The 57,671-nt window shown below is 60.7% G+C and carries 41 protein-coding genes; 23 read left to right on the top strand and 18 right to left on the bottom strand.

The window, feature by feature from the left end; genetic code table 11:
• Nucleotides 1-134: 134 nt before the first annotated feature.
• Nucleotides 135-1,136, bottom strand: a complete 1,002-nt coding sequence (locus CRO59_RS20095) for a phosphate ABC transporter substrate-binding protein PstS (RefSeq protein WP_011336616.1) — start codon at nt 1,134-1,136, stop codon at nt 135-137.
• 233 nt (nt 1,137-1,369) lie between these two features.
• Entirely contained in the window at nt 1,370-2,668 is a 1,299-nt protein-coding gene (locus tag CRO59_RS20090; protein ID WP_097089453.1) for an MFS transporter, read from the bottom strand.
• Between the two features lie 377 nt (nt 2,669-3,045).
• Between CRO59_RS20090 and CRO59_RS20085 the strand changes: the two genes are divergently transcribed.
• Both CRO59_RS20085 and CRO59_RS20080 read left to right on the top strand, forming a co-directional pair.
• A complete protein-coding gene (locus tag CRO59_RS20085) occupies nt 3,046-3,450 on the top strand; it encodes an acyl-CoA thioesterase (RefSeq protein ID WP_003229628.1) in 405 nt (134 codons plus the stop codon).
• Between the two features lie 58 nt (nt 3,451-3,508).
• Entirely contained in the window at nt 3,509-4,408 is a 900-nt protein-coding gene (locus CRO59_RS20080) for a D-hexose-6-phosphate mutarotase (RefSeq protein ID WP_097089452.1), read from the top strand.
• A gap of 151 nt (nt 4,409-4,559) precedes the next feature.
• Here the strand turns inward: CRO59_RS20080 and CRO59_RS20075 are convergent, their stop codons facing one another.
• From CRO59_RS20075 to CRO59_RS20055, 5 genes are all read right to left on the bottom strand, one after another.
• On the bottom strand, nt 4,560-5,096 hold the full coding sequence (locus tag CRO59_RS20075; protein WP_007962278.1) for a DUF3299 domain-containing protein: 537 nt from the start codon (nt 5,094-5,096) through the stop codon (nt 4,560-4,562).
• A 102-nt stretch (nt 5,097-5,198) separates the two neighbouring features.
• On the bottom strand, nt 5,199-5,444 hold the full coding sequence (locus CRO59_RS20070) for a GlsB/YeaQ/YmgE family stress response membrane protein (RefSeq protein WP_003229635.1): 246 nt from the start codon (nt 5,442-5,444) through the stop codon (nt 5,199-5,201).
• Between the two features lie 114 nt (nt 5,445-5,558).
• Entirely contained in the window at nt 5,559-6,641 is a 1,083-nt protein-coding gene (locus CRO59_RS20065; protein ID WP_097089450.1) for a 5-(carboxyamino)imidazole ribonucleotide synthase, read from the bottom strand.
• Nucleotides 6,642-6,651: 10 nt separating this feature from the next.
• A complete protein-coding gene (purE, locus tag CRO59_RS20060) occupies nt 6,652-7,143 on the bottom strand; it encodes a 5-(carboxyamino)imidazole ribonucleotide mutase (RefSeq protein WP_003229641.1) in 492 nt (163 codons plus the stop codon).
• 333 nt (nt 7,144-7,476) lie between these two features.
• Entirely contained in the window at nt 7,477-8,385 is a 909-nt protein-coding gene (locus CRO59_RS20055) for a LysR substrate-binding domain-containing protein (RefSeq protein WP_064116481.1), read from the bottom strand.
• A gap of 180 nt (nt 8,386-8,565) precedes the next feature.
• On the opposite strand from CRO59_RS20055, the gene aspA reads away from it, so the two are divergent.
• From aspA to CRO59_RS20010, 9 genes are all read left to right on the top strand, one after another.
• Nucleotides 8,566-9,990, top strand: a complete 1,425-nt coding sequence (gene aspA / locus CRO59_RS20050) for an aspartate ammonia-lyase (protein WP_027610364.1) — start codon at nt 8,566-8,568, stop codon at nt 9,988-9,990.
• 530 nt (nt 9,991-10,520) lie between these two features.
• Complete coding sequence (locus tag CRO59_RS20045; protein WP_097089448.1) at nt 10,521-11,966, top strand: sodium:alanine symporter family protein; 1,446 nt, start codon at nt 10,521-10,523, stop codon at nt 11,964-11,966.
• Between the two features lie 171 nt (nt 11,967-12,137).
• Complete coding sequence (locus CRO59_RS20040) at nt 12,138-13,142, top strand: asparaginase (protein ID WP_097089446.1); 1,005 nt, start codon at nt 12,138-12,140, stop codon at nt 13,140-13,142.
• A 134-nt stretch (nt 13,143-13,276) separates the two neighbouring features.
• Nucleotides 13,277-17,893 (top strand): hypothetical protein, encoded by a 4,617-nt coding sequence (locus tag CRO59_RS20035; RefSeq protein ID WP_097089445.1) that lies wholly within the window; start codon nt 13,277-13,279, stop codon nt 17,891-17,893.
• Nucleotides 17,894-17,996: 103 nt separating this feature from the next.
• Nucleotides 17,997-18,992 (top strand): AraC family transcriptional regulator, encoded by a 996-nt coding sequence (locus CRO59_RS20030; RefSeq protein ID WP_097089443.1) that lies wholly within the window; start codon nt 17,997-17,999, stop codon nt 18,990-18,992.
• Between the two features lie 268 nt (nt 18,993-19,260).
• Nucleotides 19,261-20,286, top strand: coding sequence for a histone deacetylase family protein (locus CRO59_RS20025; RefSeq protein ID WP_096795419.1), 1,026 nt, complete (start codon nt 19,261-19,263; stop codon nt 20,284-20,286).
• Entirely contained in the window at nt 20,283-21,383 is a 1,101-nt protein-coding gene (locus CRO59_RS20020; protein ID WP_097089442.1) for a polyamine ABC transporter substrate-binding protein, read from the top strand. Before CRO59_RS20025 ends, CRO59_RS20020 begins: the two co-directional genes overlap by 4 nt.
• 152 nt (nt 21,384-21,535) lie before the next feature.
• Nucleotides 21,536-26,110, top strand: coding sequence for a dermonecrotic toxin domain-containing protein (locus CRO59_RS20015; protein ID WP_097089440.1), 4,575 nt, complete (start codon nt 21,536-21,538; stop codon nt 26,108-26,110).
• Between the two features lie 28 nt (nt 26,111-26,138).
• The gene (locus CRO59_RS20010) at nt 26,139-30,692 is read left to right on the top strand and encodes a hypothetical protein (RefSeq protein ID WP_097089438.1); all 4,554 of its coding nucleotides are present in this window, start codon (nt 26,139-26,141) and stop codon (nt 30,690-30,692) included.
• 33 nt (nt 30,693-30,725) lie between these two features.
• Here CRO59_RS20010 and CRO59_RS20005 read toward each other — a convergent pair whose 3' ends face one another.
• Entirely contained in the window at nt 30,726-32,282 is a 1,557-nt protein-coding gene (locus CRO59_RS20005; RefSeq protein WP_097089437.1) for a PLP-dependent aminotransferase family protein, read from the bottom strand.
• Between the two features lie 92 nt (nt 32,283-32,374).
• Here CRO59_RS20005 and CRO59_RS20000 point away from each other — a divergent pair, with 92 nt between their 5' ends.
• The 3 genes from CRO59_RS20000 to CRO59_RS19990 are packed head-to-tail and all read left to right on the top strand — an operon-like array spanning nt 32,375 to nt 34,139.
• Complete coding sequence (locus CRO59_RS20000; protein WP_097089435.1) at nt 32,375-32,998, top strand: FMN-binding negative transcriptional regulator; 624 nt, start codon at nt 32,375-32,377, stop codon at nt 32,996-32,998.
• Between the two features lie 10 nt (nt 32,999-33,008).
• Complete coding sequence (locus CRO59_RS19995) at nt 33,009-33,455, top strand: GNAT family N-acetyltransferase (RefSeq protein WP_097089433.1); 447 nt, start codon at nt 33,009-33,011, stop codon at nt 33,453-33,455.
• 12 nt (nt 33,456-33,467) lie between these two features.
• Complete coding sequence (locus CRO59_RS19990; RefSeq protein ID WP_027610352.1) at nt 33,468-34,139, top strand: GNAT family N-acetyltransferase; 672 nt, start codon at nt 33,468-33,470, stop codon at nt 34,137-34,139.
• Nucleotides 34,140-34,225: 86 nt separating this feature from the next.
• Here the strand turns inward: CRO59_RS19990 and CRO59_RS19985 are convergent, their stop codons facing one another.
• Nucleotides 34,226-35,125, bottom strand: coding sequence for a homocysteine S-methyltransferase family protein (locus tag CRO59_RS19985; RefSeq protein WP_097089431.1), 900 nt, complete (start codon nt 35,123-35,125; stop codon nt 34,226-34,228).
• A gap of 111 nt (nt 35,126-35,236) precedes the next feature.
• On the opposite strand from CRO59_RS19985, the gene CRO59_RS19980 reads away from it, so the two are divergent.
• Together CRO59_RS19980 and CRO59_RS19975 are read left to right on the top strand one after the other, a co-directional pair.
• Nucleotides 35,237-36,058, top strand: coding sequence for an ABC transporter substrate-binding protein (locus CRO59_RS19980; RefSeq protein ID WP_027610350.1), 822 nt, complete (start codon nt 35,237-35,239; stop codon nt 36,056-36,058).
• Entirely contained in the window at nt 36,055-36,891 is an 837-nt protein-coding gene (locus tag CRO59_RS19975; RefSeq protein ID WP_027610349.1) for an amino acid ABC transporter permease, read from the top strand. The genes CRO59_RS19980 and CRO59_RS19975 overlap by 4 nt, the downstream gene beginning before the upstream one ends.
• A 31-nt stretch (nt 36,892-36,922) precedes the next feature.
• Here the strand turns inward: CRO59_RS19975 and CRO59_RS19970 are convergent, their stop codons facing one another.
• Both CRO59_RS19970 and CRO59_RS19965 read right to left on the bottom strand, forming a co-directional pair.
• Entirely contained in the window at nt 36,923-37,201 is a 279-nt protein-coding gene (locus CRO59_RS19970; RefSeq protein ID WP_027610348.1) for a helix-turn-helix domain-containing protein, read from the bottom strand.
• Nucleotides 37,198-38,550 (bottom strand): HipA domain-containing protein, encoded by a 1,353-nt coding sequence (locus tag CRO59_RS19965; protein WP_097089430.1) that lies wholly within the window; start codon nt 38,548-38,550, stop codon nt 37,198-37,200. The genes CRO59_RS19970 and CRO59_RS19965 overlap by 4 nt, the downstream gene beginning before the upstream one ends.
• 510 nt (nt 38,551-39,060) lie before the next feature.
• Between CRO59_RS19965 and CRO59_RS19960 the strand changes: the two genes are divergently transcribed.
• Nucleotides 39,061-41,292: an autotransporter outer membrane beta-barrel domain-containing protein gene (locus CRO59_RS19960; RefSeq protein ID WP_097089428.1), complete on the top strand. Its 2,232-nt coding sequence runs from the start codon at nt 39,061-39,063 to the stop codon at nt 41,290-41,292.
• A gap of 131 nt (nt 41,293-41,423) precedes the next feature.
• Here the strand turns inward: CRO59_RS19960 and oadA are convergent, their stop codons facing one another.
• Together oadA and CRO59_RS19950 are read right to left on the bottom strand one after the other, a co-directional pair.
• Entirely contained in the window at nt 41,424-43,232 is a 1,809-nt protein-coding gene (gene oadA, locus CRO59_RS19955) for a sodium-extruding oxaloacetate decarboxylase subunit alpha (protein WP_097089427.1), read from the bottom strand.
• Nucleotides 43,233-43,243: 11 nt separating this feature from the next.
• Nucleotides 43,244-44,659, bottom strand: coding sequence for an acetyl-CoA carboxylase biotin carboxylase subunit (locus CRO59_RS19950; RefSeq protein WP_027610345.1), 1,416 nt, complete (start codon nt 44,657-44,659; stop codon nt 43,244-43,246).
• A gap of 189 nt (nt 44,660-44,848) precedes the next feature.
• Here CRO59_RS19950 and CRO59_RS19945 point away from each other — a divergent pair, with 189 nt between their 5' ends.
• Nucleotides 44,849-45,811: a LysR family transcriptional regulator gene (locus CRO59_RS19945; protein ID WP_097089426.1), complete on the top strand. Its 963-nt coding sequence runs from the start codon at nt 44,849-44,851 to the stop codon at nt 45,809-45,811.
• Here CRO59_RS19945 and CRO59_RS29010 read toward each other — a convergent pair.
• The 3 genes from CRO59_RS29010 to CRO59_RS19925 form a co-directional block, all read right to left on the bottom strand.
• A complete protein-coding gene (locus CRO59_RS29010) occupies nt 45,753-45,965 on the bottom strand; it encodes a PA3496 family putative envelope integrity protein (RefSeq protein ID WP_095137820.1) in 213 nt (70 codons plus the stop codon). The genes CRO59_RS19945 and CRO59_RS29010 overlap by 59 nt on opposite strands.
• A 232-nt stretch (nt 45,966-46,197) precedes the next feature.
• Complete coding sequence (gene hexR / locus CRO59_RS19930; protein WP_007962240.1) at nt 46,198-47,064, bottom strand: transcriptional regulator HexR; 867 nt, start codon at nt 47,062-47,064, stop codon at nt 46,198-46,200.
• Between the two features lie 127 nt (nt 47,065-47,191).
• The gene (locus tag CRO59_RS19925) at nt 47,192-50,122 is read right to left on the bottom strand and encodes a GGDEF domain-containing phosphodiesterase (RefSeq protein ID WP_177409022.1); all 2,931 of its coding nucleotides are present in this window, start codon (nt 50,120-50,122) and stop codon (nt 47,192-47,194) included.
• A 201-nt stretch (nt 50,123-50,323) separates the two neighbouring features.
• Here CRO59_RS19925 and uvrD point away from each other — a divergent pair, with 201 nt between their 5' ends.
• The 4 genes from uvrD to CRO59_RS19905 all read left to right on the top strand — a co-directional run bounded on the left by uvrD (nt 50,324) and on the right by CRO59_RS19905 (nt 54,686).
• Nucleotides 50,324-52,507 carry a DNA helicase II gene (uvrD, locus tag CRO59_RS19920; protein WP_097089423.1) on the top strand — a complete coding sequence of 728 codons (2,184 nt, stop codon included), beginning with the start codon at nt 50,324-50,326 and terminating at the stop codon, nt 52,505-52,507.
• A gap of 141 nt (nt 52,508-52,648) precedes the next feature.
• Complete coding sequence (locus CRO59_RS19915) at nt 52,649-53,089, top strand: EamA family transporter (protein ID WP_097089421.1); 441 nt, start codon at nt 52,649-52,651, stop codon at nt 53,087-53,089.
• 176 nt (nt 53,090-53,265) lie between these two features.
• Nucleotides 53,266-54,141: a Tim44 domain-containing protein gene (locus CRO59_RS19910; RefSeq protein WP_064589882.1), complete on the top strand. Its 876-nt coding sequence runs from the start codon at nt 53,266-53,268 to the stop codon at nt 54,139-54,141.
• A gap of 137 nt (nt 54,142-54,278) precedes the next feature.
• Nucleotides 54,279-54,686 (top strand): SMI1/KNR4 family protein, encoded by a 408-nt coding sequence (locus CRO59_RS19905; RefSeq protein WP_024164487.1) that lies wholly within the window; start codon nt 54,279-54,281, stop codon nt 54,684-54,686.
• 21 nt (nt 54,687-54,707) lie between these two features.
• Here the strand turns inward: CRO59_RS19905 and CRO59_RS19900 are convergent, their stop codons facing one another.
• Nucleotides 54,708-56,471, bottom strand: coding sequence for a cation:proton antiporter (locus tag CRO59_RS19900; protein ID WP_097089419.1), 1,764 nt, complete (start codon nt 56,469-56,471; stop codon nt 54,708-54,710).
• Nucleotides 56,472-56,753: 282 nt separating this feature from the next.
• On the opposite strand from CRO59_RS19900, the gene CRO59_RS19895 reads away from it, so the two are divergent.
• On the top strand, nt 56,754-57,236 hold the full coding sequence (locus CRO59_RS19895; protein ID WP_097089417.1) for an acyl-CoA thioesterase: 483 nt from the start codon (nt 56,754-56,756) through the stop codon (nt 57,234-57,236).
• Between the two features lie 127 nt (nt 57,237-57,363).
• Here the strand turns inward: CRO59_RS19895 and CRO59_RS19890 are convergent.
• On the bottom strand, nt 57,364-57,671 hold a 308-nt coding region (locus CRO59_RS19890), incomplete at its 5' end, for a transposase (RefSeq protein ID WP_143503110.1).

Below are 57,671 nucleotides of genomic sequence, written 5' to 3'. Positions count from 1 at the left end.
AAGATTCTGTGGGAGCGGGCTTGCTCGCGAAAGCGCTTATTCAGTCAACGAAGATGCCGAATCTGAAGGCCTCTTCGCGAGCAAGCCCGCTCCCACAGTGGAGTCCGAAGGGTATTTACTACGGACTCAGTTTGTTACTTTTTTGCGACTTCAGCGCCGCCTTCCTGCAGACCCAGGTCAGCCAGTGCTTTTGCAGCAACCTTGGCCGGCAGTGGGATGTAGCCGTCTTTCACCACAACTTCCTGGCCCTGTTTGGACAGAACCAGTTTCACGAACTCGGCTTCCAGCGGGGCCAGAGGCTTGTTCGGGGCCTTGTTCACGTAAACGTAGAGGAAGCGCGACAGCGGGTACTTGCCGTTCAGGGCGTTTTCTTCGGTGTCTTCGATGAAGTCAGTGCTGCCTTTCTTCGACAGAGCAACGGTCTTCACGCTGGCAGTCTTGTAGCCGATGCCCGAGTAACCGATGCCGTTCAGCGAGGAGCTGATCGACTGCACAACCGACGCCGAGCCTGGTTGTTCGTTGACGTTAGGTTTGTAGTCGCCTTTGCACAGGGCTTCTTCCTTGAAGTAGCCGTAGGTGCCGGATACCGAGTTACGACCGAACAGTTGCACTGGCTTGTTGGCCAGGTCGCCGGTCACACCCAGGTCGCCCCAGGTTTTCACGTCGGCTTTGGCGCCGCACAGACGGGTGGACGAGAAGATCGCGTCAACCTGTTCCATGGTCAGGTGCTGGATCGGGTTGTCCTTGTGCACGAACACCGCCAGGGCGTCCACGGCCACCGGGATAGCGGTTGGCTTGTAGCCGTATTTCTGTTCGAAGGCCGCCAGTTCGGTGTCCTTCATCTTGCGGCTCATCGGGCCGAGGTTGGAGGTGCCTTCAGTCAGCGCAGGTGGCGCGGTGGCGGAGCCAGCGGCCTGAATCTGGATGTTTACGTTCGGGTATTCTTTCTTGTAGTTCTCAGCCCACAGGGTCATGAGGTTAGCCAGGGTATCGGAGCCGACGCTGGACAGGTTGCCCGACACACCAGTGGTTTTGGTGTAGCTCGGGATAGCAGGGTCAACAGCGGCAACCGCGTTGGCAGTCGCAACGCCAGCAGCGACAAAAGTCATTGCCGCCATCAAACGCTTCAGTTTCATGCCTTACTCCTAGCAGATAGGGTGTGTTAAGTCGGGGCCAAGTATCAGCAGGCCGTGTGAACACTCTATGGCTGAAATATGACAATTGGATGAAAGGCCAGCATCCGGGTTTTACTGAATGATTCGAGTCGCCCTCATTCGCGAGCAGGCTCGCTCCCACAGTTGAAATGCATTCCAAATGTGGGAGCGGGCTTGCTCGCGAAGGGGCCGGTACTACTGGAGGAAATTCGGGATCAGCGCCCCTTCTTCCAGAGCCACGCCCCCACCAGAATCCCCATCGTGCACAGCACCGCCACATAGTAGGCCGGGCCCATCGCACTCTCTTTAAGCAGCAGGCTGACCACCATCGGCGTCAGGCCACCGAAGATCGCGTACGCCACGTTGTACGAGAACGACAATCCGCTGAAGCGCACCACCGGCGGGAATGCCTTGACCATCACGTATGGCACCGCACCGATGGTGCCAACCAGCAGACCGGTCAACGCATACAGCGGGAACAGCCAGTTCGGGTGATCGGCGAGGCTGTGATAGAAGGTCCAGGAGCTGATCAGCAAGCCCAGGCAACCGAAGACAAACACCCGGCCGGCGCCGAAGCGGTCGGCCAGGGCACCGGAGATGATGCAACCGACGCTGAGGAACACGATCGCCAGGCTGTTGGATTGCAGCGCCACTGTCGCTGAGAAGTGATAGACCGTCTGCAGCACGGTCGGGGTCATCAGGATCACCACGACAATCCCGGCGGACAGCAGCCAGGTCAGTAGCATCGAGACCGCAATCGCCCCGCGATGGTCACGCAGCACCGCACGCAGCGGTACTTCTTCGGCCAGCGCCTTGCGCAGTTGCAGCTCGGCGAACACCGGAGTTTCGTGCAGCCAGCGGCGCAGATAGACCGAGAACAGGCCGAATACGCCGCCGAGCAGGAACGGAATCCGCCAGGCGTAATCCGCGACTTCCCCCGGTGTATAAATGCTGTTGATTGCCGTGGCGACCAGCGAGCCGAGCAAGATGCCGGCGGTCAAACCGCTGGTCAGCGTCCCGCAGGCGTAGCCGATGTGCTTTTGCGGCACGTGTTCGGAAACGAAGACCCACGCCCCCGGCACTTCCCCGCCAATCGCCGCGCCCTGAATCACTCGCATCAGTAACAGCAGGATCGGCGCCCACATACCGATCTGCGCGTAGGTCGGCAGCAGGCCCATGATCAGGGTCGGCACGGCCATCATGAAAATGCTCAGGGTGAACATCTTCTTGCGCCCCAGCAGGTCGCCGAAGTGCGCCATGACGATGCCGCCCAGTGGCCGCGCAAGGTAACCGGCGGCGAAAATGCCGAAGGTCTGCATCAGGCGCAGCCATTCGGGCATGTCGGCCGGGAAGAACAGCTTGCCGACCACGGTGGCGAAGAACACGAAGATGATGAAGTCATAAAACTCCAGCGCACCGCCCAGGGCCGATAGCGACAAAGTCTTGTAGTCATTGCGGGTCAGGGGGCGTGCAGGTTGCTCGGGCTGCGCGAGGCTCGAAGGCGCTGTGGTCATGGCAAGGGCTTCTCTTATAGGCGGATCTACCGCCACAACAACGCTGGCTGTGGCTTGGGCAGGTTCGGCACCATAGCAAATTGTTCGAAAAAGCACATAGAGGCGCGTATTTGCCGGTCAAAATCAGAACCCGATGGTCGTCGCGGAGTCTACCGACCGATATACTCGCAACCTTGCTCCGGTTTGTAGGGGGTTGCTGTGCGAAAACGTCGTTGGCCCGGCCTTTGAACGGGATCAGCCGGTTTCGCAGAGTTTCCCCTTTAGGCGCCTATGGAAAACGTGACGAACGCAGTATGTTCGGTGCTGAATCGTTTTTCCTGAAGACGGCTACCACCAGCAATACCAACGAAGAGTCACGGGTCAGAGGCACCCCCGGCATGATAGAGCTCGAACAAGAAGATCCGATCCCGCAAGGCGACCTGGCCTTGCAAATTACCGCACTCCCGCGCGAAACCAACGGCTTTGGCGATATTTTCGGCGGCTGGCTGGTGGCGCAGATGGATCTGGCGGGTACCGCAATGGCCAGCCGCGTGGCCGGTGGTCGCGTAGCCACTGTCGCCATCGACCGCATGGCCTTCCTGGTGCCGGTCGCGGTAGGCGCGCAATTGTCCTTTTATACCCAGACCCTGGAAATCGGCCGCAGCTCGATCCAGATGATGGTCGAAGTGTGGAGCGACGATCCGCTGTCCAGCGAGTGGCGTAAAGTGACCGAGGCGGTATTCGTCTTCGTCGCCATCGACGGCAGCGGTCGCACCCGCTCGGTGCCGCCGCGCGCGCGTTAAACATCGCCGCGGTTTTGCGGTCGATAGTCGTCCCAAGTGTCTGATCGAGAGTTGCCCCATGAACACGCCCAACGTTGAAGCGGTGAAACTGGATGAACTGAACTGCTGGCGCATCCGCCACGGTCAGGCCGAAGTGCTGGTGGCCCAGCAAGGCGCGCACATCCTCAGTTATCAAATCGACGGCCAGCCGCCGATCATCTGGCTCAACGACAAGGCTGTGTTCAAGACCGGCAAGAGCATCCGCGCCGGTGTGCCGGTGTGCTGGCCTTGGTTCGGCAAGTTCGAACGCAACCCGCAGAGCGTGCAGGCCATGTACACCGGTGAGCAACCGGCACCCGCGCACGGTCTGGTGCGGGCGATGGATTGGGAGCTGGGCGGCATCGAATCAGAGGCTGACGGCGTCAAGGTTGAATTCAGGCTGCCCTACCCCGAAGGTGGCCTGCCGGGCTGGCCGCATCAGGTCGATCTGACCCTGACCCTGCATCTGAGTGATCAGTTGCACATCAGCCTGTCCAGCCACAATCGGGGTGTCGAAACCGTCAGCATCAGCCAGGCGCTGCACACTTATTTCGCGGTCAGCGATGTGCGCAACGTGCACGTCGAGGGTGTTGAAGGGCTGAATTACATCGAGACTCTGGACAACTGGAACACCCACCGCCAGCAAGGTGACCTGCATTTCGCTGGCGAAACCGACCGCATCTACCTCGACGCTCCGCCGCAACTGAGCATTGTCGACCCGACCTGGGAACGGCACATCGTACTGACCGCCAGCGGCTCACGCACCGCCGTGATCTGGAACCCGTGGATCGACCGCGCGGCAGCACTGGCCGACATGGACAACGATGGCTGGCAGCGCATGCTGTGCATCGAGACGGCGAATGTGATGGATGATGTGGTGAATCTGGTCTCGGGTGCGAGCCATACGATGGGTGTCAGCATCGGCAGTAAACCGCTCTGACCAACACCGCAATATCAATGTGGGTGAAAGCCTTTGTGGTGAGGGGATTTATCCCCGATGGCCTGCGGAGCAGGCCCCTGCCCTTGATTCAAAGCGGGGGTCGCTTCGCAACCCATCGGGGATAAATCCCCTCGCTACAATTGTTCAGATGTTAGAGATCAGACTCCTGCACCACCCGCACTTTGTCAGCGTCCAGCGCATACGCCGCATCGGCCAGGTCATTGCTGACTTTCTCGATCTTCAGCGTGCCGGTTACCCACAGCGGCGTGTAGATATCGTCCAGCTTCAAACCTTTGGGATAACGCACCAGCACCAGTTGATTCGGTGGTGGCGGTGGCACGTGGATGCAGGCGCCAGGGTACGGCACGAGGAAGAAGAGCGTGCTGCGGCCCTTGGCGTCGGATTCCAGCGGCACCGGGTAGCCGCCGATGCGGATGTGCTTGTCGTTCATCGACGCCACGGTCTTGGTCGAATACATCACCGCCGGCAGGCCCTTGGCCTGTTTCATCCCGCCCTTCTCGGTGAAGGTGCCGGTGGCTTCCGGGGAGTTGTGGTCGATTTCGGGCATGGCCTCGAGGGCTTTCTGGTCCGACTTGGGCATCAGTTCCAGCCAGTCGGTTTCCGGCAGTTCGCCGGCGTGGGCCAGACCGCTGCCCAGCAAAAGAAGAGTCAACAGAAGACGGCGCATGGAGGTGCTCGGTAAAAGATGCTCGGATAAAGGAAGGACGTTGAATCGCCGAGCATTCTAGCCCTCCCTGCCGCGTTGGCAGAGAGGACTTGGTCGCTTGGATCAGTTCTTTTTGATCAGGCCGTAGATCACCAGCAGCACGATCGCGCCGACCAGTGCACCGATGAAGCCTGCGCCCTGACCTGCCTGATAGATACCCAGGGCCTGGCCGCCGTAAGTGGCCGCCAGCGAACCGCCGATACCGAGCAGGATGGTCATGATCCAGCCCATGCTGTCATCGCCCGGTTTGAGGAAGCGTGCCAGCAGGCCGACGATCAAGCCGATAAAGATGGTTCCGATAATTCCCATGGCATTTCCCTCTGACTCTGAATGGTAGATATGCCAAAGCCTAGTCAGACTTTGGCATCCTGCCATGAGAGAACGGCGGCTCCCGAAGGTTCCGCCGTTGCCACATGAAACTGTTTACTCGGCGATAAGCGCTTCGACCTTGACGATCTGTGCTTGCAGCGTGGCCATGTCGGCGCAGCGCAGGTTGGCGTGACCGACCTTGCGCCCGGCCTTGAAGGCTTTGCCGTAGTGGTGCAGATGGCAATCTTCGATGGCGATCACTTTCTCAACCGGCGGAACCACGCCGATGAAGTTGAGCATCGCGCTCTCGCCGACCTTGGCGGTCGAACCCAGCGGCAGGCCGGCCACGGCACGCAGGTGGTTTTCGAACTGGCTGCACTCGGCGCCTTCGGTGGTCCAGTGCCCGGAATTGTGCACACGCGGGGCGATTTCGTTGGCCTTGAGGCCACCGTCGACTTCAAAGAACTCGAACGCCATCACGCCGACATAATCCAGCTGCTTGAGCACACGGCTGGAGTAATCTTCAGCCAACGCCTGCAGCGGATGATCGGTGCTGGCCACCGACAGCTTGAGGATGCCGCCGTCGTGGGTGTTGTGCACCAACGGGTAGAACTTCGTTTCGCCATCACGGGCACGCACGGCAATCAGCGAAACTTCGCCAGTGAACGGCACGAAACCTTCCAGCAGGCAGGCAACGCTGCCCAGCTCGGCGAACGTACCGACCACGTCTTCCGGCTTGCGCAGGACTTTCTGACCCTTGCCGTCGTAACCCAGGGTGCGGGTTTTCAGCACGGCCGGCAGACCGATGGCAGCCACGGCGGCGTCCAGGTCGGCTTGCGATTGAATGTCGGCGAAGGCCGGGGTCGGGATGCCCAGCTCCTTGAACATGCTCTTCTCGAACCAGCGGTCGCGAGCGATGCGCAGGGCTTCGGCGCTCGGATAGACCGGCACGAATTGCGAGAGGAACGCCACGGTTTCGGCCGGGACGCTTTCAAACTCGAACGTCACCAGGTCGACTTCATCGGCCAGTTGGCGCAGGTGATCCTGATCGCCGTAATCGGCCCGCAGGTGTTCGCCCAGTGCTGCGGCGCAAGCGTCCGGCGCCGGGTCGAGGAAAGCGAAGTTCATGCCCAGCGGAGTACCCGCCAGCGCCAACATGCGGCCCAACTGGCCGCCACCGATTACACCGATCTTCATCTCAACAACCTCAGGCAATACGTGGGTCTGGATTGTCCAGGACGCTGTCTGTCTGCTCGGCACGGAAGGTTTTCAGTACCGCGTGGAACTGTGGATGCTTGGCACCAAGGATGCTCGCCGAGAGCAGCGCGGCGTTGATCGCGCCGGCCTTGCCGATAGCCAGGGTGGCAACCGGAATGCCCGCCGGCATCTGCACGATCGACAGCAGCGAATCGACACCCGAGAGCATCGACGACTGCACCGGAACGCCCAGTACAGGCAGGTGGGTCTTGGCCGCACACATGCCTGGCAAGTGGGCTGCGCCACCGGCACCGGCGATGATCACCTCGATGCCACGGCCCTCAGCCTCTTCGGCGTACTGGAACAGCAGATCCGGGGTGCGGTGAGCAGAAACCACCTTGACCTCGTACGGGATGCCGAGCTTTTCCAGCATATCGGCGGTGTGGCTAAGGGTGGACCAATCGGACTTGGAGCCCATGATCACGCCAACCAGTGCACTCATCGTCGCGCCTCTTCTCTCTGGGCGCCCGCAGGCGCGTCAAAAACAACAAGCCACGCAGGATTGCGTGGCTTGATTGTACGAAAAATGGCCGGACGTACCGGCCGAAGGCCGCGCAGTATACCGCAAAGAAAGCAATAAACAGCCCCCGAAACGACCATCTGTCAAATCAGCCAGAGGCCCGGTTTTATTGACTTGAAGGTCAGCGACAGAACACCGCAAATCCCCCCTGTGGGAGCGGGCTTGCTCGCGAAGGCGTCAGGTCAGATACATGAATCTCGACTGACACACCGTATTCGCGAGCAAGCCCGCTCCCACAAATGGATCTGCGATGGCTCAGGAAGCCTGTGCAGCGCCGCCTTCAAGCTTGCGCCACAGCAACCGCACGTTGGCCTTGCGCACCAGTGCGCAGCGATACAGGCGAATCTCCAGCGGCACGTGCCATTGCGGGCCGCCGCAGACCACCAGTTCGCCGCGAGCCAGCTCTGCCCGCACACTCAACTGCGGCACCCAGGCGATGCCGAGCCCCTCCAGGGCCATGCTCTTGAGGCTGTCGGCCATGGCGGTTTCATAGATGGTGGTGAAACGCAGCTGGCGCTGGCGCAATAATCCATTCACCGAACGCCCGAGAAACGCCCCGGCGCTGTACGCCAGCAGCGGCACACTGGCCTCGCCTTCCAGATCGAACAGCGGCTTGCCCTCGGCATCCGCCGCGCACACCGGCAGCATTTCGGTCTGGCCCAGGTGCAGCGACGGGAAGATTTCCGGGTCCATCTGCATCGCCGCGTCCGGGTCGTAGAACGCCAGCATCAGGTCGCAGCCGCCTTCGCGCAATGCATGCACCGCGTCGCCGACGTTGGTTGCCACCAATCGCGTGGCGATGTTCAGCCCTTCGTTGCGCAGTTGCGCAATCCAGCGCGGGAAGAAGCCCAGCGCCAAAGAGTGGGCGGCGGCGACTTGCATCACTTCGCCCTGCCCGCCTTCCAGGTGATGCAGGTGGCGCAGCACTTCGCCGAGCTGTTCGACCACGGTGCGCGCGGTCACCAGAAACAGCTGTCCCGCTGCCGTCAGCTCGATCGGCGTGCGCGAGCGGTTGACCAGCGTCAGCCCAAGCGCCGCCTCCAGGCTGCGGATCCGCCGACTGAATGCAGGCTGGGTCACGAAGCGCCGTTCGGCCGCCTGCGAGAAGCTGCGAGTGGCGGCCAGGGCACTGAAGTCCTCGAGCCATTTGCTTTCCAGATTCATCACGCCCTCCCGGACACGCACCAAAACAGGTCACACGTCTGCCGCACACGCGGCGTCACACGGGCATTATGCCGAATGTGCATAGGCCAGTGTTTAACAGCATTGGCCCAAAAAATCCCACAAGCCTAGCATTCGCAGCGTTCCGGCACAGACCGGGTCCATATCGAGATGATTTCTATCATGTCCTCCGCTGCATCTTTCCGCACAGAAAACGACCTGCTTGGCGCCCTCGAAGTACCGGCTCAAGCGTATTACGGCATCCAGACCCTGCGAGCGGTGAACAACTTCCGTCTCTCCGGCGTTCCGATTTCGCATTACCCGAAACTGGTTGTGGGTCTGGCGATGGTCAAACAGGCCGCCGCTGACGCCAACCGTGAGTTGGGTCATCTGAGCGAAGCCAAGCACGCTGCCATCAGCGAAGCCTGTGCCCGATTGATCCGCGGTGATTTCCACGAAGAGTTCGTGGTCGACATGATTCAAGGTGGCGCCGGTACGTCCACCAACATGAACGCCAACGAAGTGATCGCCAACATTGCGCTCGAAGCAATGGGTCACCAGAAAGGCGAGTACCAGTACCTGCACCCGAACGACGACGTCAACATGGCGCAGTCGACCAACGACGCCTACCCGACCGCGATCCGCCTGGGTCTGCTGCTGGGTCACGACGCGCTGCTGGCCAGCCTCGACAGCCTGATTCAGGCCTTCGCGGCCAAGGGCAAAGAATTCGATCACGTCCTGAAAATGGGCCGTACCCAGCTGCAAGACGCCGTACCGATGACTTTGGGTCAAGAATTCCGTGCTTTCGCCACCACCATGGGCGAAGACCTGGCCCGTCTGAAGACGCTGGCCCCGGAACTGCTGACCGAAGTGAACCTGGGCGGCACCGCGATCGGCACCGGCATCAACGCCGACCCGCGCTATCAAGCGCTGGCCGTACAACGCCTGGCACTGATCAGCGGTCAGCCGCTGGTGCCCGCCGCCGACCTGATCGAAGCCACCTCCGACATGGGCGCCTTCGTGCTGTTCTCCGGCATGCTCAAGCGCACCGCGGTCAAGCTTTCGAAGATCTGCAACGACCTGCGCCTGCTGTCCAGCGGCCCACGCACCGGCATCAACGAGATCAACCTGCCAGCGCGTCAGCCAGGCAGCTCGATCATGCCCGGCAAGGTCAACCCGGTGATTCCGGAAGCCGTTAACCAGGTGGCCTTCCAGGTCATCGGTAACGATCTGGCGCTGACCATGGCAGCCGAAGGCGGCCAACTGCAACTGAACGTGATGGAGCCGCTGATCGCGTTCAAGATCCTCGACTCGATCCGTCTGCTGCAACGCGCCATGGACATGCTGCGCGAGCACTGCATCGTCGGCATCACCGCCAACGAAGCCCGCTGCCGCGAACTGGTCGAGCACTCGATCGGTCTGGTCACCGCACTGAACCCGTACATCGGCTACAAAAACGCTACCCGCATCGCCCGTATCGCCCTTGAAAGCGGCCGCGGCGTGCTGGAACTGGTGCGCGAAGAAGGTCTGCTCGACGAAGCCATGCTCGCCGACATCCTGCGCCCGGAAAACATGATTGCCCCGCGTCTGGTTCCGCTCAAAGCCTGAGCCGACGCGTTATTTGTAGCACCGCTCACCAGGTCGAGGGACTAGACACCTCTCACCTTTTGAGGGCTTGGGGATTTGTCCCCAAGCCCTTTTTTTTAACTTTCTGATCCTGAGACCCGTATGTCTGGGGACTGAACAATGTGGGAGCGAGCCTGCTCGCGAAGGCGGCACATTCAACGCCAATGCGCCTGATACACCGCTTTCGCGAGCAGGCTCGCTCCCACAGAAGAGCAGTTCCCGCACAAGCCCGGCGCCGGTAACGCCGGGTGTTTCAACGCTTCGTTTCGTCGCTTGCACCACGAGCGTGCAGACGGGCGCCGCACTGATCGGTATAGTGCCGCCCCTCTTCGCGTGAGCGGTCGTCGGTAACGAGGCCATAACCCATGCGAAACCCGAACTAATAACAAACCCGCGAAATGGATCCGGGACGAAACCTTCGCCTCACCTGTCGTGCCGCGCGCAAACCGGTGTAACGCGATGTTTCGGAACATCCAGCATTTGCTTAAACAAAAAACAGCGAGGAAAAATCCATGCTCGAAGTCATCAACGACTTCCTCTCCGGGAAAGTACTGATCGTGCTCATTGTCGGGCTCGGTAGCTACTTCACGATTCGCTCGCGTTTCGTTCAATTGCGCCACTTCTTCCACATGTTCGCGGTATTCCGCGACAGCCTGAAAAGCAGCGGCGGGCAACTCAGCTCGTTCCAGGCCCTGATGCTCAGCCTTGCCGGCCGCGTCGGTGCAGGCAACATCGCCGGTGTCGGCATCGCCGTGACCCTCGGTGGTCCGGGTGCGGTGTTCTGGATGTGGGTGACCGCACTGGTCGGCATGTCCAGCAGCTTCTTCGAATGCACCCTGGCGCAGGTCTACAAGCGCGCCGATGGCGACGGTCTGTACCGTGGCGGCCCGGCCTACTACATCCAGCACGGCCTGAAGTTGAAAGGCATGGCAGTGGTGTTCTCGGTCCTGCTGCTGGTCACCTACGGCTTCGCCTTCATCGGCCTGCAGTCTTACACCGTGACCCACTCGCTGCAAAACGCCTTTGCCTTCGACCCAAGCCACACCGGGATCGTCCTGGCGGTGCTGCTGGCCATCACCTTCATCGGCGGCATCAAGCGCATCGCTGCCGTGTCCGACCTGCTGGTACCGGTCAAGACCCTGGCCTATATCGGCGTGACCCTGTACGTGATCGGCACCCAGATCGAACACGTGCCAGCCATGCTGGAAACCATCTTCAAGAGCGCCTTCGGTCTCGACCCGGCCTTCGGCGGCCTGCTCGGCAGCGCCATCGTCATGGGCGTGAAGCGTGGCGTATTCGCCAACGAAGCGGGCCTGGGCAGTGCGCCGAACGTCGCCGCCGTGGCCTCGGTGAAACACCCGGGCGCTCAGGGCGTGGTTCAGGCCTTCAGCGTATTCCTCGACACTTTCGTGATCTGCACCTGCACCGCGCTGCTGATCCTGTTGTCGGGCTTCTACACCCCGGGCTTCGAAGGTGACGGCATCGTCCTGACCCAGAACTCGCTGGCCGCCGTGGTCGGTGACTGGGGCCGCATCTTCGTCAGCGTCGCGCTGTCGCTGTTCGTCTTCACCTGCATCCTCTACAACTACTACCTGGGCGAAAACAGCCTGCAGTTCCTCAGCCGCAACCGCGCCTTGCTGATGGTTTTCCGCGGTCTGGTCCTGGCGCTGGTGGTATGGGGTTCGATGCAGGATCTGTCGACCGTGTTCGCCTTCGCCGACATCACCATGACCTGCCTGGCCTTCGTCAACCTGATGGCCCTGGCCATGCTGTTCAAGGTCGGCATGCGCGTGATGCGCGACTACGACGAACAGCGCCGTGCGGGCATCAAGCAGCCGGTGTTCGACTCCAGCAAATTTGCCGATCTGGATCTGGACCTGAAGGCCTGGCCGACCGAGGCGCCAGCCGCCGGCAAGACCGCAGTCGAGCCGCAAGGCGTGCCTGCAGCGCAACGCTGACAGGTGAATGACGGGCGCATCCCCGGCGCCCGTCAGTTATTGTGATGCAATAACTTGTAGGAGCGAGCCTGCTCGCGATAGCTGTCTTTCAGCCAACATCAATGTTGAATGATGAACCGCTATCGCGAGCAGGCTCACTCCTACAATGTCATCTCTTGTGGAGACCCTCAGATGATTGCCAATTCCTTTCCCGCCGCCCAACACGTCATGGTGCTCTACACCGGTGGCACCATCGGCATGCAGGCCAGTGCCAACGGTCTGGCCCCGGCGTCCGGTTTCGAAGCGCGGATGCGCGACTACCTGCACAGCCAGCCTGAACTCGTTGTGCCGCAGTGGCGCTTCCGGGAAATGTCGCCGCTGATCGACAGCGCCAACATGACCCCGGCCTACTGGCAGCAACTGCGCGAAGCGGTGGTCGATGCGGTGGACGTGCAAGGCTGCGACAGCGTGCTGATCCTGCATGGCACCGACACCCTGGCCTACAGCGCTGCGGCGATGAGTTTCCAGTTGCTCGGCCTGCATGCCCGGGTGTGTTTCACCGGCTCGATGCTGCCGGCCGGCGTCACCGACAGCGATGCCTGGGAAAACCTCGGTGGCGCGCTCGTTGCTCTGGGTCAGGGTCTGGCGCCGGGCGTGCACCTGTATTTCCATGGCGAGCTGCTGGCGCCGACCCGTTGCGCGAAAGTGCGCAGCTTCGGCCGGCATCCGTTCAAGCGCCTGGAGCGTCAGGGCGGCGGGGTGAAAGCGCCGTCGATTCCGGCCGCACTGAACTACAACCAGCCGAAACAACTGGCCAAGGTTGCTGTGCTGCCACTGTTCCCCGGCATCGGCGCCGAGGTGGTTGATGGCCTGCTGGCCAGCGGTATCAAAGGTCTGGTGCTGGAGTGCTACGGCAGCGGCACCGGACCGAGCGACAATCCCGAGTTCCTTGCCAGCCTCGGCCGCGCACGGGACAACGGTGTGGTGGTGGTTGCGGTCACGCAGTGCCATGAAGGCGGGGTCGAGCTGGATGTGTATGAAGCCGGCAGCCGTTTGCGCGGCGTTGGCGTGTTGTCCGGTGGCGGCATGACCCGAGAAGCGGCGTTCGGCAAGCTGCACGGCTTGCTCGGTGCGGGTCTGGACAACGCCGAAGTGCGGCGTCTGATCGAACTCGACCTGTGTGGCGAATTGCGCTGAGCCTGGTCCGGCGCCGGCGATAGTCCGACGCCCTACATATCTACCACCCACGCTGCATCGTGCCTCCCTAGCATGGAGCGATCCCGAGACTTGTCCTCGGGATCGCCTCCATCACCAGAACGCAGGGACGCACGATGAGTTCAGCAACCACAAGCTCCACCCGGCAGACGGCTGCCGGCACCAATCCCACCGAAGCCCTGATCACCCAATTGAGTGTCGGCCCCGACTTGCGCGACGTGGCCGCCGTGCTGTTGCGCGAACATTTGCGCAAGCTGTACCCCACGCTTGATCTGGAGCCGAGCATTACCATGATCGGCACGCCGCAATGGTCCATCGTCGACGAACAGATCGTTGCCGGAAATCCGACCTACCAGGCCTTGACCGAAATCCTCGCCGCCCAGGTCGTGCAGGGCACGCCGACGCTGTATATCGAAGGTGAACACTTTCTGACGCAACAACCGATCAGCGATCCGGCCGTCCACCTGCCGGTACGGATCGACGAAATCGCCAGCCTGCTCAACCTGCTGGCACCGGTCATGCTCACGGCGTTTCAGGAGCAACAGCTGGCGTACTGGAACAACGCCGACGACAGCAACGGCCCGCGTTGGCATACATTGTCGAACACCCTGCGCGAGATCTGGAACGTCAATCAGGTACAAGGCTGGAGCGAGAGTGACTGCGCAATGGCCCGCGCGCTGTATCGCACTGCCGGTCTGGCCGGCAGGAAAATCGATGACCAGAACAGCGCCTGCCTGATCGCCATTGATCTGATCGATGGCACAACCGTAAAGCATCTGAACGAAGTATCGATGGCCGTGCTGATCGGCACACAACAGGGAAAGACGGTCATCCTCGCCCATTCACTGCTCAAGGGTTATCAGAAGTTCGACTCTCTTGATGACCTGGGCAAATCCTTGCCTGCGCACGTGGGCAATCTTCAGCCGTACCAGCAGTTGAACTGGCGATTGCTGGAACCCTCGGGCAGCATCTTCGATTATCAGGCGTGTGCACTGGTCTCGATTCAGATCGATGTGATCGGCGCGCTGGATTTTTCTCCTGCCACACCTGCCCCGCTCGACAAGCCATTGTCCACGGCCACCCCCGAAGTCGACGCCACGGCGAAAAAGCCCGGCCCGCCATTGAGCTGGTTTCAGAATGCCTTGCCTGACTGGCTCATTGCTGCATCACTGCCGGATCTGAACAACTATTCCCGGCACTTGAAGGATCTGGCTGCACTGCATAACCAGAACACCGGCAAGTCCTATCTGGATGGCATCCTGCCAATCAGCGAATACGCGCTGAGCGAAATGAACGCCTTGCATGCCGAGACCCTTCGCGCGCACGCCGATGCGCAGCGTACCGATCTTGAAACAGCTCTGGAGTCGATCCAGTTGCGGGTCAAAAGTCCGGTGATCTGGGGCACCTTTACTGTTCCGGGAAAAATCGAGACTTACAATTTCAGCGTCACCGATCTGGCCTTGCAGAATCTGATTGCAGTGCCGGTAGGCAACAAGACCCTGCACTCCACCCGTGGCAAGCCATTGCCGACATGGCTGACCGTAAGCTATCTGGAAGACCTGGTAACCCGCGCGGATATCGGTACGACCTACCCGGCGCTGATCAAGCGTCAGTTGGTCGACACCACGCCAGCTTCCGCCGGGAGACAGGCACTGTTCACTCAACACTTGCGCATCCAGTTGCCGCTGCTGGCCCTGCAATCGAAAATTCGCGGCAAGGCCGGTATCGACGCACGCGGTTACCGCTATGTCGTCGCGGTGCTGGATCCCGACAGCAACCATCGCATGGTCGAGGGCCAGACCATCGTCATGCGGCCTCTGGCTTTCGTACCTCAACGCAGAACAGACGGCAGCCATGACGAAGTCGCCAACATGTTCGTGATCGGTCCTGAGGACCCGAGCGCCGGGCCGTGCCTGCTGTATCGACCGATGCTCGACCAGCCGTTGACCCAATACCCTTCCCCCAGCAACTTGCTGTACGCCATCCAGCAATCCGCCAGTCTGCGTGACTCGGTGCTCGCCTGGCTCCCGGACCGCGTGCGCAGCGACTACGCCAACTATGTGTTTCCAGGCACGTTGCCCTCCCCCTGGGCCGTCACCGAGTTTCTGGTGGATGCGGAAAAAATGAGGGTCATGAGTGGGCCGATCAGCCTCGGTAGAAAGACCGTGGAGGGCGATCTGCCAGGCGCTCTGTACAAAGCCAACGCGTCGGCGCTGGTCGAGCTGGCCGACCGCCAGTCGGTGTCAAATGCGGAAAGTCGCTGGGCCAGTTTCAAACAGGCCGGATGGACCCTGTTCAATGCCGTCTTGCCGTTCCTCGGACGCACGGTGGGTGTCGCGACGTGGATCTGGCAGGTGATGGAGCAACTGCAAGCCCTGAAGGAAGCCCGGGAGCAGGATGACTCTTCCGCGCAATGGTCAGCGTTCACCGAGGTGTTGCTCAATCTGGGGATGGCGATCACGTTGCACATCGCAGGTCGCTCCCGACCACGGCTGGCCCATGAGACAGCGGCACGCGAAACACCGAAAAACCCTGACCCCACGACCACTGAAATCACCGTGCAACAACTGGAAAAAAGTGCTCCCCATGAAACCGCTGACCTGCAGCAAACCCTGAATATCAGCGGCGCCGCGAATCGCACGCCCGCAAGTCTGGGCACCGTGCTGTCCCACTTCAAAATCCTTCGCCCGCAACGTCTGGGTAGCGCCAACACCACGCCAGGGCTCTATCGCAATCTCTACAGCTACAACAGCAAATGGTACGCCCCGGTGGGCCATGACTGGTTCGAGGTCGCGGTGGACGAAAACGGTACCGTCATGATCATCGATCCGCAGGATCCAACCCGTACCGGCCCAGCCCTGATTGGCAATCTGCGTGGCGATTGGTTCGTCGATACCCGACTGCGTCTGCGCGGTGGCGGCTCGGCCGGCCTGACACAGCTGGCTGAAGCACAACGCCGCATCGAAGCGGAAAAACTGCGCACCCGCCTGACCGCCTTCGAAAGCCGTAAAGCGGCAGCGCAAGGTGAGCTGGAACAGGTCCGCCAGGCAATGAACGCTGCCACCGCTCAGACCGCTGCGGCCCACCGCCAGCTCTTTCTCCAGTCTCTGGACAGGCAACGCGTCGCTTATGCCCAGGCGTTGAGCGATCTCAAGGCGTTGCATGTATTCTCGCCAACGGCTGACTACCAACAGAGATCCCTGAGCTACCTGAAGGCGCAGCTCGAACTCATCCATGCAGGGATTCGCGAAGCGCTGACCCTGTTCACGCCGACATTGCGCAGCGTACTCAATCATCTCGAAGAACAGGCTGAACAGCCCCAGAACCGGCATATTGCCGAAACGCGGCAGATGCTTGAGCTCAATCTGGACATGATCACACGTCTGGAGCAGATCCAGGCACAACTGGTGCAACTCAAAGAGTTCGAGAGAGACGGCTTGCGCTTGATTCAACTGACTCGCAAGGCACTTCCGGCGTACTCGATCGACGATCTCAAGGCACTGCAGGTGACACTGGCGCGCAATGTCTGCCTGCCCGAACATTCGGTGGCGACCGCCGCGGACGCCTGGCTCAGTCTCGACCAGATTGTCGATACCGCCGATATCGCCGTTCAGGCGCTGCGCGACACCCTTGAGGAGCGCAGCGTTTCCCGGCTCGACGAACGCATCGACTGCCTCAACGATCTGATCGAACAATTCAACGTACTCGACGAGCGCCTGGCAGACTTCAAGTCCGCGTTCGCTGACAGTGTGCAAGAGGCACCGCTGACAAACCTTCGCCAACAGCTCGAGCAATTCAACCGCAGCGCCCGCCACAACCTGGTGCTGTTGCTCGAAGAGCGCGACACCCTGCGCAGCCGCCCGGCGCCTCCCGTGCAACCGCCAAGGCCGAAAAAGAAGTTCATCCGCACCCGCTACAACGGCGTGCTGATCGGCGAGCCGCGCCTGACGGCACAGGGCCTGGAAACCGACCTGGTCGACATCAAGTCACCGCTCACGGACAAGGTCATCTCGACCTTTCATCAAAAAACTTCCGGGGTGTGGGTCGAACGTATCAGCACTGCCTTGCCGACGCCGACGCCAGCGCTCGAAACCACCCTGAACAAGGGGCAGGACCTGCTCGACGGCCTGCCGGCGTTCACCCTGCGCATGAACGAACTCATGAAGCAGGCCGGACGCTCGGCGGTCGGTATCGAGTACCTGTTTCACCAGCACGCCCTGCAACTGGAACACGTCAGCGCGGCCATTGAACAGGCCCTGACCGACAGCAACGCCACGGACAGCAGCCAGCGCTCGGCTGCGGTGCTGAACAAGGCGCTGAGCGATGCCGTCGACAGCCTATATCAGCAGGCCAAAACCGCCATGTCGATGATGACCAGGGCACAATCACCCACACCATCAGGTGTCGCCTGGCTTCAGACCAATGACAGCATCCGTATTGCAAAAACTGTCAGTCGACGCCGCCTCAAGGGCGGCAAGGCGCTCTACCTGGACGAATACAGCATCACTGACCAGACCACGCGCAAGGTGCTGTGGTACGCGCATTTTCTGTACTCCACCTCATGGGTGCCGGACAAGGCCTTCCTCTCTGCACGTTTGAAAACCCCCGCGGAGCGGCAACTGGGATCCGATGCCGACAGCACTCGCGGGTTGAGCCGGGCCGAACGGCTGGCGTACTACCGCAGCATGATCGGCGTGGAGCAGGCCCGACAGCTGTTTTTCAGCGCGAGCTAAGGCATACGCTGATGACCGTGCACGACGTCGCCCCTGCCTGTGGGCGTCGTGCACGGCACGCTACTTGCTGCCTCTTTTGCCAAAAACCAGCGGATGCCGCCTCATGCTCCACTCCCACCTCACCACACTCAACGCCGTCTCACTGGTGCTCAACACCTTCAAGGCCGAAGGCTTGTCGAGCGACGCGCTGTTGGCCGGCAGCGGCATCAGTGCGGCGGATCTGGCCCGTGCCGACACACGCATCACCACCAATCAGGAAATGCAGGTCTGCGCCAACGCGGTCGCGCTCAAGCATGACATTGGCCTGGAACTGGGCCGGCGGATGCACGTGTCCTGCTACGGCATCCTCGGTTACGCACTGCTCACCAGTGCCACCTTAGGTGACGCTTTGCGCCTGGCGATTCGCTATCCGGCGCTGCTGGGAACACTTTTCGAACTGAGCCTGGAAGACGACGGCGAGCGGGTCTGGTTCGTCGCCGCCGATTACCGCGAGAGTCCGTCGATGGCGGTGTTCAACGCGGAATTCTGCCTGGTGTCATTGAAGGTCATCTGCGACGACCTGCTCGGGCATCCGCTGCCATTGCTGGCGACACGCTTTGAACATGCCGCGCCGGATTACCGCGACAGCTACGCCGAACACTTCGCCAGCCCGCTGCACTTCGGCGCCAAGGACAATGCTTTCGCCTTTGACCGGCGCTGGCTCGATCAGCCGTTGCCATTGGCCGACTGCATCACCCACCAGGCCATGGCCGACCGCTGCCGCAAACAGAACATCGAGTTCACCGGACGTCAGGCGTGGCTGGGGCGGATTCGCCAGTTGCTCAGTGCCCAGCTCAATGCAGCACCGGGGCTTGAGGGGCTGGCCCAGCAAATGAAGTGCTCGCCGCGCACCTTGCGCCGCCATTTGAAGGACATGGGCAGCAGTTATCAGGAACTGCTCGACGAACTGCGCTTCGAGCGGGCCAAGCAGATGCTGTGTGAGGATCAACTGCCGATCTACCGCATCGCCGAGACCCTGGGCTTCAGCGAGACCGCGAGTTTCCGCCATGCGTTCGTGCGCTGGAGCGGGGTGGCGCCGAGCCAGTTTCGCCCTCATTGATGTTCCAATGTGGGAGCGGGCTTGCTCGCGAATTCGCAGTGTCAGTCGCGATCAATTTATCTGACATACCGTATTCGCGAGCAAGCCCGCTCCCACCGGGACGCATTTCATGCCTGAATCGAAGCAAGGCTGTACTGAAAAGAGGGGCGAATTGCGGTCAGAGTTTTTGGCCATATCGATCCCCTTTTGGCCTTTCCTGCCGTTCTCCGATTCGCCGCGCGCCGCAACACTGGGGGCAACCGAATCAGCCCCCTGCGGAGAACAACAAATGCTGACGATCTACTCGGACGATCACCACCTGCACCACGGCCGCTGCGAACTCATCGACGGCCAGCTCAAGCCGTGTTTCGAAATGCCGTCGCGCGCCGACCACGTGCTGCAACGGGTACAACACCAGAACCTCGGCCCGGTAGAAGCGCCAAAGGATTTTGGCCTCGAACCGATCGCGCGCATCCACAGCCGCGATTACCTCGACTTCTTCAAAGGGGCGTGGCAGCGCTGGACCGAATTCAACACCGACGGCGACCTGCTGCCCTACACCTGGCCCGCGCGCACCCTGCGGCAAATCAAACCGACCAGCCTGCACGGCCAGCTCGGTTACTACAGCTTCGACGGCGGCGCGCCGATCACCGCCGGCACCTGGCAAGCAGCCTACAGTGCAGCGCAAGTGGCGCTGACTGCGCAGGCCGAAATCCAGCGTGGTGCACGCAGTGCGTTCGCCCTGTGCCGACCACCGGGACACCACGCCGCCAGCGACTTGATGGGCGGTTATTGCTACCTCAACAACGCCGCCATTGCCGCTCAGGCATTCCTCGATGCCGGCCACAAGAAGGTCGCGATCCTCGACGTCGACTACCACCACGGCAACGGCACTCAGTCGATTTTCTACGAGCGCAGCGACGTGCTGTTCACCTCGATCCACGGCCATCCGGAAGCCGAGTTTCCATTCTTCCTCGGCTATGACGATGAACGCGGTGAAGGGGCCGGTGAAGGCTTCAACTTCAACTATCCGCTGCCGGCCGGTTCCGGCTGGGATGTGTGGAGTGCGGCGCTGGAACAGGCCTGCAACGAGATCGACAGCTACGGTGCCGACATCATCGTCGTGTCGCTGGGCGTCGACACCTTCAAGGACGATCCGATCTCGCAGTTCAAGCTCGACAGCCCGGATTACCTGGCCATGGGCAAACGCATCGCCGCCCTCGGCAAACCGACGCTGTTCGTCATGGAAGGTGGCTACGCGGTGGAGGAAATCGGCATCAACGCAGTGAACGTGCTCGAAGGGTTCGAACAATGAACCGACTCAAGCACTGCATTACGCCAGCCCTGTGCGCCGCGCTGCTCAGCGTCGGCGCCCACGCCGAAGAACGTACCCTGCGCGTCTACAACTGGTTCGACTACATCACGCCCAAGGCGTTGGAAGACTTCAAGGCACAGAACACCCAGACCAGACTGGTCTACGACATCTTCGACACCAACGAAGCACTGGAAGCCAAACTGCTGACCGGCAACTCCGGCTATGACGTGGTGGTGCCGTCCAACGTGTTCCTCGCCAAGCAGATTGAAGCCGGGGTGTTCCAGCCGCTGGATCGCAGCAAGCTGCCGAACTGGAATCATCTCGATCCGAAACTGATGAAGCTGATCGAAGCCAACGACCCGGGCAACAAATTCGCCGTGCCGTACATGTACGGCACCATCCTGATCGGCTTCAACCCGGCCAAGGTCAAAGCCGCGCTGGGCGATAACGCGCCGGTGGACAGCTGGGACCTGATTTTCAAGGAAGAGAACATCAGCAAGCTCAAGCAGTGCGGCGTCGCCCTGCTCGACTCGCCGTCGGAGATTCTGCCGCTGGCCCTGCAACACCTGGGTCTGGATCCCAACAGCAAAAATCCGGCGGACTATGCCAAGGCCGAAGCGCTGCTGATGAAGATCCGGCCGTACGTGACCTACTTCCATTCGTCCAAGTACATGGCCGACATCGCCAACGGTGACATCTGCGTCGCGGTCGGTTATTCCGGCAGCTTCTCGCAAGCGGCCAATCGCGCCAAAGAAGCGAAGAACGGTGTAGTGGTCGACATGCGCCTGCCCAAGGAAGGCGCACCGATCTGGTTCGACATGCTCGCTATTCCCAAGGGCGCGAAGAACCCGGAGGACGCCTACACCTTCATCAACTACCTGCTGCAACCGACGGTGATCGCGCCGGTCAGCGACTTCGTCGGGTATCCGAACCCGAACAAGGACGCCACCCAACTGGTCGACCCGGCGATCCGCAACAACCCCAACCTGTACCCGACCGATGCGGCGATGGGCACGCTTTACACCCTGCAACCGCTGCCGCGGGATGCCGAGCGGGCACGCACCCGGGCCTGGACCAAGATCAAGTCCGGCACCTGAGCCGACGCTGACGACAAGACCCGCCGCCGTGCGGGTCTTTTTTTGTCTGCGATATTTATCTACCACCTTCGGTGCTCGGCCCGTCACTACCTTGCAACGCATCGCTCGCCGCCTCTTTCGCGGTGTCTGCTGTTCTGACCAAGGATGTGACCATGCCAGAAACCCTCAACTCTCCCGCCGACCACAAGCTGCCGGACGATCAAGACGCCCTGCTTACCCAACTGGTCGCCGGCCCCTCAATCAGGGAAGTCGCCACCCGCGCCCTGCAACCGGCACTGAAGACGCTATACCCCAAGTTACAGATCGACCCGCGACTGGCAATGGTGGTGACACCTGGCTGGACCTTGCGTGACCAGCGTGTCGTCCCCGGGCCGCGACACTTCGAATCGCTGACCGATGCGCTGGTGCGGCATGGCGTCGCCAACAAGCCAGTGACCTACCTGGATGGCGAGCACTACCTCACCTTGCATCCTGCGCACGAGACACCGGTACAACTGCCCGTCAACATCGAGGCTATCGCCAGGCTGCTCAATGAACTGGCGCCGCTGCTGTTTGTTGCCTTCGAGGAACAACAGGTCGATTACTGGAACCAGTTCACCCGCGCCTCCGCCCCGCGCTGGCAGGGATTGTCCAGGTCCCTGCGCGAACTGTGGAACGTCGGGACGAACCCGGCGTGGGACGAAGATCAGCGCGCCATGGCTCAGAGTCTTTTCGACCATCCGCAAAAAACTGCCCGCAGTATCGATGATCGCTATCAGTCCCGCGCCTGCCTGATCGATCTGGACACCACGCGCGATGGTACTTCCAGTCACCTGCACGTCCTCGACATGGCCGTACTGATCGGCACGCTCGGCAGCCGCACGCTGATTCTCACCCACACCATCACTCGCGGTTTCCAGGCCTTCGATACCCTGCAGGAACTGGGTGCCTCACTGCAGACCCAGACGGAGGGACCGCCGCCTGCAACCCTGCAATGGCGGCTGATCGAACCTGACGGTGACTACTTCGATCATCTGGCGTGCAATCTGATCGCCCTGCAGGCCGACGCGATTGGCGAGCTGGCAAACGAACCGGCGACAACCAATCTGACGCCCCACGTCAGCCGCACGACCAACGAACTCGATCCCACGGACAAGCAGTCGTCTTCACGCTTCAACCTGGTCGAGCAAGCGTTGCCAGAGTGGATGGTCGACGCCTCGCCCAGCGACCTGACTGCCTACAGCCGTCATCTGATGGATCTGGCGCAGGTGCAAAGTCAGAACGCCGAGCAGTCCTTTGACGACGGCATCAAACCGATTCGCGAGTTCGCGCTGGAGCAACTGGAGGCGGCCCTGCTCAAGGAGCATCCCGAAGCCACTGAACTGAATCTGGTCGAGATTCGCATCGTGGTCGACAGCGTGGTGGTGTGGGGCAGTTTCACACCGTTGCTGGAGCCAGAACGCAGCACCTTCAGCCTGGTCGACCTGGCGTTGCAGAACCTGATTGCCTTGCCGTTGGGCAACAAGACCGTGAGCAGTATCGGCAGCACTGCGGTGCCGGCATGGATGACGGCTGATTATCTGGAGAGGTTGATCATCAGTGTCGACATCGGCCAGACCTATCCTGCGCTGATCAGGCAAAAACTGCGCGATGACCCGCTGGAAAGCCTGCGACGGCAGAACCTGTTCACCAGCCGGCTGCGTGTCGAATTGCCGTTACTGGCGTTGCAGCAGAAGATTCGCGCGCAGGGCGGGGTCGACGAGGCGGGCTATCGCTATGTCGCGGCCGTGGTTCAATTGCTGGATGACAATCGCCGGGTGGACGGTCAGGAGATCGTCATTCGACCGCTGGCCTTCAATCCCGCGTGGCGCCCGGGGACAACCACCGATGAAGTGGCCAACATGTTCGTGATCGGCCCCCGACAGATGGACAAGGGACCCTGCCTGCTGTACCGGCCCCTGTCCGATCATGCCTTGCTCCAGTACCCGTCGCCGGCCAACCTGGTGTACGCCATCAAGCATTCACCGACATTGCGTCAGTCGGTCCTCGCCTGGTTGCCGGACAGTGCGCGCGCCAACTATGCCAATTACGTATTCAGCGATGATCGACCCTCGGTATGGTCGCTCTCACAACTGCTCGCCGATCCCCTGACTTCCTTGCAGATGAGCGGCACGCTGACCTTGGGAACAGCAGTCATCGCTACCAATTACCTGGCTTTTCTGTTCAAGGCCAACGTCAGCGCAATGGTCGAACTGGCGAATCGGCAATCGGTGTCCAATAGCGAAAGTCGCTGGGAGAGCTTCAAGCATGCGAGCTGGATGATCCTCAGCGCCGCGCTGCCGTTTTTCGGTCGAACCGTCGGTACCGCCGCCTGGATCTGGCAGGTGCTAGACGATCTGCAACAAACCTTCGACGCCGCTGCCACAGGCGACACCGGGCAGCAGAAAACCGCGATGACCGATCTGTTGCTGACCCTGGCCATGGTGCTCGCCCATCACGCCAGCACCCGTAACGCGACGCCTCGGGACATCACTGAAAAGAAGCCGGTGACCGTCGAGACCGAGCCCAGGGAGCCGGTGCCACCAACGCCGGTAAACATCGTGCAACGCCCTGATGTGATCGGGGATTATCCGGCGCAACATCAGACTTCGCTGATGACCGACACCGCCCTGAGCCTGACCCAAACCCTGGATCGGTTTGCCGTTACGCGCCCCGAAGCGCTCACCCCGCCCGCCAGCGACGCCGGCCTTTATCGTCACCTTTATCGACATGCCAGCGGGTACTACGCACCCGTGGGTGAGCGCTGGTTCGAAGTGGCGGTCGCCGACACCGGTGAGGTTTCGATCATCAATTCGCAGCGACAGCCCGGACGTCAGGGCCCCGGGTTGATCCGCAATCGACGGGGCGAGTGGTTCGTCGACACTCGCCTGCGTCTGCGCGGCGGTGGTCTGTCGAGTCGGCGCAAGGCCAAACGACGGGAAAACAATGAACGCATCGCCGAACTCAAGAAACAACTGACCGAGTTCGATAACACGCGCGAGCAGGCCCGCGCAGAGCTGACAGCCGCCCACACCGCCATGACCACGGCCAGCGATGACACTCTGGTGGCGCAGCAGACCACGTTTCTTGCAGCACTTGAACGCCGCACCGGGGAATACGCGGCTCCCATCGACCAGCTGAAATCGCTGAACCTGCTTGAGACCGTACCCCATTTCCGCACCGCCATGACCGAGATGCTCGGTACCCAGTTGTTCTTCAACCAGACATGGCTCACTCAACGTGACCCCCTCTTCGCCAGAATCCTCAAGGAAACCCTGGTGCTGCTCGAGGCCGAGGAAACGGCTGCAGGCACCGGTGACCCCGTCACCTACCGCAGAATGTACGATTTGACCGAGGACATGATCAGCAAGATCGAGTTTGCCCAGTCACGTTTTCAGGAGTTGAGCCGACTGGGCAAACGTGCCGCTGAAGTCGCCAATACCTATCGCGCAAAGCTGCCTGTGTTCAGTCTCAATGATCTCAAGGCACTTCAGGTGTCGCTGGCTCGCGACATCTGCCTGAAAGAGCAGGCTTCGCCAGCGCTGACTCAGGCGCAAGGCGATCTGGTACGCCTGCTCGACACAACCAACCTGGTGATTCAGACCTCCCAGGAACTGCTGCTCGACCAGACCAGCCTGGGGGCCAACGAGCGGATCGAAGGCCTCAACGGCATGCTCGAACAGTTCGTCGCCATCGATCAGTCGTTCGAGGATTTCGCCCTCAACCACAAGGATGTGTTGCTCGACGAGCCCTTCAGCCACACGCGTAAACGAATCAACGAGTTTCAACGCCAGACCGAAGAGCACCTGGCGCAATTGCTCCTCGAACACCGGCCGGTGGAGCCTCGGCCCGGTCCTTCAAGGCCAGCGCCAGCCTCACGTAAACGGATTATCAAAACCCGCTTCAAGGGCACAGTGGTCGGCGAGTTGCGTTCCTCGGCGCCAGGGCAACCGGTTCTGCTTGACGTGAAAGCGCCCATGACCGGGAACGTCATCGCCACGTTTCACGAGAAAACGCCCGGTGTCTGGGTCGAACGCATTCAGCCCGGACGGCGCCGCCCGCCTGCTCCGGTAGCGGATCTCGCCACCCAGATCAGCCAGGGCCAGACGCTCCTCGATGGCGTAGAAAGCTTCATCCGGCAAACCGAAGCCCATGCCAAAAAACCCGGTCGGATTCCGGTGGAGATCGAAGAGCAGTTCCAGCGCAAGGCCGAACAGCTCGACGAAAGCGCGAAAAGCCTTGAACAGGCCCGGCTGCGGGCGAACAGCACCGAGGAGCCGCCAGCCCTGATCGCCCAATTGAACCAGGCGGGTGAACGCCTGTACGCCGAGGGCTACCGGATACGGGTCGAGATGACCAAGCAACAACCGCCAACCGCCGCCCGGGTCGAATGGTTATTGCACAAAAATGAGATCGACATTGTGTCTGGCGGTGCCCGGCGTCGCCTCAAAGGCCCGCGCAGGGATTATCTGCAGGAGTACGAAATTCGCGAGCGGCGCACCGGCAAGACGTTGTGGTACGCGCACTTCCATTACAACAGCCCCGATGCACCGGCCGACGCCTTCACCGCCGCCCATTTGAAACTGCAGGAGCAACGGCGGATGGCCGGCGCCTTCGACCTGGACTCAGCCACCAGCAGCCCGCAAATCATCGCTATCTATCGCAGCGCGATCAGCCCGCAGCTGGCGCGTTCGCTGTTTTTCTCATAAGCCCCAAACGTCAAAAAGGACAATGACAATGACTGAGCATTCAGCGAACACCGAAACCCATGCATTGCTGCAAAAGAGCCAGATCGTCCATCAGACCAGTCGCGGGCCCACGGTCGATGAAGTCGCCAGCGCAGTGCTGCGTCAGGCGCTCGAAGCGCTATATCCACGACGCAAGATCGATCCCGAGCAGGCCATGATCGGCACGCCACAATGGCAATGGCTGAACGCGGAACGAGTGGCCCTGCAGACCCGATTTGAATCACTGACAGAGGCACTCGTCCGGCAATTTTTCAACGGCTCCAGCGCCAACTATCTGGAGGGTGAACACTTTCTGACCTTGAACCACCAGGCCACGCCAGTGGTGCATATGGATGTCGATATCGAGGCCATTGCCGATCTGCTCAACGATTATGCGCCCCTGTTGTTTGTTGCCTTCGCCGAGCGACAGCTGGATTACTGGAACAGCACCCGACGCCAATTGCCGCGCTGGCAAGAACTCTCCGATGCCCTGCGCGAAGCCCTGAACGTCCATAACGCCGAGGGCTGGGACGATGAACAGTGCCTGGTCGCCCGGGCGATTTCGCGGCGCCCGGACAAACAGGAGCGCCAGCGTCACGACATAACACTGTCGGACATCCGGGTGTGCCTGATCGACATCGACTCGGTCGATGCTCAAGGCGCTGCCCGGCACCTGATTCTGGGCGGCGCCGTGGTGATTTTCGGACGCTATGGCCTGCGCGATCTGGTCATGATGTACACCGTGGAAGATGGTTACGAGACATTCGACTCTCTGCAGCAACTGGGTGAATCACTGCCGCAGCGTATCGAACTGTTGCCGGCCGGACAGAATCTGCAGTGGCAGTTGTTCGAACCCGAGGGCAATTTTTTCGACCACATGGCGTGGGTCCTGATTGCCAACCAGCTCGATGCCATCCGGGCAATCACCCGACAAAGTCTCGACGAGGAAAGCGAGGACGGCTCCTCCCTTCTGCCCCTGATCGAGCAAGCCAGCGAACCGCAGAAAAACACCCTCATCGACCTCGATGATTCGATACCCGACTGGTTGCTCGACGCTTCGGCTTCCGAGCTCGATCAATACAGCCAATCGATCAATGCGCTGGGCCAGTTGTACCGGCAGGCAGACAAGGCGCTGTTGCCAATCCCGCCGATCGATACCTATGCACGCAATTGCATGCGTGAGGCGATCATTGCCGATCAGCCATCGGCGGCCGGGCTGCCTTTGGACAAATTGCAAATCCGCATCACCAACAGCTTCGAATCGGGAGGCGTGACACTGCCCGATCCGCATGACACCCATGTCGAAACCCTGGGCGAGTACGCCTTGCAAAACCGCACGCCGTATCTGGCGACTCTGCAATTCGACCCGCCACAAGCGCTGCCGCAGTGGCTGACTGTCGCCTACCTGACGAAGATGGCAAACAAGATCGACATGGGTGAGGTATACCCCGGCTTGATCAGGGACAGACTGATCAACGATCCGCAGCAGGCCCCCCTGCAGCAGCGCTTTTACATCCGCCAGTTGCACGCACTGCTGCCGCTGATTGCACTGGAATCCAAGCTGCGTCGCCTCGGCGGCGTGGATGAGCAGGGTTATCGCTGTGTCCAGGAGTGGCTCAAACCGATACCCGGTCATCCACACACTGTGGTCATTCGTCCGCTGACGTTTATCCATGCCGGGGAGACTGTTGGCGATGTTGTCACCAACATGTTCATCATTGCTCCGCGTCTGCCTGGAGCCGGGCCATGCCTGCTGTATCGTCCGTTGCTTGAGCAGCCATTGCTGCAATTCCCTTCAACGCAAAACCTGCTGTACGCCGTCCATCAGCCAGGCGAACTGAGAGATTCGGTGCTGGCGTGGCTGGCGGATTCCCAAACCAGCTTCAAATATGCCCAATACACCTTCCCCATCGGTCTGCCCAGTCCGTGGCTGGGCGCGCAATTGCTCGCCGAGCCCTGGACCAGCGTCAAGTGGGCCGGGCCGGTCGGGCTTGCCTCCACGGCGCTGACTGGCGACGTGTTCCCGGTGCTGTTCAAGACCCATGCACTGGCGATGGCCGAACTCGCCGACCGACAGTCGTTGTCCAATGCGCAACGCCGCTGGGCCTTGCTGCGAGACAGCGGGTGGGCGTTGTTCAACGTTGCCGCGAACTTTCTCTGCGGCCCGGCAGGCGCGGCGATCTGGGTCTGGCAAAGCATCAGCGAAATCGATCAGGTCGTGGATGCCCACAACCGTGGCGATACCCACGCCCAGTGGAGCGCGGTTGCCGATATGTTGCTGAACCTGGGCATGATCCTGGCCCATCATGCGGCCACCCAACGCACAACCGGCCCCCGCACAGCGTTGCGCAGCGAAGGCGCAAGCGATATCGAAAGCGAAGGACTGCCCCGGATCCAGACCGCCCCTGCACAAGCGCCTGTCCCGCCCACGGTTACACACGTCACCACGCTGCTGAAGGACCAACTCCCGGCCAGCCATTACTCCTCGCTTGAAGCCTACGGCTCGGTGCCCCGGCGTTCGCCCGGTGCCTTGGCAACGTTTCTGAATACTCTGGCCGTGCCGGCTCCCGACCTCACGGCAGCCGCCGTGGAAACCCTGCTGCGCGGCAAGGCGACCCTGTATCGCCTCGCTACCAGCACCTATGCGCAGGCGGGCGATCGCTGGTTCCGCGTGATTGAAAACGATGACCAGCAGGTGCAAATCGTTGATCCGCAGACACCGTCAAAAACCGGTCCGCTGCTGATTCACAACCAGCAAGGCCAATGGTTCGTGGATACCCGACTGCGTCTGCGCGGTGGCGCCGGGGGCACCAGCCTGCAAAGTCAGCTCAAGGCCCAGCGCAAGGAAAAGGAAACCCAGAGGAACCAGCTCGGTACGGCTCTGGAAGCATTCAGAAATCAGGAAGCCGTCGGCAACGCTGCTCTGGAACAAGCCCAGTCAGCCATGCTTGGCGCCTCCGGACAAGCCCACGAAGAGGCGACCCGGCGTTACCTTGAACACGTCGAAAAGCTGATCGGGGATTACGACGAGGCCTTGAAAATACTCGGCCAATGGCGCCTCAAAGGGGGGAGCGATGGCTATTTCGTCGAATTGCAGCGCATGACCACTTTGCTGCAAAAAAACCTCAGCCTCTGGTTCGTTCTCAAACGCAACGCTTACGCAGTATTGACCCGTAAATTGGCTCAACACACGGTCATCGATACACCGCAAGCGCTGCAAAGTTACAACGAGGAACTGCACCAGGCTCTGGCGTTGAGCCAGGACATGATCGCCCGCCTGCAGCTTTCCCGTACCTCCTTGGAAACCCTCGACACCATCGGCAGTGCAGGCATGACCACCGCGCAACGCTTGCGCCAACTGCTCCCGGCGTTTAACCAGTGGGACCTGAAATCCAATGCCATCGGCATGTCTCACGAGTTGTGCATGCAGGAAACAGCCACCGAAGCGGCGCGGGAAGCCACCGGTTGGCTGATAATCGAAGCCGCCACCGCCACACACCGCCATGCCGCCCTGATCAGGAAACCCGACAACGGCGACAGCACTGCGCTGCGCATTGATCGTCTGAGCCGACTGATTGATGTCTATGTCGATGCCGATCAGCGTCTGGGGGACTTGCCAGGCGAATATCCGGGCATGGTGGTTGCGGCAGAACTGACGCGGCTAAGAAGCTTGCTCGGCGAATTCAGACAACTGGCGCAGGAGCAACTGAGCGAACTGCTGCCGGAAACCGGAGCCCGCAGCACGCCGGCCACACCGGGCCCCTCTGTCGCAGGACCGTCCCGACCGGTTGGCAAGGTCACCAAAAGCCGGCCTCGTGACCCTGCGCCCGCCAGGCCCGCAGCCGCCAGCGAATCACCTCTGGAAGAAATGCTTCCCGTCAGACCCACCGCCTCCCCGACGACGCAGGTGGGCGACATCGAGTTCATTGCCGATGCCCTGAACCAGAATGAGCGAGTGCAGGCGTTCATTGACCGGACCCGGCGTGACGCTCTGAGGCCCAACCGCATACCGGCAGACATGCAGGATCTGTTCGATCAGCAGGCTCGGCGACTGGAACAGATTGCTGCCAGCGTCGAACAGGCGCAGGCACGCATTGTCGCCTCTGGAGGCACGCGGTTGCCGGTGGGCAACTTGAGTGCGGAACTCAACAGCGCCGCGATCCGGTTACGTGCTCAAGGCATCGCCGTGCGCGCCAGTCTGCTCAAGGACCGCCAACCTCGACAAGCCTATTTGCAATGGTTGCTGGACAATCATCAGGTACGGATCGTCAGGAACGTCCAGGGCCGGATCAAGACCAAAAAGCGCCAGGATTATTTTCAGGAGTATCAGATACTCGACAGCACCCAGCATGATCAGCCGTTATGGCTCGCGCATTTTCACTACGACTCGCCCGAAGCCGCGCCGGAACAATTCACCGCGGCGCACCTGAAAATCGCCGATGCGCATTTGAAGACCCTCAGCGCAGAACGTCGACAGGCTCTGACAAGTCTGACGCCAATCGATTACGTGCTGCGCCGGATTGGCGATCCGAGCCTGTTCCTGCAACTCGAAGCACAACCGTGATACCGCCGTCGGGCGCGTCGATCCGCGCCCGCTTCAGAGGGTGTGCCACACGGTTCGCAAACGCTCGAGCGCCGCTTCGATTGCGCGCTCAGGCACCGCGGCAAAGCCCAGCACCAGTCCGGCGCGCTGGTCGACCGGGGTCGTGGAATCAGGCAGCCAATAGCTGCTCAGACCATTGATCTCGACGTCAACGCTACGCGCCAGTTCGATCAGTTGGCTTTCACGCGCCACACTGGCGACCGGCACGGTCAGGTGCAGCCCGGCGGCAACGCCGGGCAACTGGCCGACGCCCGGAATTTTCTGCGGCCAGCCACCGAGCAGGACATTGCGTCGGCTCAGCGCCGCGCGGCGCATGCGTCGGATGTGCCGCTGGAAATGCCCGGCGGCCATGAACTCGGCCATCACCGCCTGGGTACTGACTTCGGAGTGACGCACATCCACCGCACGCCTTTGCGCAAATGCCTCCACCAACCCCGGCGGCAACACCAGATACCCCAGGCGCAACGCCGGGAACGCGACCTTGCCGAACGTGCCGACATACAGCACTCGCCCCTGTCGATCGAGAGCGGCCAAAGGCGCCAGCGGCGCGCCGCTGTAACGATACTCGCCATCGTAATCATCCTCGACGATCCAGCCCTGCGTGCGCTCGGCCCAGGCCAGCAATTCGAGGCGGCGGGCCAGACTCATTACCACCCCCGTGGGGTACTGGTGGGATGGCGTGACATAGATAAGGCGGCAATCGGTCAGTCCTGCCAGTTGCTGACAGTCGATTCCCTCGCTGTCCACCGCCACCCCGTGCAACCGGGCACCGGCCACGGCGAAGGCATGACCGGCCGCTCGATACCCGGGATTTTCAATCGCTACGCCGTCGCCCGGCGCTACCAGCAACTGTGCACAAAGGCTTATGCCCTGCTGTGCGCCACTGGTGATCACAATTTGCTCAGCCGTGCACTGCATGCCCCGTGAGCTGCGCAAATAGGCCGCGATCATCCCGCGCAACCGCGCATCGCCCGCCGGATCGCCATAACACAACTGCTGCAAATCCGGCTTGCGCCAGAAAGCCGCGTTCAGCTTGGCCCAGACGTCAAACGGGAACAGATCGAAGGCTGGAACGCCGACCCGAAAAGCACGCGGCGGACCACTGGGTGGCAGGGCCAGATGATTGTTTTCAACCCGCCGCAATGCATCGCTGTGGATAACTTTACTGGATGGAACCACAGGTAAATCCAGCCAATTTGTGGATAAGGCTGTGGGTAAGCTTGTTGAAAACCCTGTGGATACTTTTGTGGATAGTTTTTTTGTGGGCAATGCGCTTTGCGGCAATTGCGCCACATACGTGCCGTCCCCGACGCGGCCCTCGATGAAGCCTTCGGCGTACAACTGATCGTAGGCGCGCACCACGCTGTTGCGGGAAATCGCCAATGCCGCCGCCAGATCACGGCTGGCCGGCAGCCGCGTGCCACTGGCCAGACGCCCGTCCAGCACCCGCAGGCGCAGCGCCTGATAGAGCTGGCGGCTCAAACCCTGACGGCGGTCGAGCTCGATACCGGCCGGATTAAACGGCATGGACAGCGTGGGCGATTCGGGCATGACAATGGACCTATGAAATTGGTCATCAATGGCTCTTACAACAGACCAATAGCCTGCCTAGGATGCAGGCATTCGCCAAGGAAAATCTATCCATGTACACGCCCCGCGCCTTTGCCATCGACGAACTGTCGCAACTGCACGAACTGATCCTCGCCAGCCGTCTCGCGATTCTGGTGAGCCACGGTGAAAACGGCCTTCAAGCCAGCCACGTGCCAGTGCTGCTGCACCGCGAACAAGGCCCGAACGGCACGCTGTACGGGCACCTGGCCAAAGCCAATCCGCAATGGAAAGACCTGCGCGACGGCGCTGAAGCGATGCTGATATTTGCCGGCCCCGACGCCTACGTCAGCCCGGGGTTTTACCCAAGCAAGACTGAGCACGGCAAAGTCGTGCCGACCTGGAACTACGTCGCCGTGCACGCCTACGGTCACGCCGAAACCTTCAGCGACGGCGGGCGCCTGCTCGACATCGTCAGCACGCTGACTGATCGCCATGAAGCCGGTCGCGCACAACCATGGAAGGTCGACGATGCGCCGGCCGACTACATCGACGGCATGCTCAAGGCCATCGTCGGTTTCGCTATTCCCATCGACCGCCTCGAAGGCAAGCGCAAGCTCAGCCAGAACCGCAGCGCCGAAGACATTGCCGGCGTGCGCGAAGGCCTGGCTGCCAGCCCCGACATCGCCGACCGAACCCTCGCCCACTTGATGCGTTAAGGAAATCAGCATGAGTCAGATCCAGATCCGCCCGGTGACCGCCGGTGATCACGCCGCCTGGTTGCCGCTGTGGCAGGCCTACCTGCGCTTCTACAATACCGAGTTGCCGGACGCCGTCACGCAGAGCACCTGGCAGCGTTTCCTCGACCCGAGCGAGCCGACCCACGCCGCCCTCGCCTGGGCTGACGGCAAAGCAGTGGGCATGGTGCATTTCATTTATCACCGCTCCAATTGGAGCATCGAAAACTCCTGCTACCTGCAGGACCTGCTGGTGGCGCCGGAGACTCGTGGCACCGGCGTCGGTCGCTTGCTGATCGAACACGTCTACGCCACTGCCAAGGCCGACGGTTGCTGCAAAGTGCATTGGCTGACCCACGAAACCAATGCCACCGCGATTCAGCTCTACGAGCGCATCGCCGAGCGCCCGGGATTCATCCAGTTTCGCAAAGCCATTTAAGGAGCCGCGTACATGACCACTGCACTTGCCGACTGGAAAGGCGTCCCCGCCCCCACCGCCACCTTGCTCGAAGGCCGCTTCATCCGCCTGGAACGCCTCGACCCGGCGCGCCACGGCGACGAGTTGTTCAACGCCCTCGAAGGCCCCGGCGCCGACCCGAAGCTGTGGGATTACTTGCCCTATGGGCCGTTCCCGCAACGCAGCGTTTTCAATGACTGGCTGAACAACCATGCGGCCAGCAGCGATCCGTATTTCTTCAGCGTGATCGACCGCGTCACGGGCCAGGTGCAAGGCATTCTGAGCCTGATGTCGATCGTCCCGGCGCAGGGGCGCATCGAGATCGGCCACGTCACCTTCGGTGCGCCAATGCAACGTTCACCGAAGAGTACCGAAGCGGTTTACCTGTTGGCCAAATACGCCTTCGAACAGGGCTATCGTCGCCTGGAGTGGAAGTGCAACAACGGCAACGCCCGCTCCAAATACGCCGCCGAACGTCTGGGTTTCAGCTTCGAAGGCGTGTTCCGTCAGCACATGGTGGTCAAGGGCCAGAACCGCGATACCGCGTGGTATTCGATTGTGGATTCGGAGTGGCCGGCGATTGCGACAGGGTTCGAGCAGTGGTTGAGCGATGCCAACCAGACGCCGACCGGGCAGGTGAAAGGTTTGATCGAGTGCCGTTCCTGAGTCTGTAAATGTAAAAGATCGCAGCCTGCGGCAACTCCTACAGGGTGTAGCTGAGCTGCCGCTGACTGCGATCTTTTGATGCTTATTTACACCAGTTTCTGCGCCAACACCGCGATGTGTTCCGGCCCGATCCCGCAGCAACCGCCCAAATGGCTGGCGCCCCGCTGCTGCCAATCCTTCGCCCAGTGCAGATACCCCGGCGGATCCAGATCGTCGCGCAACGGGTCGAGGCCGTCGTTGGCGGTCGCCTCTTTCGGTTGCGGTGGAAACGCGTTGGCATACGCGCCGATGTGAATCTGCACACCCAGGCGTTCGAAGGTATCGCGCGCCGCATCAATCGCCGCACCGATCACTTCCGGCTGGCTGCAGTTGAACAGCAGCGTCTCGACGCCCAATTCCGCCGCCACCGCCGCTGCTTCGGCCACCGGTTCGCCGGAACGCAGACGTGGCACCTCGTCGGTGTCTTCATCCTTCAAAGTAAACGACAGCCAGAACGGTTTGCCGTCCTGCGGCAGACTGGCGCGAATGGAACGCGCCTCGATGATCGAGCTCTGGGTTTCCGCCAGCCACAGGTCGACATGTGGCGCCAGGCCGGTTACCAGTGGCGTCAGCAATTCGTTCACCCGCGCCGCTTCGAACAGATCCGGGCGATAGGAGCCGAACAGCGGCGGCAACGAACCGGCCACTCGCACCGCTTTGCCCGAGGCCTGCACCGCACGCTGCGCCAGCTCTCCGGCCAACGCCGCCAGTGCCTGACCTTCAGCGGCAAACCGCGCCTCGCCGATGTGAAACGGCACGACCGCATAGCTGTTGCTGGTGATCACATTGGCGCCGCTGGCGATGTAGGCGGCGTGCACCGCTTCGACAGCTTGCGGTGCTTCGATCAGGGCCAGCGCCGACCACTCGGGCTGCCGAAACGGCGCCCCGGCGCGTTGCAACTCACGGCCCATGCCGCCATCGAGAATTACCGTGCTTGCTGTGCCCATATGCTTTTCGCTCATATGCTTATGAAAATTACTCACTACCAGAGTGGTTCTTATAACTATTTAATACGCACCATTCGGTTAATAACAACCCCTTTTTTTCAGGTGTCGACTGTGAAACTTCAACCGCTACTGGCCCTGGGCCTGACGATTCTGGCCGCGTCCACTCAAGCCTTCGGCGGCGCCACACTCGATCGCGTTGAACAGAAAAAACAACTGGTCGGCGTGCTGATGGAAAGCTACCCACCCTTTTCGTTTCTCAATGAGCAGAATCAGCTCGACGGCTTCGACGTGGACGTCGCCAAAGCCGTTGCGGACAAGCTGGGGGTCAAGCTGCGCCTCGAAACACCATCCTGGGACGTGATCGCTGCCGGCCGCTGGAGCGGGCGCTATGACATCTGCATCTGCTCCATGACCCCGAGCAAGGCGCGCGCCGAAGTGTTCGATTTCCCGGTCGAGTACTACGCCTCGCCCGCCGTGATCGTGGTCAACGCCAAGGACGATCGCATCCACGGCGCCAAAGACTTGAGCGGCAAGAAAGTCGGCCTGACCAGCGCCTCCAGCTACGAAAGCTATCTGAACAAGAATCTGGTCATCGAAGGCGCAGAAGACACGCGCCTGGAGTACCCGTTCGAGGATGTGCAGATCGCCCCGTACGATACCGACAACGTCGCCTTCCAGGATCTGGGCCTGGGCGCCGGTGTGCGCCTGGACGCCATCCTCACCAATCTGGTGACCGCGCAGCCGCGCCTGAATCAGGATCAGCGTTTCAAACTGGCGGGCGCGCCGCTGTACTCGGAGCCGAACTCGGTGGCCATCGAAAAAGGTGATGCCGAGTGGGACGCCAAGGTGCGCGAGGTGTTTGCGCAACTCAAGCAGGACGGCACGCTGAGCAAGCTGTCGCAGAAATGGATCGGCGCCGATATCAGCCAATGACTGCCTTCCCGACACCTCCACAGCCGCCGCAACCGGTGGCTGAATCGCGCCTGCAACGGCTGCTTGGTTTCCGCACGCGCCTGTACCTGACCTGGGCGGCGATGTTCAGCCTGTTTGCCGGTTTTTTCCTCAGCTTCGACCTGAAGCTCTCGATCATCCTCGACAAGCTGCCGAATCTGCTCGGCGTGCACCTGGCGCCCAACGGCTTTCTGCAGGGCGCGGCACTGACCCTGTTTCTCTGCGCCTGCGCGATCGTCGCCTCGTCCTTGCTGGGCTTCGTCACCGCCCTCGCGCGCCTGTCGAAAAGCGCCGTGGCATTCGGGATCGCCAGTTTCTACACCTCGTTCTTTCGCGGCACGCCGCTGCTGATCCAGATCCTGTTGATCTACCTCGGCCTGCCGCAATTGGGCGTGGTGCCCGGTGCAGTGGTGGCCGGGATCATTGCCCTGTCACTTAACTACGGCGCCTACCTCAGCGAAATTTTCCGCGCCGGCATCCTCGGCGTGCCCTACGGCCAACGCGAAGCTTCGCTGGCGCTGGGCATGCGCGAGAGCGTGATCTTCTGGCGCATCACCCTGCCCCAGGCGATGCGCACGATCATCCCGCCGACCACCAACCAGTTCATCTCGATGCTCAAGGATTCGTCACTGATCTCGGTGATGGGCGTCTGGGAAGTGATGTTTCTGGCGCAGTCCTACGGACGCTCGAGCTACCGCTACATCGAGATGCTGACCACAGCGGCAATCATTTACTGGCTGATGTCGATCGGTCTGGAACTGATCCAGGCGCGCATGGAGCGGCATTACGGCAAGGCTTATGTGCGGCGTAGCTAGGGTAACCAGCACCTTGCGCCAGAGGCGGGTTTTAATTGATCTCTCGTCGGATCCGCACCACGCCCATTTTCAGTCCAAACGGACGAAACACCGCATTCAACGATTTCAATGTCTGATTGCCCTCGCCGTGCTCGATATGCACCAGCGTGCGAACCGATATTTTGCACATCCTGGCAAACTGGGTTTGATGCAGGCCGGTCACTTCCACACGTAGACGACGAACCGCTTCACCGATCTCCAGTGTCCCTTGTGCCAGCGCCTCTTGAATGTTTTCGATGAGCACCGTGCGTTCGGCTACTGTCATGCTCATTTCAGATCCCACTCTTTCAAACGTTGCTCCAGATTTTTCAGATGGATTCCCGGGTGGTTCATGGTTCTGTCGGGCAAACCGCTCGCCGTCAATATGTCGGGGAGCGCCGCCAGACGCTGGGCATCTTCACGCAAGCGTTCGAAAGGATCTGACGCGTCGGTCAAGCCTGCCAAAGGGTCTTTGGGATCGGTGATATCAGCCAATGCGCGGCACACTCCCCGCCAATCGACCTCTCCCGCCCTCTCCAGATCTTTTGGCCATTTGGTTGTCCGGGTCACACCCTCGTCATCCATGACCATCGGGGCCAAGTCATAAATCGGCGCCAGACGAAACGAACTTTCCTGCCGAATTATCGCGGTGTTACGACCATGGTTATCCGAGTTACCGAGGATCTTGTTGATCAGGTCCCGACGTAAGTAATCCGTCACAAGTTCGGGGATCTGACTGGCCTGCCCTGCTTTTCGCCAGAGCCCGGCGAGCATGCGGATGACATCCATATGGTTCATTGCACTTCCCGGCGCCGTTACTTCAGCCAGCGAGTAAATCGACTCGACAGCAAAACGACTGACTTCACCGTTCGTTACTTCTCGATCAAAGCGCTGCATCCACAAGCTCGGCTTACTCGCTTCTTCTAATGCCAAACCTTCTACCGCGATCGTTTCAATGCCGAGTTTCTGAAGCGCCTTGTAGTAATGGAACTCGCTGCGCAGGATATCTTGATCGACCAGACTTCCTTTGTTTCTGGCAAATTTTATAAACCAATGCTGCCTGACCTCTTGATCGCCCAATACCGCATCGGGGTACAAAAGGCCGGCCTTGTTTTCAGCCAACAATAGCTTCGGTGCTTCACCGCCTGCCCCTGTAGCACCACCAATTGCCGCGCCTTGCTCATAGGCATATTCCGGAAAGCGACTGTCGCGGTGAACAACATCCTCACGCTTGAATCCGATGGGCTCACGCTCATCGACAGCCTCGGCCGACTCTTTTATGCGCATATTGCCAATGGGGGCTGGAGTGCTCTGGCCGAGCAGATACAGATCGGCACCGATATGCGCCGGTTTCTCCTGCCCCAGACGCGCAAGCAGAAATCTTTTTGCCGCTCCTGCGGGGGCAATGTCATAGACAAATGCGGGCGTACTGGAGCGTCGCCCTTCCCAATCCAATGGATACAACGCACTGACGGCCTTGGAAAACGGAGAGCCTATGGCTTCAACATTTTCGACAAGGTATGGCGTCTCGTAGCCGAAACTGCAGCGACTTTCGAACCCCTTTTCAGGATTGTCGAACCTTAGAATCATTGCGTCGTGCCATTTTCCAGCACTGAATATCTGTAATGTCAGGTCGTACATGTCTCAACACCTGCATTTAATTGCATTTAAACAAGGGGTTTATTGCCCATAGATGCAATATAGTGCATTTCGACGGATGATGGGGCGTTGCAATATGCAACAAAATGCAGATACGACTGAGCTTAAGATCATCTGAACGCAAAATAATGCAGGTCATCCTCCGACTTCATTCTGTAAGAACCCCTCGATATACGGACGGCCCACTAATAACAAAAGGCCCTCCATCCATGCCTTTCTCGCCCTGCAGCGGCGAGATTGGCAGCAACAGCCGCAACCACGGGTTAATCGGGCAGTGGCAGATGAGTTTCTGATCATTACAAGCGGCTAATGGCAATCCGATTTGTAGGAAAAGACAACGCGACGGCACGACGCAATCCGCCAATTTTTGTCGAGCCGCTCTTTTCCGCAGATCAAACAGACGTAGCCCGCAGCACCGAGCGATCCGGCTGACATCGGTGCCTGCCGGCTCCAACTTAGAGTTTGGCCTCCTTCCACGAGAGGCTGAACTCGATGCCCGTTCAATTCCACTTTCGACCAAAACACCTGACACTGGCCATTACTCTGGCCATGGGATGTGCTGATCTGTCCATGGCTCAGGACACACCGCCCGACACTCAAGGCATCTCTCCCGCATCCCCTGCAACATTCAAATCAGCGATCAACGCTTTCGCCAATCATCCGGACACCGTTCAACTGAAGGTCAGCAAAGCCTATCCGGCACAGGAGGGTGTGGCGCTCGCGCTCGATGCGCGCAATGACCTTGTCACCGTGCAATCTCGAGGCAGTTTCGCCGGCCTGGTCGACGGGGGCGGGGGCGACAACCTGCTGCAACTCGACGCGAACAAGAAAGGCGTGCTGGGTGAAACCCGTAACTTCAATGGGCTGGAGGTCAGGCGCGGGAGCTGGACACGCAGCGGACCGGGAGATTTCAGCCTCGGCGTACTGGTTCATCCAAAGGCATTGCTGGTCAACGACGGGCAAATTCTGGGCTCGGCAGTGACCGAGGGCATCTTGATCAACAAAGGTGCGATCAATGGCGGCGCCACTGTCGCGTCTGGCGGTGACCTGACCAACCAGGGCCTGATTGACGGCATGGTGGATGTTCAGGAAAACGCCCATATAGCCGGGAATGGTGCGGTTAATCATTTGAACGTGTACGGACGCATGACCGTCGACGATGTCTACGGCGCCCCCAAGGTCGCGGGAGATCTGCGCCTGGCCCGTTCTGCCGTGCTGGCCTATGCCGTGGATGCTTCCGGCAACAGTCAGACGGTGGTCGTAAAAGGAACCGCTCATTTGGGTGACGCCACCCTGAAACTCGTCACCGCCGGCGACTACCCGCAAAGCAGTCAGCACACCGTTCTGGAAGCGGGAAAGATTGAGGGGCAGTTTGGCACCGTTGAAAACGATCTGGCATACATGATCCCGACGCTGCACTACGAAGCACAACGAGTGGGATTGCTCTATGCCCGTAACGATGTGCCGCTTGAAAGCCTTGCGACCACGCAGAATAGTCAGGCGCTCGCGCAAAGCATTGACGAGACACCCTCCACCCCTCAGCAACCTCAGCAACCTCAGCAACCTCAGCAACCTCAGCAACCTCAGCAACCTCAGCAACCTCAGCAACCTCAGCAACCTCAGCAACCTCAAGAGCCTGGGGCACCTCGCCAACCAGGCAAAACCATAAGCGCGGCCACACCTCAAAATACTGCCGTCACGGCCCTGCTCGGCGCCAGCAAGCCGACGGCCAGCGTGGCTCTCGAACAACTCGCCGCCAGCAACAACGCCAACCTTGCCAAAGCCACATTGAGCAGCGTCAATCCGCTCAACGCCAGCATGCTCTCGGCCATGCACCAACTGGACAACCGCATCGGAGCGCAGGGGTCGGGGAATACACCGCGTCTGGCGGCTGGCGGCGAAGGCAATGGGCGGGTCTGGCTACAGGCTCTGGGAAATGGCGGCAAGGTCGACCGGGACGCCGACAGTGCCCTGAAGCATTCCACTCAAGGTCTGATCATGGGGGCCGACTGGCGAATCGACGAGCAATGGCATGTCGGCCTGATGGGCGCAAAAGCGCAAACCCGCTTCGATGCGCGGCAGTTCGACGGTGATCTCGACAGCTGGCACCTCGGCGCCTACGCGCTGCGTCAGGACGGCCCGTTCGCCCTGCGCCTGGGCGCCGCGTACGGCAGTCATGACGGCAGTGGCAAACGTCGCGTTGCCTTCAATGGTTTCAGTGATCGCCTCAAGAGCAGCTATGACGCCAGCACCCAGCAGGTGTTTGCCGAAGTCGGCTACAACCTGGGACGTGGCAACGTCAGCTTCGAACCGTTCGCCAGTGTCGGTTATCAACGCTATCAGCGTGATGGTTACACCGAGAAAGGTGGCGATGCGGCGCTCAAGGTTCAGGGGCAGACCCGGGCGAACCCGAGCAGCACCGTCGGCCTGCGCCTGGCGAAAACCAGTCACCTGGCCAACGGCATGCAGTTGACGCCACGTCTCAGCGCCAGCGTGAAACATACCTACGGCGAGCTCGATAACGAAACGCGCCAGCAACTGGTCAAGGGTGGCAGAAGCTTTGAAGTCGCCGGGGCCGAGATGGATCGCAACAGCTTCACGCTGGACGCCGGTCTGGATCTGACCCTGTCCGCCCGTAACACTCTGGGCGTTGGGCTCACTGGCGAGGCCGGTAGCGACAGCCGCAGTTACGGCATGATGGGCCAGTGGCGCATGGCGTTCTGACACAAAGCGATGTGTAGCTGCCGCAGGCTCGGGCCTGCGGCAGCCCCTACAAAGAAGAGCATATTGCAGGCGAAAAAAAAGGGGAGCACATGCCCCCCCGAGGTTTAAAACGTTGAATCGCGGCAGTTATCTCAGCCTTCGATCTCGATCAGGATTTCGCCAGGATTCACCCGGTCGCCCTTGGCCACATGGATGGCGGTGACCTTGCCGGCAATCGCTGCCTGGACTTCGGTTTCCATCTTCATCGCTTCGGTGATCAGCACCGACTGGCCAGCCTTGACGGTGTCGCCTTCCTTCACCAGCACATCGACGATGTTGCCCGGCATGGTGGTGCTGACGTGGCCCGGTGCCGATGCTTGTTTGCGTTTGCTGCTGCCACCGCCGACAAATTCGTTGAGCGGTTCGAACACCACTTCTTCCGGCATGCCATCGATGGACAGGTAGAAGTGACGCTTGCCTTCGGCCTTCACGCCGACACCGGTGATGTCGACGCGGTAGGTTTCGCCGTGGACGTCGATGACAAACTCGGTCGGCACGCCTTCGCCGCCGGCCTTCGCCACACCACCGGCCTCAGGGATCGGCAACAGCACTTCCGGAACGAGAGTGCCGGCGGCACGCTCTTCGAGGAATTTGCGGCCGATGTCCGGGAACATGGCGAAAGTCAGCACGTCTTCTTCAGACTTGGCCAGTGCGCCAATGTCGGCACGCAGCTTGGTCATCTCCGGCTTGAGCAGATCGGCCGGACGTACGTCGATCACCTCTTCGCTGCCGATGGCCTGACGACGCAGTTTTTCGTTGACCACGCCCGGCGCCTTGCCGTAACCGCCCTGCAGGTACAGCTTCACTTCGTTGGTGATGGTCTTGTAACGCTCGCCGGCCAGCACGTTGAAGAACGCCTGGGTGCCGACGATCTGCGAAGTCGGGGTCACCAGTGGCGGGAAACCGAGGTCTTCACGCACCCGCGGGATTTCCGCCAGCACTTCGGCCATGCGGTTCAGTGCGCCCTGCTCTTTCAGCTGGTTGGCGAGGTTGGAGATCATCCCGCCCGGCACCTGGTTGACTTGCACACGGGTATCGACGGCGGTGAACTCGCTTTCGAACTGGTGGTACTTCTTGCGCACGGCGTAGAAGTACAGACCGATTTCCTGCAGCAGCTCCAGGTTCAGACCGGTGTCGTACTCGGTGCCTTTGAGCGCAGCAACCATCGACTCGGTGCCCGGATGACTGGTGCCCGAGGCGAAGCTGGAGATCGCGGTATCAATGTGATCGGCACCGTTTTCGATGGCTTTCAATTGGCACATCGCCGCCAGACCAGCCGTGTCATGCGAGTGGATGAACACTGGCAGCGATTGCTCGGCTTTCAGTGCGCGAACCAGTTCGCCGGTGGCGTACGGTGTCAGCAGACCGGCCATGTCCTTGATCGCCACCGAGTCGCAACCCATGGCTTCCATCTGCTTGGCTTGCGCCACAAACGCGTCGATGGTGTGCACCGGGCTGGTGGTATAGGCGATGGTGCCCTGAGCGTGTTTGCCGGCAGCCTTCACCGCTTCGATCGCTACGCGCAGGTTACGCACGTCGTTCATTGCGTCGAAGATACGGAACACGTCGATGCCGTTGACCGCTGCCTTGGCAACGAAAGCTTTGACCACGTCGTCGCTGTAGTGGCGATAGCCGAGCAGGTTCTGCCCACGCAGGAGCATCTGCAGACGGGTGTTGGGCAGCGCGGCGCGCAGTTGGCGCAGGCGCTCCCACGGGTCTTCTTTCAGAAAGCGCACGCAGGCGTCGAACGTCGCGCCGCCCCAGCACTCCAGCGACCAGTAGCCGACTTTGTCGAGCTTGTCGCAGATCGGCAGCATGTCTTCAGTGCGCATGCGGGTGGCGAGCAGCGATTGGTGAGCGTCGCGCAGGATGGTGTCGGTTACGAAAATTTTCTTGGACATTGTTGTATTCCTCACAGGCCTGCGTGGGCGGCGATGGCGGCGGCGATGGCCAGGGCCAGCTCTTCGGGTTTGCGCTTGATCGAGTAGTTGGTCAGTTCAGGGTGGCTTTCAACGAAGCTGGTATTGAACTGGCCGCTACGGAATTCCGGGTTGCGCAGGATTTCCTGGTAGTACGCGGCGGTGGTTTTCACGCCTTGCAGACGCATGTCGTCGAGGGCGCGCAGGCCCCGGTCCATCGCCTCTTCCCAGGTCAACGCCCAGACCACCAGCTTCAGGCACATCGAGTCGTAGAACGGCGGAATGGTGTACCCGGTGTAAATCGCTGTGTCGGTACGCACGCCCGGGCCGCCAGGGGCGTAGTAACGAGTGATCTTGCCGAAGCTCGGCAGGAAGTTGTTTTTCGGGTCTTCGGCGTTGATGCGGAACTGCAACGCGAAACCACGATGCTGAATGTCTTCCTGCTTCACCGACAGCGGCAGGCCGGAGGCGATGCGGATCTGTTCGCGGACGATATCGATCCCGGTGATTTCTTCGGTGATGGTGTGTTCCACCTGCACCCGGGTGTTCATCTCCATGAAGTACACCTCGCCCTCGGCGAGCAGGAACTCCACGGTGCCGGCGTTCTCGTAGCCCACAGCCTTGGCCGCACGCACCGACAGGTCGCCGATGTAGGCGCGCTGTTCCGGGGTCAGTTGCGGGCTCGGGGCGATTTCGATCAGCTTCTGGTTGCGGCGCTGGATCGAGCAGTCACGCTCGAACAAGTGCACGACGTTGCCGAAGCTGTCGCCGAGGATCTGCGCCTCGATGTGTTTCGGGTTAACGATGCATTTTTCCAGGAACACTTCCGCCGAACCGAAAGCCTTGGTCGCTTCGGAAATCACTCGGGGGAAATTCTGCTCGAGTTCTTCGCGGCTGTTGCAGCGACGAATGCCGCGCCCGCCACCACCGGAGGTGGCCTTGAGCATCACCGGGTAACCGATGCGGTCGCCCTCGGTCAGGGCTTCTTCGATGCCCGACACGTTGCCTTCGGTGCCCGGGGTGACCGGCACACCGGCCTTGATCATGCTGCGCCGGGCTTCGGTCTTGTCGCCCATGCGGCGAATGACTTCCGCCGACGGGCCAATGAATTTGATTCCGCGTTCGGCGCAGATGTCTGCCAGCTCAGCGTTTTCCGAAAGGAAGCCGTAACCGGGATGCAAGGCATCGCAACCGGTTTCCACCGCCAGGTTCACCAGCTTGCGCGGGTTGAGGTAGCCGGCCAGTGGCTCGGCACCGATGCTGTGGGCTTCGTCCGCACGCTTCACATGCAGGGCATGGCGATCGGCGTCGGAAAAAATCGCTACCGAGCGAATGCCCATCTCGGCGCAGGCCCGCACGATTCGTACGGCAATCTCACCACGGTTGGCGATCAGGATCTTTTTTATCACTTGGAAATTCCCTTGAGCCGGTGGCACCACGACCTGCTAGACCCAGGTCGACGCGTGACTAAATGTTTCAATTTAGTCGCAGCCCCACACTAGCCCTCACAAGGGATTAACAAAAATGAATAAAAATTGGGTCAGGCATAAGCAAAGACTTATAGTTAAACCATCAGCCTGCCGTCAGAGCCCATAAAAATGCGTAAGTCCTTGATGCGTATGACATTACGCCAATTGCAGATTTTCAACGAAGTGTGTGATTTACGTTCCTACAGCCGCGCAGCCGATGAAATGTCTCTGACACAACCGGCCGTCAGCCTACAGATTCGTCAGCTGGAAGAGCTGATCGGGCAACCATTATTCGATTATGTCGGCAAAAAACTCTACATGACCGAGGCCGCCGAAGCCCTGCAGCGTGCCAGCCGGGACATCTTCGGGCGCCTGGAAAACCTCGACATGCAGCTGTCGGACATGCAGGGCTCGCTGCAGGGCCAGTTGAAACTGGCCGTGGAATCCAGCGCCAAATACTTCGTGCCGCACCTGTTCGCCGCGTTCAAGCGCCAGCATCCGGAAGTGAACCTGCAACTGACCGTGGTCAACCGCGGTCAGGTGATCCGCCGCCTCTCGGACAACCGCGATGATCTGGTGATCATGTCGATGGTGCCGCAGGACATGGGCCTGGAGTTCCTGCCGTTTCTCAATAATCCGATTGTCGCTGTCGCGCGTCCGGACCATCCGTTGGCACACATGGGGCCGCTGCGCCTGCAGGATCTTGAGCCTTACACACTGCTGATCCGCGAACCCGGTTCGGGCACGCGACTGGCCTGTGAAGAGTATTTCAAGGAGAAACGCGTGCACTTCACCCAGACTCAGGAAGTGGCCTCGGCCGAAGCCCAGCGCGAATGCGTGGTGGCGGGTCTGGGCCTGGCGCTGTTGACGCGCCACGCCCTAAACCTGGAGCTGGCGACCGGCGGCCTGGTCGAGCTGCCGGTCGAAGAGTTGCCGCTGTTTCGCAGCTGGTGCCTGGTGCAAGCCAAGGCCAAACGCCTGTCACCGGTGGCGCACGCCTTCCTGGCGTTTATCCGCAGCGAACGGGTGCAGATCAGCGCGCTGGTTGAACGCTTCGACGGGAAGCTGCGGGCGCTGCCTGCCAGTGATTAAGTTCGAGTTCCTCGGGAAAACCACCGATTTCAGCCTGAAGCTGACGGAGTTCGAAGCGATCTTCGATCGCGCGACGGAATTCCATGCGGCGCTGGTCTTCCTGCTGACGACGGGTTTTCGCGGCGCTGTTGCGTTCTTCGTAGGGCTGAGCCATTTCGAGTCTCCCAAGGCGAGTACGGGAGTTTCACGATAGGCGGGAGGGATGACGGTTTGGCTGCGCGGGGATGACAGTGCGATGAAGCTTTGCAAATTGCGGTGCTATTGAGGACGCTTTCGCGAGCAAGCCCGCTCCCACATTTGATCTCGATATGACACAAAATCTGTGGTCACCAGAGATCCCCTGTGGGAGCGGGCTTGCTCGCGAATAAGGTCGGAACGACCTTGCTTTAATCGTCCAGCGCTTTCACGGCCTTGGGGGATAGCCGCAAGCTGCGCAGGCTGCGCTTCACGCTCTTCAGGTGGTTGACCAGACTCGGCCCGCGCGCCATGGCCACGCCCATCGCCAGCACGTCGATTACCACCAGATGCGCGATTCGCGAGGTCAGTGGCGTATAAATCTCGGTGTCTTCGTGCACATCGATCGCCAGGTTGACGGTCGACAGCTCAGCCAGCGGTGTCTGGCTCGGGCACAAGGTGATCAGCGACGCGCCGCTCTCGCGCACCAGGTTGGCGGTGATCAGCAGATCCTTGGAGCGCCCGGACTGGGAAATGCAGATCGCCACATCGGTCGGCTTCAACGTCACCGCCGACATCGCCTGCATGTGCGGGTCGGAATACGCCGCCGCCGTCAGCAGCAGACGGAAGAACTTGTGCTGCGCATCCGCCGCCACCGCGCCTGACGCACCAAAGCCATAGAACTCGACACGCTGGGCCTGGGACATCAACGTCACCGCACGCTGCAATTCCACCGGATCGAGCTTCTCGCGAACCTCCATCAGAGTGTGCAGGGTAGTGTCGAAAATTTTCAGGCTGTAGTCGGCGACCGAGTCGTCCTCATGGATCGCGAACTGACCGAAGCTGGCACCAGCGGCCAGGCTTTGCGCCAGTTTCAGCTTGAGATCCTGAAACCCGGAGCAGCCAATGGCCCGGCAGAAACGCACAATGGTCGGCTCGCTGATGCCGACGCTGTGGGCCAGGTCGGCCATGGAACTGTGCATCACCGCCGCAGGGTCAAGCAGCACGTGGTCGGCGACCTTGAGCTCCGACTTGCGTAACAGGTGACGTGACTGGGCGATGTGTTGCAGCAGATTCAATGGGCTGGACTCTTCTTATGGGCAAGGATGTAGCACGCTTGTAGTTATACTACATGAATTGGCTTTTTGCCTGCTCAATGCGTAACTCCATGTCCCCGTATCAGGCGCGATGGAGTGCATGTAGCCCTTAAAGCGGATTTCCCTGTTCGCGCAAAAGCCCAGCCAGACGCTCAGCCTCCACCGGGCGACTGATCAGATACCCCTGCACTTCATCGCAGCGCTCAGCACGTAAAAATTCCAGCTGCTCTTGCCGCTCGACTCCTTCGGCCACCACTTTCAACGACAGTCCGTGAGCCATGGCGATGATCGCCCGGGTAATCGCCGCATCCTCACTGCCCTGCCCCAGCCCGCGAATGAACGCCTGATCGATCTTCACGTAATCCACCGGAATCCGTTTGAGATAGCTCAGCGACGAATAGCCGGTGCCGAAGTCATCGATCGCCAGCTTCACTCCCAAATCGCGCAACTGCTGGAAGGTCGCGATGATGTGTTCGACGCTGTCGAGCAGTTGACTCTCGGTGAGTTCGAGTTCGAGGTAGTGCGGGGCCAGACCGGTTTCTTCCAGCACCTGGCGCACCAGACTGACCAGTTTGCCCTGACGCAGTTGATGCACCGACAGGTTCACCGAAACCCGAATCGGCGCCAGCCCCTGACGCTGCCACTCGCACGCCTGCCAGCAGGCCTGGCGCAGCACAAATTCGCCGATCGGCCCGATCAGTCCGGTTTCCTCGGCCAGACCAATAAAATCCCCCGGCGGTACCCGGCCCATGCCTGGATGATCCCAGCGCACCAGCGCTTCCGCCGCATTCAGACGCCCGGTCTGCAGGCACAGTTTTGGCTGATAGAACACCTTGAGCTGTTTGTCTTCGATGGCTTTGCGCAGCTGGTTTTCCAGTTGCAGGCGCTCAAGGGTGCTGGCCTGCAGGCTATCGGTGTAAAACTGGAAATTGTTGCCGCCTAGATGCTTGGCGTGTTGCATGGCCATGTTCGACTGACTGACCAGCGCAGAGATTTCCCGGGCGTTGTCCGGCAGCATGCTGATGCCCATCGAGGCACTGACCACCAGTTCATGCCCTTCGACCGTCAGCGGCAGACGCAGCTTGCTCGACAGCCGCGTAGCGACCCGCGCCAGGCTCGACAGGTTGCCGTAGGCATCGAACAGCACGGCAAATTCATCACCGGATAGTCGGGCAATGGTGTCGGCCTCCGGCAAGGCGTTGACCAGGCGTCGAGCCATTTTCTGCAACAGCTGATCCGCCACCTCGTGGCCGAGGCTGTCGTTGAGCAGCTTGAAGCGATCGAGATTGATGTGCAGCAGCGCCAGACTGCGGCGCCCGCCCTGACGCACGCGCTGATGGGCTTCGTGCAGGCGTTCGCGGAACAGCGAGCGGTTGGCCAGCCCGGTCAGCTCATCGTAGTGCGTCAGGAAGCGCATGCGCTCCTCGGATTCGCGCCGCGCCGATAGATCGGCGAAGAAGCCGACGATATGGCTGACATTTCCTCGACTGTCGCGCACCGCGTTGAGTTGCAGCCACTGCGGATACAGCTCGCCGTTCTTGCGGGTTTCCACCAGTTCGCCCTGCCAACTGCCGTGCTGCTCCAACGCGTGGCGGATCGAAACGTAATGCCGGCGGGCGTCGCGGCTGCACGGCAGCTCGACGACATTGCGCCCGAGCATGTCTTCGATGTCATAACCGGTGACGCGGCTGAACGCCTGATTGATCGCGATCAAGGCGTAGTTCGGATCAAGAATGACGATGCCTTCGCTGGCCGCTTCGAACACCGTGGCCGCCAGTCGCTGCTGTTCTTCGAGGCTTTTGCTCGCGCTGATGTCGCGCCGGGTGCCGACCATGCGGATCACCCGGCCAGCGTCGCTGCGCTCCACGGCGCGACCGCGATCCTCGATCCACACCCAATGACCGTCGCCGTGACGTACGCGGTATTCGATCTGATAGTCCTCGGTGCGCCCTTTCAGGTGTTCGATCAGCGCCTGCTTGAGCCCTGGCACATCCTCCGGGTGCAGGCGTGGCTTGAGGTCGCGCAGGATCGCCGTGACGTATTCAGGCGCGAGGCCGAACAACTCCTGGATCTGCGTGTGATGGACCTCGTCGGTCTGCAGATTCCAGTCCCACAGCCCCAGTTCACTGGCCTTCAACGCCAGGGCCAGCCGGGCTTCGCTTTTGCTCAGCGCCTGATTGGCCACGTCCAGTTCGCGGCTGCGCTGGGCCACGCGATCTTCCAGCTCGATCTGCGCCTCACGCAATTGGCCCTCGGCACAGCGCCGCTGTTCGATCTCCTTGGCCAGCGCCTGATTGAGCTGCTCGCTGCGGTTCTGCGCTTGCTGCAGGTGTTCGATCAGGTGCTGATTCTGAAACCGTCGCAGCAAGCCACGATCAATCAGCCGATTGACCTGCCAGGCGACCACGCTCAGCGAACCGAGCAGAATCAGCCCGAGCCAGCCCCAACCGCGCGCCTGCTCATCACCGCCCCAGAACAGGTAGCCGATCGCCGGCAACAGGCACGGCAAGGTAAAGGACAGAAACGCCGGCAGGCTGACGGCGTAGGCAACGCTGGCCGACAAGGTCGCGGCACCGATCAGGCCGAACACCCAGGCTTGCTGCATGAAGTTGTCGGCGGGCACCAGCGCGATGCCGGCGCCGGCCAGGGTCAGGCCGGTCATGGTCGAGCCGAGCAGAAACATGCGGAACCAGATCGGCTGAGCCTGACGGTCCGGGATCGCCGAATCGAACGCGGCGACCTGAATCACCCGCAGTGCCACCAGCGACAACAACCAGACCAGCCAGATGCTGACCACGAAATAGCGCTGCGGGCTCCAGAGCAAAGCGGCGCAGACCAGACCATTGAGTAACATGAACATCGTCGGCAGCAGCGAGCCCTGATACAGCAGGCGCGTGCGTTCGACCGCCATTTCGACGGCGTAATGCTTGCGGATGACCCGGGGTTCCACAGAGGGGCCCGACAGGTCTGAGCTGAGGGTCTTGTGCAATGTTGTTGTTCTTATAAGAGTGAGCATGGGCCCGAAACGTGGACGGAGCATACACAAGCCAACCCCGTTGCCAAACTGCTCCAGATCATAATTTGCCGGAAACTTTCCGCCGTCCGATCACTGGCAAAACCCGCAGAGTGAGGCGGGCCGAAGCCTGTAGCCAGTGACCGACCGGTCGTCATCGGCGGCACTTTCATCGGCTAATGCAAAGCTCGGTTTGCCCGGGCCTGCGGCGCACCCTAGAATGCCCCGATGCGCGATGATCTCTCCCTTCTGCTGAACTCCCTCAACGATGCCCAACGCCAGGCCGTAGCAGCCCCCGTTGGCCGTCAGTTGGTCCTGGCCGGTGCCGGTTCCGGTAAAACCCGAGTGCTGGTGCACCGTATCGCCTGGTTGATCCAGGTCGAAAACGCCTCGCCCCACTCCATTCTGTCGGTGACCTTCACCAACAAGGCCGCTGCCGAGATGCGTCATCGCATCGAACAGTTGCTGGGTATCAACCCGGCCGGCATGTGGGTCGGCACCTTCCACGGCCTGGCGCACCGCTTGCTGCGGGCGCACTGGCAGGAAGCCGGGTTGAGCCAGACTTTCCAGATTCTCGACAGCGACGACCAGCAGCGGCTGGTCAAGCGGGTGATCCGCGAGCTGGGACTGGACGAACAACGCTGGCCAGCCCGTCAGGCCCAGTGGTTCATCAACGGGCAGAAAGACGAAGGTCTGCGTCCGCAACACATTCAGGCCAGCGGCGACTTGTACCTGGCGACCATGCGCGGCATCTATGAGGCCTACGAGGCGGCCTGCCAGCGCGCCGGCGTGATCGACTTCTCCGAACTGCTGCTGCGCGCCCTCGACCTGTGGCGCGATCACCCGGGCCTGCTGGCGCACTATCAGAAGCGCTTCCGTCATATCCTCGTCGACGAGTTCCAGGACACCAACGCCGTGCAGTACGCCTGGTTGCGCCTGCTCGGCAAGGGCGGCGACAGCCTGATGGTGGTCGGCGACGACGACCAGTCGATCTACGGCTGGCGCGGGGCGAAAATCGAGAACATTCATCAGTACTCGTCCGACTTCCCGGATTCGGTGACCATTCGTCTGGAGCAGAACTACCGCTCCACCGCCGGCATCCTCAAGGCGGCCAACGCCTTGATCGCCAACAACACCGGGCGCCTCGGCAAAGAACTGTGGACCGACGGCGGTGACGGTGAAGCAATCAACCTGTATGCCGCGTTCAACGAACACGACGAAGCACGCTACGTTGTCGAAACCATCGAAAGCGCGCTGAAAACCGGCTTGGCCCGTAGCGATATCGCAATTCTCTACCGCTCCAACGCCCAATCGCGCGTTCTCGAAGAAGCCTTGCTGCGCGAACGCATTCCGTACCGCATCTATGGCGGCCAGCGCTTCTTCGAACGCGCGGAAATCAAGAACGCCATGGCCTACCTGCGTTTACTTGAAGGCCGTGGCAACGACGCCGCACTGGAGCGGGTGATCAACGTCCCGGCCCGCGGCATTGGCGAAAAAACCGTCGAAGCGATCCGCGACCATGCACGTCACAGCGATGTGTCGATGTGGGAAGCGATGCGCCAACTGGTCGCCAATAAAGGCCTGACCGGTCGCGCTGCCGGCGCCTTGGGTGCGTTTATCGAGCTGATCGAGAACCTTGCCGCCAAGTGCATGGAGATGCCGCTGCACTTGATGACGCAGACCGTCATCGAGCAATCGGGGCTGATCGCCTATCACGAAGCGGAAAAAGGCGAGAAAGGCCAGGCCCGGGTGGAAAACCTTGAGGAACTGGTCAGCGCCGCGCGCAACTTCGAAACCACCGAAGAAGACGAAGAGCTGACGCCACTGGCGGCATTCCTCGGCCACGCGTCGCTGGAAGCCGGCGACACTCAAGCCGACGAGCACGAAGACAGCATTCAGCTGATGACTCTGCACAGCGCCAAAGGCCTGGAATTCCCTTACGTGTTCCTGGTGGGCATGGAAGAAGGCCTGTTCCCGCACAAGATGAGCCTGGAAGAACCGGGTCGTCTGGAAGAAGAGCGCCGCCTGGCCTATGTGGGCATCACCCGTGCCATGCAGAATCTGGTGATGACCTATGCTGAAACCCGGCGCCTGTACGGCAGCGAAACCTACAACAAAGTCTCGCGTTTCGTCCGTGAAGTGCCGAAGGGGCTGATTCAGGAAGTGCGCCTGTCGAACAGTGTCAGCCGACCGTTCGGCGGCAACCAGTCGATGAGCGGCAGCAACCTGTTCAGCGGTAGCGAGATCCCGGAAACCGGCTTCAGCCTCGGTCAGACGGTACGACATTCGATCTTCGGCGACGGCGTGATCCTCAACTTCGAAGGTTCCGGCGCGCAGGCGCGGGTGCAGGTGAACTTCAGCGAAGGCAGCAAGTGGCTGATGCTGGGATACGCCAAGCTGGAAGCGATCTGACGCCGGTTTCGCTTTTCCGTGGGAGCGAGCCTGCTCGCGAATGACATCACCGTGGTTGATCTGATAAACCGCAGTGTGGCTTTCGCGAGCAGGCTCGCTCCCACAGGGGTCGGCGTTGGATGATCTAACAAGGATATTTCCATGGGCTCAGGCTTCTTCTCTTCCTGGACATTCTGGGCCCTGCTCTCGGCGACTTTCGCCGCGCTGACGGCGATCTTCGCCAAGATCGGCATCGAAAACGTCAATTCCGACTTCGCCACCCTGCTGCGCACCATCGTGGTCCTGGTCAGCCTGGCCTTGATTTTGTACGCGACGGGCCAATATCAGTCATTGGGATCAATTTCCGCCAAGAGCTACTTGTTCCTGCTGTTATCTGGCCTGGGTACCGGCGCATCGTGGCTGTGTTACTTCCGCGCGCTGAAAGTCGGCCCGGCTTCGCTGGTCGCGCCAGTGGACAAGCTCAGCGTGGTACTAGTGGCGGTGCTCGGCGTGATCCTGCTGGGCGAGAAACTCGACCTGCGCCAATGGGGCGGCATCGGCCTGATCACCGCCGGTGTGGTAACGCTGGCGTTGCGTCGATAAGCAGGTTTCCCGCTGAACCTATCCCATTTTCCTACAGACAAAAGTACATGGCCTTATTGCTTCGATGGAGCTGAACCTAAGCTGTCAGGCAAAAGCCCGAAACACTCTCTCGCTAGCCAGTAACACTTCAGCTGTGCAACATGGCGCGCGTGTCTCCACAAACGGGAATTCCCTTTATGAAACGTTTTCTTAGCATCGCCATGGCGTTGTGCATCGGCCTGACGATGAGCCTCGACGCCAACGCCAAGCGCTTTGGTGGTGGCAAAAGCGCCGGCGCTGCGCCGACGCACCAGACCAGCCAGATGGCTCCTTCTTCCCCAGGCATGGGCGGCGCAGCAGCGACCGCTGGTGCAGCCGGCGCTGCCGGTGCCGCGGCCAAGGCTGGCGGCGCTTCTAAATGGCTCGGCCCTCTGGCCGGTATCGCCGCCGGTGGCCTGCTCGCGTCCATGTTCATGGGCGGCGGCTTCCAGGGCATGCAGATCTTCGACATCCTGATCATGGCCGTGATCGCGTTCGTGATCTTCCGCTTCATCGCCGCGCGTCGACGCAAGCAGCAGGAGCACCTGGCTCCGGCCGGCGCGCCGATGCAGCGTGAAGTGTTCGAGCAGAAGCCTGCCGCCATGGGTTCGATCTTCGGTGGTTCGGCCGCGCCGGTTGCCGCTCGTCCGGTGATCAACGCACCGGCCTGGTTCAACGAGCAGAACTTCCTTGCCGCCGCGCGCAGCCACTTCCAGTCGCTGCAGCAGCACTGGGACGCCAACGAAATGGACAAGATCGCCGAGTTCGTGACCCCGCAGATGCTCGAGTTCCTCAAGCGTGAGCGTGCGGACCTGGGCGACGGCTTCCAGTCGACCTACATCGACAACTTGCAGGTACAGCTGGACGGCGTGGATGATCGTGCCGACAAGACCATCGCCACCCTGACCTTCAGCGGTGTGTCGAAGACCTCGCGTTTCGACCAGGGCGAAGTGTTCAGCGAAAGCTGGAACATGGAACGTCCACAGGGCGAAAACCAGCCTTGGCTGGTGGCCGGTATCCGCCAGAACGGCTGATCCCCATCGCGTTACGCATGTGGTAATAAAAACCCCGGCCTCGGCCGGGGTTTTCTATTTCGCAGTTGCATCTATAGCGAGCTACTGTATAAACCGGCCCATATAAACCGCGCCATTCAAGCAAGAGGATCCCGGACGTGGAAGAAATCATCGAACAACTGCGCGAAGCCAACGAACCCGTACCGGTTCCCCTGGAGTTGCCCGACGAAGACCAACTGGTGGAGATCGAAGAAGAACTCTTCATCAACATCCCGTTCGTCTTCAAAGAGTTTCTGCTGACCGTCAGCGACGTGGTGTACGGCAGCCTCGAGCCGGTGACCGTCACCGACCCGCAATCACACACCTACTTGCCGGATGTCGCGGCCAATGCCTGGGACGCTGGCGTACCGCGCGACCTGATCCCGATCTGCCAGGACGGCGACAACTACTACTGCGTCGAAGAAGACGGCACCGTGGTGCTGTGGTCCGGCGAAGAAGAGCTGATCACCGAAGAGTCCTGGGAATCGGTGTGGCATTGGGCGCGGGATGTCTGGCTGGAGAGCTGATTCGCCAGACGCCCGGGTCGGTCAGTGCCCCGACGACTCCTTGTGGTTGTCGAGGGTTTCCAGCAGGGCCACCTGCATCCGCGTGTGCACGCGGATGAACCAGCGCCAGAGCAGCGCCGCCACGGCGGCCGCGACCACGGCGACCAGCACCAGCAACTTGTTGGTCGGCAGGATACTGGCCGACAAGGCTGCCAACAGCAGGAAGATCACCAGCAGCGAGAGGATCGGGATCACTTCGGAGATCACCCGACGCACTCGCTGCGTGTGACGCCCGGCCATCTCCGGCTTCACACCCATCTCCGCCAACAGCATCGACAACGCCTTGAGCTTGCGATACGCCGCAATCAGGAACGGCAGCGACAGCAGCAGCGCCCCGCCCCAGATCAACGCCTTCTGCCAGCTCGGATCAGTGATCCAGTCCTGCATCCACACCGACAACCGTCCGGCGAAGAACGCGCCGCTGAAGAAGATCGCGATCACCAGCGCCAGATTGACCCCGACCTGCAACAGGATCCGCCGGATCATCGCCGCCAGCATCGCGCCCTCGCCTTGCGGCTGAATGCTGCGCAGCCATTCTCCATACATGCCGAATACCCGGCCCAGGCGTTTGGGCACCGCTGCCGAGAGCTTGATCGACAGCGGATCGGCCGCGCGGATCAGATACGGCGTCAGCAGCGTGGTGATCACCGACACCGCCACCGCAACGGGATAAAGGAAGTTGCTGGTGACCTGCAGCGTCATCCCGAGCGCGGCGATGATGAAGGAAAATTCGCCAATCTGTGACAGCCCCATCCCCACACGCAGTGAGGTGCGTCCGTCATTGCCGGCGATAAACGCCCCGAGGCCGCAGGACAACATCTTGCCGAGCACCACCGCCACGGTAATGACTGCAATCGGCCAGGCGTATTGCAGCAGGATCATCGGATCGAGCATCAGGCCGATGGCGACGAAGAAGATTGCACTGAACAGGTCGCGAACCGGTTCGATCAGGCGTTCGATCTTCAGCAACTGTCGCGACTCGGCCATGATCGCGCCGATCAGGAAGGCGCCGAGCACCATGCTGTATTCGAGCTTGACCACCAATAGGCAGAAACCGAAACACAAGCCCAGCACGGTAATCAGCAGCATCTCGTTGCTTTCGAATTTGGCGACATACGCCAGCAGACGCGGCACCAGCAGAATGCCGACCACCAGCGCGACGATCATGAACAGCGACAGTTTGCCGACCGTGGAGAACACTTCGCCGGAGCTGACCGTGCCGCTGACGGCGATACTCGACAGTAAGGCGATGATGCCGATGCCGAGGATGTCCTCGACGATCAGTACGCCGAAGATCAGTTGCGCAAAGCGCTCGTTCTTCATCTTCAGGTCGTTGAGCGCCTTGACGATGATGGTGGTTGAGGAGATGGCGAGGATTGCGCCGAGGAACAGCGAGTCCATGGTGTTCCAGTCGAACCAGCGGCCGATTTCGTAGCCGATCCAGATCATCAGGACGATTTCGAGGAACGCCGCAATAAACGCCGTGGCCCCGACCTTGAACAACTTGCGCAGGCTAAATTCCAGGCCGAGACAGAACATCAGGAAGATCACCCCCAGTTCGGCGAGGGTCTTGATGGTTTCTTCGTCGTGGATCAGGCCGAACGGCGGTGTGTGCGGGCCAATGATGAAACCGGCGACGATGTAGCCGAGCACCACCGGCTGCTTGAAGCGGTGAAACAGCACGGTGACCACACCTGCGACCAACATGATCACTGCCAGGTCCTGAATAAAGCTGATGGCATGCATGGTGTGGGCTCCTTGTATGACGTGACCCGCCGTCAGACATCAGAAAGGTCTGAGCGAGTTGGGTAAAAATCCGCTTTTCGTGTAGGAATTGCCCTTGGGCAGGGCCTTTTGCAGGTTAACACCGCGACTTCCGGCTGGAAGGCGGTGCAATATAAGGAAACAGATCGGTCGCGGCGTGACGGCAGCCAGTCGTCTGGCGTCCCGATAACGGTGCTTTTGAAAAAGCCACCAGGCACCCGCAGAGGTGCGTCCAGCCATCCAGCCTTGATCCGTGAGAACGTTATGGAACCCGGAAACGCCCAACTGTCGATGACGGTATTGATGACCCCCGACATGGCCAACTTCTCTGGCAATGTCCACGGCGGTACCCTGCTCAAATACCTCGACGAAGTGGCCTACGCCTGTGCGAGCCGCTATGCCGGCCGCTACGTGGTAACGCTGTCGGTGGATCAGGTGATTTTCCGCGAGCCGATCCATGTCGGCGAACTGGTGACCTTCCTCGCGTCGGTCAACTACACCGGCAACACCTCGATGGAAGTCGGCATCAAAGTGGTGACCGAGAACATCCGCGAGCGCTCGGTGCGTCACACCAACAGCTGCTTCTTCACCATGGTCGCGGTGGATGACCAGCGCAAACCGGCCACCGTGCCGCCGCTGCAACCGCAGAACAGCGAAGACAAGCGTCGTTATATGCAGGCCCAGCAGCGCCGGCAGATTCGCCAGGAGCTGGAGAAGCGTTATCAGGAGATCAAGGGCGACGCCTGATCAGCCCTTTGGCATGATGTCGCTTTACAGATCGCCTTCGCGAGCAAGCCCGCTCCCACATTGAATCGCAGTCCTCCCATGGGAATGCAGTCGAACGTGGGAGCAACTGTCTTACTGCCACCGTTCGTCACCGCCACTCTGTGCCGTCTCGCAGCATGGCATTCAGTCTGATCAGCAGTATTCGCATACAGGCGATGAGCGCGACTTTCGCGCTCTTGCCCCGTTCTCTTAAGGATTCATAACGGGCCTTGAAGTCGGCCTGGCAACGGATAACGACCCAGCACGACATGTAAAGCGCACGTCTGACGCGCGCTCTCCCTCCGTAAATCTGACGCTTTCCGCTGTGATTACCGCTGTCGTCGTTATAGGGGGCGATTCCCGCCAAGGCGGCGATCTCCCTGCGATCCAGCTCGCCGAGTTCGGGTAGATAAACCA

The sequence above is a fragment of the Pseudomonas sp. LAMO17WK12:I5 genome, from assembly GCF_900215165.1.
In the GTDB taxonomy this organism is placed as follows: Bacteria; Pseudomonadota; Gammaproteobacteria; order Pseudomonadales; family Pseudomonadaceae; genus Aquipseudomonas; species Aquipseudomonas putida_A.
Note: the sequence above shows the minus strand (reverse complement) of the source record. Positions and strands in the feature narration are given on the sequence as shown.

Bases quoted from the DNA above. Each gene is read 5' to 3' on its own strand.
- CRO59_RS20095 (WP_011336616.1), bottom strand. From the start codon at position 1,136: ATGAAACTGAAGCGTTTGATGGCGGCAATGACTTTTGTCGCTGCTGGC.
- CRO59_RS20090 (WP_097089453.1), bottom strand. From the start codon at position 2,668: ATGACCACAGCGCCTTCGAGCCTCGCGCAGCCCGAGCAACCTGCACGC.
- CRO59_RS20085 (WP_003229628.1), top strand. From the start codon at position 3,046: ATGATAGAGCTCGAACAAGAAGATCCGATCCCGCAAGGCGACCTGGCC.
- CRO59_RS20080 (WP_097089452.1), top strand. From the start codon at position 3,509: ATGAACACGCCCAACGTTGAAGCGGTGAAACTGGATGAACTGAACTGC.
- CRO59_RS20075 (WP_007962278.1), bottom strand. From the start codon at position 5,096: ATGCGCCGTCTTCTGTTGACTCTTCTTTTGCTGGGCAGCGGTCTGGCC.
- CRO59_RS20070 (WP_003229635.1), bottom strand. From the start codon at position 5,444: ATGGGAATTATCGGAACCATCTTTATCGGCTTGATCGTCGGCCTGCTG.
- CRO59_RS20065 (WP_097089450.1), bottom strand. From the start codon at position 6,641: ATGAAGATCGGTGTAATCGGTGGCGGCCAGTTGGGCCGCATGTTGGCG.
- purE (WP_003229641.1), bottom strand. From the start codon at position 7,143: ATGAGTGCACTGGTTGGCGTGATCATGGGCTCCAAGTCCGATTGGTCC.
- CRO59_RS20055 (WP_064116481.1), bottom strand. From the start codon at position 8,385: ATGAATCTGGAAAGCAAATGGCTCGAGGACTTCAGTGCCCTGGCCGCC.
- aspA (WP_027610364.1), top strand. From the start codon at position 8,566: ATGTCCTCCGCTGCATCTTTCCGCACAGAAAACGACCTGCTTGGCGCC.
- CRO59_RS20045 (WP_097089448.1), top strand. From the start codon at position 10,521: ATGCTCGAAGTCATCAACGACTTCCTCTCCGGGAAAGTACTGATCGTG.
- CRO59_RS20040 (WP_097089446.1), top strand. From the start codon at position 12,138: ATGATTGCCAATTCCTTTCCCGCCGCCCAACACGTCATGGTGCTCTAC.
- CRO59_RS20035 (WP_097089445.1), top strand. From the start codon at position 13,277: ATGAGTTCAGCAACCACAAGCTCCACCCGGCAGACGGCTGCCGGCACC.
- CRO59_RS20030 (WP_097089443.1), top strand. From the start codon at position 17,997: ATGCTCCACTCCCACCTCACCACACTCAACGCCGTCTCACTGGTGCTC.
- CRO59_RS20025 (WP_096795419.1), top strand. From the start codon at position 19,261: ATGCTGACGATCTACTCGGACGATCACCACCTGCACCACGGCCGCTGC.
- CRO59_RS20020 (WP_097089442.1), top strand. From the start codon at position 20,283: ATGAACCGACTCAAGCACTGCATTACGCCAGCCCTGTGCGCCGCGCTG.
- CRO59_RS20015 (WP_097089440.1), top strand. From the start codon at position 21,536: ATGCCAGAAACCCTCAACTCTCCCGCCGACCACAAGCTGCCGGACGAT.
- CRO59_RS20010 (WP_097089438.1), top strand. From the start codon at position 26,139: ATGACTGAGCATTCAGCGAACACCGAAACCCATGCATTGCTGCAAAAG.
- CRO59_RS20005 (WP_097089437.1), bottom strand. From the start codon at position 32,282: ATGCCCGAATCGCCCACGCTGTCCATGCCGTTTAATCCGGCCGGTATC.
- CRO59_RS20000 (WP_097089435.1), top strand. From the start codon at position 32,375: ATGTACACGCCCCGCGCCTTTGCCATCGACGAACTGTCGCAACTGCAC.
- CRO59_RS19995 (WP_097089433.1), top strand. From the start codon at position 33,009: ATGAGTCAGATCCAGATCCGCCCGGTGACCGCCGGTGATCACGCCGCC.
- CRO59_RS19990 (WP_027610352.1), top strand. From the start codon at position 33,468: ATGACCACTGCACTTGCCGACTGGAAAGGCGTCCCCGCCCCCACCGCC.
- CRO59_RS19985 (WP_097089431.1), bottom strand. From the start codon at position 35,125: ATGGGCACAGCAAGCACGGTAATTCTCGATGGCGGCATGGGCCGTGAG.
- CRO59_RS19975 (WP_027610349.1), top strand. From the start codon at position 36,055: ATGACTGCCTTCCCGACACCTCCACAGCCGCCGCAACCGGTGGCTGAA.
- CRO59_RS19970 (WP_027610348.1), bottom strand. From the start codon at position 37,201: ATGAGCATGACAGTAGCCGAACGCACGGTGCTCATCGAAAACATTCAA.
- CRO59_RS19965 (WP_097089430.1), bottom strand. From the start codon at position 38,550: ATGTACGACCTGACATTACAGATATTCAGTGCTGGAAAATGGCACGAC.
- CRO59_RS19960 (WP_097089428.1), top strand. From the start codon at position 39,061: ATGCCCGTTCAATTCCACTTTCGACCAAAACACCTGACACTGGCCATT.
- oadA (WP_097089427.1), bottom strand. From the start codon at position 43,232: ATGTCCAAGAAAATTTTCGTAACCGACACCATCCTGCGCGACGCTCAC.
- CRO59_RS19945 (WP_097089426.1), top strand. From the start codon at position 44,849: ATGCGTAAGTCCTTGATGCGTATGACATTACGCCAATTGCAGATTTTC.
- CRO59_RS29010 (WP_095137820.1), bottom strand. From the start codon at position 45,965: ATGGCTCAGCCCTACGAAGAACGCAACAGCGCCGCGAAAACCCGTCGT.
- CRO59_RS19925 (WP_177409022.1), bottom strand. From the start codon at position 50,122: ATGCTCCGTCCACGTTTCGGGCCCATGCTCACTCTTATAAGAACAACA.
- uvrD (WP_097089423.1), top strand. From the start codon at position 50,324: ATGCGCGATGATCTCTCCCTTCTGCTGAACTCCCTCAACGATGCCCAA.
- CRO59_RS19915 (WP_097089421.1), top strand. From the start codon at position 52,649: ATGGGCTCAGGCTTCTTCTCTTCCTGGACATTCTGGGCCCTGCTCTCG.
- CRO59_RS19910 (WP_064589882.1), top strand. From the start codon at position 53,266: ATGAAACGTTTTCTTAGCATCGCCATGGCGTTGTGCATCGGCCTGACG.
- CRO59_RS19900 (WP_097089419.1), bottom strand. From the start codon at position 56,471: ATGCATGCCATCAGCTTTATTCAGGACCTGGCAGTGATCATGTTGGTC.
- CRO59_RS19895 (WP_097089417.1), top strand. From the start codon at position 56,754: ATGGAACCCGGAAACGCCCAACTGTCGATGACGGTATTGATGACCCCC.